Origin of the sequence: Maribacter sp. TH_r10 (assembly GCF_033101095.1) — a bacterium.
Lineage (GTDB): Bacteria > Bacteroidota > Bacteroidia > Flavobacteriales > Flavobacteriaceae > Maribacter_A > Maribacter_A luteus.
The window spans coordinates 230,686-277,066 of record NZ_JAWMPY010000005.1; the positions used below are offsets into that span (position 1 = coordinate 230,686).

The window sequence follows — 46,381 nt, forward strand, 5'->3', positions numbered from 1 at the left end:
CGATCTGGGCATTCTTTGTTACGGCAATTATAGGTGTAGTATCTTTTCCGGTACTATTGTCAGCAGCGCTTTTGTTGATTATGGATAGAAGTTTCGGTACTTCGTTCTTCCTATCCGATATATTTATCCAAGGGGAAGTGTTGCATTACCAAGGTGGATCACCTGTTTTGTACGAGCATCTTTTTTGGTTCTTGGGTCACCCTGAAGTTTACATCGTATTGTTGCCCGCATTGGGAATTACCTCTGAGGTTATGTCAACCAATGCGCGTAAACCTATCTTTGGTTATAGGGCCATGATCGCTTCTATTATTGCAATAGCTTTCTTGTCTACCATTGTATGGGGCCACCATATGTTCATTTCAGGAATGAACCCATTCTTAGGTTCTGTATTTACATTCACGACTTTGTTGATTGCCATACCTTCTGCGGTTAAGGCCTTTAACTATATAACCACCCTATGGAAAGGTAACTTACAGTTGAATCCGGCCATGTTGTTCTCTATTGGCTTGGTTTCTACCTTTATAACTGGGGGGCTTACAGGTATTATCCTAGGGGATAGTACTTTGGATATTAATGTGCACGATACTTATTTTGTTGTTGCCCACTTTCACTTGGTAATGGGTATTTCTGCCCTTTACGGGGTATTCGCAGGTATCTACCATTGGTTCCCAAAGATGTTCGAGGGCAAAATGATGAACAAGAACTTAGGGTATGTACATTTTTGGATAACCGCTATATGTGCCTATGGGGTGTTCTTCCCCATGCATTTTGTCGGAATGGCCGGGGTGCCACGAAGATATTATGAGAATACGGCTTTTCCAATGTTCGATGAATTGACCGATGTTCAGGTGCTGATGACAGTTTTTGCTTTAATAGCCGGACTTGCACAGTTGGTTTTCTTAGGGAATTTCATCTATAGTATGTTCTATGGTAAAATAGGTCCTAAGAACCCATGGAAGTCCAACACTTTGGAGTGGACAACACCACAAGAACATGTACACGGTAACTGGCCAGGGGCTATTCCCCATGTTTATCGATGGGCATATGATTATAGCAAAACCGGTGAAGATGGTGAATATGTAATTCCAGGGCAAGATTTTATTCCTCAGAATGTACCCTTGGGGGATAATGAAGAAGAGGAAAACCATTAAATATCTAAATTAACCATATATAAAATGCCCAATTCACTGAGTTGGGCATTTTTTTTGATATTACCCAAGAAGTTGATTTGGCTTTTTTATGATATATTTAGTCAAATTAAATGGCGTTAGGTAATGAACATGGCGCTTTTAATCATAAAAACACACACCATTGAAATGAAAAAAATTATCACACTGATCGTGCTTTTGGTCTGTTATCAGACTTTCGCACAAAGAAAACCCAAAATTAAAGGCAGTAAGAACGTAATAGAAGTTCGTGAGGAACTTCCTTACTTTAATGGCGTTAAACTGATAGATGACTTGGAAATAGTGCTTCAGAGAGGCTCTGATAACGCTTATGTCATTAATGCTGATGATAATTTAGTCGATGTGCTTAAGTTTAAGGTGGTCGATAGTACTCTGGTCATTAGTGCTTTTTACAAGATAACCTCAAAAAAGAAGCTGGAAATCGTTGTTAATTATACCGAATTAGAGGCGATTACCATGCTAGATGGTAAGATTAATATGAAGGATGTTATTTCTTCGGACAGGTTTGTAGTGAATACTTATGGGCCTTCTAGGTTGGAATTGAATGCCACTGCCCCGATAATGGATGTAAATATGGAAGGTATGAGCTCGGGGGATTTTAATTTGGCCAGTGATTCATTGAAAATTTCCCTTAAGGATAGGGTCGATGCCCGCATATATACCGTAGGTACAACGAATACCATTCATATGTATGATAATGCCAGTGCCAAGGTTGAAGGAAATACTGAAATGCTTGCGGTTGAATTATATGATAATTCTAACTTAAAAGCTGAAAAAGTGGAAGCGACAAAGGTAGTGGCCTACTTAGAAGGTTCACCCAATACAAAACTTAAGGCAATCGAAGAATTTGATCTGTCTTCAAAAGGTTCGGCAAAGACGCAATTATATGGTAACCCTAAAATAGTCATAAAGGATTTTTTGGATACATCACAATTGCATAAGGAAAATTAAAAAGGATTGACCCGGGTATTTTTAGAAAAAGAAAATCCCCATTGCCTTGGCAATGGGGATTTTGGTTTAAAAAAGAGTATTGGTTGGGATTATAGTGCAACACCCTCTTTTGGGCCAGCTGCTATAATCTCAGGGTTTGTGTTCGCTTCGAATTTTTTGAAGTTTTCATTGAATAACTTGATAAGTTTCAATTTAGTAGCTTCATACTTCTCTTTGTCTTCCCAAGTGTTTCTTGGAATCAATACCTCAGAAGGTACGTTAGGACAACTTGTTGGGATTTGGAATCCGAATGCTTCATCTGTCACAAATTCAACATTGTCGAAAGAGTGATTGTGGATAGCATCAACCATAGCCCTTGTATATTTCAATTTCATCCTAGAACCACTACCTGTCCAACCAGTGTTGATCAACCAAGCATTAGCCTTGTGGGTCTTGATTTTCTCAGCTAACAATTCAGCATATTTGTTAGGGTGCCACATCATAAAGGCAGCTCCGAAACAAGCACTGAAGTTAGGGGTTGGTTCTGTAATACCCATCTCGGTACCTGCCATCTTAGCGGTATAACCGGAGATAAAGTGGTAACTAGCCTGTTCTGGAGTAAGTTTACTTACTGGAGGTAATACACCAAAGGCATCACAAGTAAGGAATATTACATTTTCAGGGTGTCCGGCAACACAAGGAATCTGTACGTTATCAATGAAATTGATAGGGTAAGAGGCTCTTGTGTTTTCGGTTATTGAAGTATCCGTGTAATCAACTTTTCTTGAATCCTTGTCATAAACCACATTTTCCAAAACGGTTCCAAAACGAATGGCATTGAAAATATCTGGCTCATTTTCAGGAGTTAAGTCAATGGCTTTGGCATAACATCCACCTTCAATGTTGAAAGTTCCTTGTTCAGTCCAGCAATGCTCATCATCACCGATCAATCTACGTTTTGGATCAGCACTTAAAGTTGTTTTTCCTGTTCCGGAAAGACCGAAAAGGATGGTTACATCATCTTTTTCACCAACGTTGGCAGAACAGTGCATTGGTAATACTCCTTGTAATGGCATTAAGTAGTTCATTACAGAGAAGATTCCTTTTTTCATTTCACCTGCATATTCAGAACCTAAGATGACGATTTCCTTACGTTCAAGGTTCAAATCGACACTGGTCTTAGAGGTCATTTCAGAAGTGTAACGGTTTGCAGGGAATTGTCCTGCGTTGAAAATAACGTAATCAGGCTCACCGAAATTGGCCAATTCTTCTTTTGTAGGCATGATCAACATGTTCTGCATGAACAATGCATGGTATGCCCTTGTACAAACGATTCTTGTTTTGATTCTATAGTTTGGATCCCATCCAGCGAAAGCATCAACAACGAAAAGGTGGTCACGTGTGTTTAAATAATCAAGAGCTCTTTCGTGGTTTACCATGAAAGTGTGCTCATCCAATCCCATATTGATCTTACCCCAATCAATGTTCTTTTCAGAATCAGGATGACGTACTATTCTTTTATCTTTTGGACTACGTCCTGTTTTTTCACCGGAATAGGTCATTAATGCACCTACATCGGAAATAGCAGTTCCTTTTTCCAAACGAAGGCCAAGTTCATATAACACGGGAACGCTGCTGTTCCTGTAAATTTTCTCGGTATCGATACCGTACTTTTTAAGACTAAATGCTGTTGACATTGTTTTCTGCTTTAAAATGGTTGTTAAATAATTCTCGTTTTTAATTTCTATGCAAATTTTGACAATTTTCGCCGTAAAAAAGATGACAATTGTCATGATTGTTACAAGTTAATCAACTATAACGATATATATGGTCAATTTGAAGTGATTTTTAACATATGATTTTCACTATCTTTGTTTTTATATGAATGAGTATTTGGATCCGACTACAGGTAGCTTTTCACCTGAGGAGATTGATATAGAAAGGGCGCTGAGACCGGTAACATTTGATGACTTTACCGGGCAGGAACAAGTGCTCGAAAACCTTAAGGTTTTTGTTGAAGCGGCCAATCAAAGGGATGAAGCATTGGACCATACCTTGTTTCATGGTCCTCCCGGATTGGGAAAAACGACCTTGGCCCATATTCTCGCTAATGAACTCGGAGTAGGTATAAAAATTACCTCAGGGCCGGTTCTTGATAAACCTGGGGATTTGGCCGGTCTTTTAACGAACCTACAGGAGCGGGATGTCCTGTTTATTGATGAGATTCATAGATTGAGTCCCATAGTGGAGGAATATCTGTATTCCGCGATGGAGGACTATAAAATCGATATCATGATAGAAACCGGGCCAAATGCCCGATCTGTACAGATTAATTTGAATCCGTTTACGTTGATAGGGGCCACGACCCGTTCAGGCCTACTTACCTCGCCAATGAGGGCTAGGTTCGGTATCCAAAGTAGGTTGCAATACTATTCTACTGAATTGTTGTCTACTATAGTGGAACGTAGTGCCGAAATCCTAAAAGTGCCCATTTCCCAAGATGCTGCCATTGAAATTGCCGGGCGAAGTAGGGGCACACCAAGAATTTGTAATGCCCTATTACGAAGGGTTCGCGATTTTGCGCAAATTAAAGGTAATGGTAGTATTGATATGGAAATATCTAGATACAGCCTAAAAGCGTTGAATGTAGATGCCCATGGTCTTGATGAAATGGATAATAAGATCCTAACGACCATAATCGATAAATTCAAAGGGGGCCCTGTGGGTATTACCACCTTGGCCACCGCAGTTTCTGAAAGTGCGGAAACCATTGAAGAGGTTTATGAACCTTTTTTGATTCAGCAAGGATTCATAATGCGGACCCCAAGAGGAAGAGAGGTGACCGAATTGGCCTATAAACATTTGGGCCGAGTTAAGGGAGGTACTCAACCCGGACTCTTTTGAACCATAAATCTAAATATACCCAATTGATAAAATCCGAAGCCAAACGCCTCGGTTTTTTGTCTTGTGGTATCTCCAAAGCCGAATTTTTAGAGGAGGAAGCTCCTAGGTTGGAAAAATGGTTGAAAGAAAATATGCATGGCGAAATGCAGTATATGGCCAATCATTTTGACAAGCGGTTAGATCCTACCAAATTGGTCGAGGGTTCTAAATCGGTTATTTCCATGTTATTGAATTATTATCCTGAAGGTAAACAAAGAGAAGGAACCTATAAAGTATCGAAATACGCCTATGGTCAGGATTATCATCATATAATTAAATCCAAATTAAAGTTGCTCCAAGAATTTATTACAGAAAATATCGGGGAGGTCAACGGTCGGGCCTTTGTAGATTCCGCCCCGGTATTGGATAAGGCCTGGGCAGCAAAAAGTGGGTTGGGGTGGATCGGTAAACATAGCAACCTATTGACCCAAAAAATAGGGTCGTTTTATTTTATTGCCGAACTGATTGTTGACCTTGAGTTGGATTATGATCATCCGGTCACCGATCATTGCGGTTCTTGCACCGCATGTATAGATGCATGCCCCACACAGGCCATAGTTGGCCCAAAGGTGGTTGATGGTAGTAAGTGTATTTCATATTTTACAATTGAACTGAAAGATGAGATACCCTTATCTTATAAAGGTAAATTTGATGATTGGATGTTCGGTTGTGATGTTTGTCAGGATGTTTGTCCGTGGAACCGTTTTTCAAAACCACATAAGGAACCTCTTTTTGATCCACACCCTGATATTTTGGAAATGACCAAAAAGGATTGGGAAGAAATAACAGAAGATGTTTTTAGAAAAGTATTTAAAAAGTCTGCAGTAAAGCGAACTAAATTTTCTGGATTGAAACGAAATATCGCATTTTTGAAAAAATAATTCCGCCCCGCAATCGATAGAGTTTCGACAACTCAGGTAATTTGGTTTGTATTTTTGCGATTTCATGGTTTATTGTGGTATCTTTTGAGTCATTTCGTAATTAAACCGTGAAATAAATGAACATGCTTAAAAAACCCAATCTGAGCTTTTGGCAAATTTTCAATATGAATGTCGGATTTTTAGGTATTCAATTTAGTTTTGGTCTTCAGCAAACAGCAATAAACCCGGTTTTTCTTTTTTTAGGGGCTCCTGAAGATATGTTGCCAATTTTGAATATTGCCGGTCCGGTAACAGGTTTGGTGGTTCAACCCATAATTGGGGCTATTTCGGATAAAACGTGGTCACCTCGTTGGGGAAGACGAAAGCCTTTTTTCTTGATCGGGGCGATAATCGGTAGTTTGTGTCTTTTCGCTTTTCCTTTGAGCCCGGCCTTATGGTTCGCTGTCGGTTTACTTTGGATATTGGATGTTGGTAATAATATGGCCATGGAGCCGTATAGGGCTTTTGTTGGGGATAAATTACCCGAAAAGCAATTGAGTTTGGGGTACCAGATGCAGAGTTTATTTGTAGGTGCAGGTATTGTTTTGGCCAATGCTTCCATTTTTTTGTTTCAAGATTGGTTTGGTGGTGATTCTGTAACCGACGTTGTGGGTACCATACCAAAATGGTTGTACTATTCGTTTTTTATTGGGTCCTTATTGTCTGTGGCAACTATTCTATGGTCGGTACTGAAAACTCCTGAGATCCCTCCTTCGGACAAGGAGCTGTCCGAAATAAATATGCATAAGGCTTTACCTTTTCTTGAGCGTTTCAAAATGCCTTTTATCGAAATCTCCAAGGCGGTAAAAGAAATGCCGTCTTTTATGTGGAAACTCTCTGTCGTTTATCTTTTTCAATGGTATGCGCTTTTTGTTTATTGGCAGTTCATAACCCCTTTGTTCAGGACAACAATGGGTTATGATCTTTCAGAAGCTGCCGCGCAGGCTGCTAAAATGAGCACGACCTATAATATCGCAACTATTGTTGTGGCCTTAATGTTGGTTCCTTTGACCTTGAAATATGGAGGTAAAAAAATATATGCTGCCAGTTTATTGGGTACAGGTCTTGCCTTATTGTCGATTCCTTACATTACCGATCCTATTTATGTCTTGATACCTATGGTCCTGTTTGGTATAGGATGGGCGGCCATGATGGGGATACCTTATACCATGGTATCCAAAATAGTACCTCAGGAAAGAAGGGGGGTGTACATGGGTATATTGAATATGATGATCGTAATACCAATGGGAATAGAAACATTGACCTTTGGGCCGATCTTTAAAAACCTCTTGGGTGGCAATTCAATAAATGCCATGTTATTTGCCGGTGTGTTCTTTATAATTTCTGCGATATTGGCTTTACGTTTGAATGTTTCCAAAGAAGAAAACAAGGTTTCAAATTTTTGATAAATTCGTTTCTTTGGATCTGTTAATCCTTAATTGTTTATCCCACAACTTTTAGCGAGTACTATGTGGTCGTTTAGGTAATATTTGCGACTAGAACTTATTTTTTTCGACATATTACCTTTAAATTTGACGTACAATAATTTATCATGAGCGAAAAGAAGTTAAGGAGTGAGGCATTGATTTATCATGCCAAACCCCAACCGGGAAAAATTAAGATTATACCATCAAAAAGTTATTCTACCCAACGCGATCTTGCCTTGGCGTATTCACCAGGTGTTGCAGAGCCTTGTCTTGAGATAGCTAAAAATATCGATGACGTTTACAAATACACTTCAAAGGGGAATTTGGTTGCTATTATTTCCAACGGCACCGCGGTTTTGGGGTTGGGTGATATAGGTCCTGAAGCTTCTAAACCGGTAATGGAAGGTAAAAGTCTGTTGTTTAAGATTTTTGCGGATATAGATGGAATTGATATAGAGTTGGATACTACCGATGTTGATAAGTTCGTTGAGACCGTAAAAATTATTGCACCAACTTTTGGAGGAATAAATTTAGAAGACATTAAAGCCCCTGAGGCTTTTGAAATAGAAAGAAGGCTTAAAGAAGAACTGGATATTCCAGTGATGCATGATGATCAGCATGGTACGGCCATCATATCCTCAGCAGCTTTATTGAATGCCTTGGTCGTTACGAATAAAAAGATTGAGGATGTTCGTATTGTCATTAGTGGAGCGGGTGCTGCTGCCGTCTCATGTACAAGGCTTTACAAGGCCTTTGGGGCTAAAGCCGAAAATATAGTAATGTGCGATAGCAAAGGGGTTATACATAAAAGTAGGGAAAATTTAAGCCCGGAAAAACTGGAGTTCGCCACAGAAAGAAACATTGAAACGTTAGCAGAGGCCATGAAAGATGCCGATGTTTTCATAGGACTTTCAATTGCCGATATAGTATCTCCGAAAATGCTGAAGAGCATGTCCAAGGACCCTATCGTTTTTGCTTTGGCCAATCCCGATCCAGAGATTTCCTATGAATTGGCCATAAAAACCAGAAAGGACATCATTATGGCAACCGGTAGATCGGATCATCCTAACCAAGTTAACAATGTATTGGGTTTTCCTTTTATATTCAGAGGGGCTCTTGATGTTAGGGCTACGAAGATAAATGAGGAAATGAAGATGGCGGCTGTTGTGGCCTTGGCAGAATTGACTAAGCAAACAGTTCCAGAACAAGTGAACATCGCTTATTCTGAAACAAGGCTCACTTTTGGTAAAGATTATATTATTCCCAAGCCTTTTGATCCCAGGTTGATATCCGAGATTCCTCCGGCGATAGCAAAAGCGGCGATGGAGAGTGGGGTAGCTAAAGAACCCATCAAGGATTGGGCAAAATACAGGGAAAAATTATTGCGTCGATCAGGTTCGGATAATAAATTGGTTCGCTTGGTTCATGAAAGGGCCAAAAGAAACCCTAAAAAGATAGTTTTTGCCGAGGCGGATCATTTAGATGTTTTAAAAGCTGCCCAGATCGTTCATGAAGAAGGTATAGCGATTCCAATATTATTAGGAAATGTTGAGATTATTGAAGAACTCATGAAAGAAATTGGGTTCAAAGGTGATGTAGTCATTATTGATCCCAAGTCAGACGAATCCTTGGAAACTAGAGACCGATATGCTAAAAAATATTGGGAAGCGACAAAAAGGGACGGTGTAACCTTATATGGGGCCAAGACCAATTTAAGGGAACGCAATTACTATGGGGCCATGATGGTGAATGAGAAAGATGCGGACGGAATGATCTCGGGTTATTCCAGGGCGTATCCAACTGTAATCAAACCCATTTTTGAGGTAATCGGTAGGGCGAAAGGAGTTAAGCGTGCCGCAACGGTGAATATCATGAATACCGAAAAAGGTCCATTGTTCTTGGCAGATACGTCCATTAACATCGATCCTACAGCCGAGGTACTTGCAGAAATAGCCTTAATGACCTCGAACCTTGCCAAAGCTTTTGGTTTCGATCCGGTTATCGCTATGTTGTCTTATGCGAATTTTGGGTCCTCATCGCATCCGAATGCGAAAAAAGTGGCTAAAGCGGTAGAGATTTTACATACGAATCACCCAGATTTGGTTATTGATGGAGAGATACAAACCGATTTTGCTTTGAATATGGAGCTGCACCAAAGCCAATTCCCATTCTCGAAATTGGCGGGTAAAAAGGTCAATGGTTTTGTATTTCCAAATTTGGAATCTGCGAATATCACCTATAAACTATTGAAAGAACTCAATGGGGCCGATTCTATCGGTCCAATTATGTTGGGCCTAAAAAAGCCGGTACATGTGTTGCAATTGGGGGCAGATGTTGACGAAATGGTGAATATGGCCTCTGTTGCCGTAATAGACGCCCAAGAAAGAGAAAAGAGAAAACGAAAGATAATATAACCCGTTCCCCAAACCTTATTCCCATGATACATCATCTTAATGGAAAATTAATTGAGAAAAACCCGACCCATGTAATAATAGAGTGTGCCGGTGTCGGATATTTCGTGAACATTTCTTTACATACATTTTCGAATATCAAGGATCAGGAGAACATTAATCTATATACCCATTTACAGGTCAAGGAAGATTCCCATACCCTTTTCGGTTTTGCCGAGAGGTCAGAGAGGGAGATTTTTAGGTTATTATTGTCGGTTTCGGGTATAGGGGCGAGTACGGCAAGGACCATGCTTTCTTCTTTGTCGCCCGTGCAAACAAGGGATGCGATTGCCAATGGTGATGTCGCCACTATTCAGGGTATCAAGGGTATAGGAGCTAAAACGGCCCAAAGGGTTATTTTAGACCTTAGGGACAAGGTTTTAAAGGTGTACGATATTGACGAAGTTTCCATCAATTCAAACAATACAAATAAAGAAGAAGCGTTATCTGCTTTAGAGGTTCTTGGATTTGTCCGTAGACAGGCTGAAAAGGTTGTGGATAAAGTAGTAAGCCAAGACCCTTCACTAAGCGTAGAGAACATTATAAAACACGCGCTTAAAAATTTGTAATAAGTTTGAAAAAAGGGGCAAAAAAAATTCTTAAATATTCATTTAAGCTTATAATCCTATTCTCGTTTTTGCTTGGGGCAGTAGAAAACTCCTACGCACAAGATACGGAAGGCGAGGATGTCGAGGGGCAGGTGCAGGATTCTGTAAAAACGGGTTTCTCTTTAGGTAGGTTAAAATTGGATAACCCGGAGAGTATCAGTTCCAAATATATTTACGACCCAAATCTTGACAGGTATATTTATTCTGAAAAGGTGGGGGATTTTAATATCGGCTATCCCATTATACTCACTCCGGAACAGTATTTGGAATTGGTGCGTAAGGAAGGGATAAAAGAATATTTCAAGGAGAAAAGCGATGCGTACTCCGGTAAAAAGGAAGGTAGTGAGGATGCTCGTAAAAACCTTCTTCCCAATTTCTATGTTAATAACAACTTTTTTGAATCTATTTTTGGTGGAAATACGATTGAGGTGATTCCACAAGGTTCGGTCGCCATGGACCTGGGGGTCATCTGGCAGAAGAATGATAATCCATCTCTCTCACCAAGAAACCGTACCAATCTGTCTTTCGATTTTGATCAGCGTATCAGTTTAAGTATGTTAGGGAAAATCGGCGAACGTCTTCAAGTGACTGCGAATTATGATACAGAGGCGACTTTTGATTTTCAGAACATTGTAAAACTCGATTATACACCTACTGAAGATGATATTCTCCAGAAGATAGAGGTCGGTAACGTGAGTATGCCACTTAACAGCTCTTTGATTACAGGGGCCCAGAGTTTATTCGGTGTTAAGGCCCAACTGCAATTTGGAAAGACAAAGGTTACAGCTGTGTTCTCCGAGCAAAACTCCCAAAACAATACGGTTGTTGCCCAGGGTGGAGGCACTATCAATGATTTTTCTATTACAGCTTTGGATTATGATGAGGATAGGCACTTTTTCCTTTCCCATTATTTCAGGGACCATTATGATGAGGCACTGACTAATTATCCATATATACAAAGTCAGGTGCAAATAACCCGTTTAGAGGTTTGGGTTACCAATACGAGTCAACAAACCTTGAATGTAAGGAATGTCGTAGCGCTTCAGGATTTAGGGGAAGCCCAGGAGGATAATACCAGAATAGCTTTTAACAATGGAGATCCTTCTGGTTTCTTCAATAATCCAAGTAACGCTTTACCAAGAAACAATGCAAACGATTTTGACCCTACCCTTATAGATGCTGGTGGGGTGTTGACCTCAAGTATTAGGGATGTTGCGACGGTAGAGGCAGGATTCAATGTTCCGGGCTATCAGATAAATCAGGGTTATGATTATACGATTCTTGAAAATGCAAGAAAGTTGGAGGTCACCAGGGATTACCAATTCCATTCCCAATTAGGGTATATTTCCTTAAATCAAAAATTGAGTAATGATGAGGTATTGGCAGTAGCCTTCCAGTACACCTATAACGGTCAGGTTTACCAAGTGGGTGAATTTGCCAATAGTAGTTTGGATGCTACATCCGTTTCAGGTGATGTTGATCTTGTGGTAGAAACAAATGCCCTTATATTAAAGTTGCTCAAAAGTAATATCACCAATATTTCAGATCCCATTTGGGATTTAATGATGAAGAATATTTATGCTACGGGAGCCTACAGTCTTAGTGAGGATGATTTTAAAATGAATATACTTTATTCAGACCCTACACCGAGAAATTATATAACTCCGGTGGCTGAAGGTCCTGGTTCGGGATGGCCAGATGAAACGAGCCCAGACGGCCCATTGGAAGAAAGGGTTTTGTTGGAGGTTTTCAATTTTGATAGGTTGAATACCTATGATGATGTTCAGGCTGGGGGAGATGGTTTCTTTGATTTTGTTTCCGGACTTACGGTTGACACCCAAAACGGAAGGATCATTTTTACCAAAGTAGAGCCATTTGGGGAGTTTTTGTACAACGAACTTGGTGGTGGGGGAAACTATGAAACGGAGACCCTCTATAATGAAAATCAGGCAAAGTATGTGTTTAGGGATATGTATGAGTTGACACAGGCCGCAGCCTTACAAGATCCGGTTAAGAATAAATTTTTGTTAAAAGGTACCTATAAATCTGAAAGTAGCAGTGGTATATCCATTGGTGCGTTTAATGTACCCCAAGGTTCTGTAACGGTTACGGCTGGCGGTAGAACTTTACAAGAGGGGGTCGATTACACGGTGAACTATCAATCAGGGACAGTGCAGATTATAGATCCCAGTCTGGAAGCGTCTGATACACCTATTAATATTTCGGTAGAAAACAATGCGGTATTCGGACAGCAAACGCGAAGGTTCGCCGGGGTGAATGTAGAGCATCAGGTCAATGAGAATTTTGTCCTGGGGGCTACCATGTTGAATTTGAACGAAAGACCTCTTACGCAAAAGTCCAATTATGGAACGGAATCAGTAAATAACACGATTTTTGGTTTAAACGGTAACTTCTCTACCGAAGTACCTTTTTTAACGCGTTTGGTAAACAAACTCCCTAATATAGATACCGATGTGCCTTCTAACTTGTCAGTAAGGGGAGAAGTGGCTTGGCTAAAGCCCAACTCGCCCGAAAGTGCCGATTTCGATGGGGAGACAACAACTTATATAGACGATTTCGAAGGGGCCCAGGCCTTAATCGATATTCGTTCATCCCTTGGGTGGTCACTGGCCAGTACGCCTTTGGAGTTTGCTCCGGGGGGTGTTCTTTCCGGAAGTTCACCCGAAGATCCCGCCAATTTGGAAAATGGTTACGGCCGTGCTAAAATCGCCTGGTATACCATTGATCCCGTTTTTTATACGAATCAAAGGCCGTCAAGTATCAGTGATAATGATGTTTCTACCAATGCCACCCGTAGGGTTTTCGTTGATGAGGTCTTTCCTGAAACTGATATTGCCCAAGGCCAGACTACCGTTCAAAGTACCTTGGACTTGGCTTATTATCCCGATATAAAAGGGCCATACAATACAAACGATGGTTTTGATAGTGAGCCTGCCGATGATAAGTGGGGAGGTATTATGCGGTCCTTGAGTAGTACCGATTTTGAACAGTCCAACGTGGAGTTCGTTCAATTTTGGGTATTGGATCCATATGTAGACGGTATTGCTACCGATCCGGGGGAATTGGTGATAAATTTGGGAAATATCTCAGAGGATATTTTGAAGGATGGTAGAAAACAATACGAAAACGGATTACCCATTGAAGAAGATGATTTAATATACGAACCTTCTTGGGGTATTGTCCCAGCTACCCAAGCATTGGTATACGCCTTTGATGCCGAAGAAAGTAATAGGGTTTTGCAAGATGTAGGTTTTGATGGTTTGGATGATGTGGCTGAAGCCGCAATCTATGGTCCAGGGGAAGATCCTGCATTGGATAATTATGAATATTACCTGAGCCGAGAGGGAAGCGTATTAGAACGGTATTTAAATTATAACAACCCAGATGGTAACTCGCCCGTAACCGTTACTGATACCGATCGGGGGTCTACCACCTTACCCGATGTTGAGGATATTGATCGCGATTTGACCATGAACACGGTCAATAGTTATTACGAATACAGGATTGCCATTAAACCCAATACTACGATAGATGATGAATATGTAACTGATGTCAATGAGGGGCTTACTCCTGATTTGCCTAACGGTAGTCAATTGAATCGTAGGTGGATCCAATATAAGATACCCTTAAGTGATTTTACGGATGCTATAGGGGGTATCACGGATTTTAGATCTATCAGTTTTATGAGGATGTACCTTACTGGGTTCAATAGTGATGTAGTCCTGCGATTTGCAACCTTGGATTTGGTTCGCGGGGATTGGAGAACCTATACGAAAACCCTTCAAGATGAGTTGATCGATAGTGATCCTTCCGATGACGGCACCGTTCTTGACGTGAATACGGTGAATATTGAGGAAAATAGCACTAGAACACCTATTCCCTATGTTTTACCTCCGGGTGTGGTTCGTGAGCAATTGAACAATAACAACACGATTATAAACCAAAACGAACAGTCCCTTTCATTTAATATTGATAATTTGGAATCGCAGGATTCAAGGGGGGTTTTCAAAAGTGTGAACATCGATATTCGCCAATATCAAAAACTAAAGATGTTCATGCATGCCGAAAAGATCAATGATGGGGATTATTCAGATGATGATACACCATTAGTTGGTTTCTTGAGGATAGGAACCGATCTATCCGAGAATTATTATCAATTTGAATTGCCTTTACAGTTCACTTCTTTTGGAGCTTCTTCAGAAGATGATATTTGGCCAGAAGATAATCAAATGGAAGTTCTATTAAGCGATTTGAGTACGGTAAAATCCTTGAGGATCGCCAATATGACCGATGTTTCGCTTACTGAAATCCAGTTTTTCGAAATAGAGGACGGTGAAGCGGTAGCGGTCGATGAATTTGCTGAAAGGACTCCAGGTAAACTAAGGATAGGGATAGTTGGGAATCCGTCATTGGGAAGTATCAGGAACATGATGGTGGGTGTAAAGAATATAGACGACCTTCCTGCCCAAGGTGAAGTTTGGTTCAATGAACTTCGATTGGCCGGGTTGAACAATGATGGCGGATGGGCCGCGATAGCTTCAGTGGACGCAAACATTGCGGATTTCGCCAATGTGTCCGCAACAGGGAGTAAAAGTACCTCGGGCTTTGGGTCTATAGATCAGACACCGACTGAAAGATCCCTTGAGGATGCCGTATCCTATGATTTGGTCACCAATGTGAACGTCGGTCAGTTGTTGCCCAGTAAATGGGGCGTGCAGATACCCTTCAATTATGGGGTGTCCGAAGAGCTGATTACTCCCGAGTATGATCCTGTTTATGATGATTTGAAATTGGAAGATCGTATTGCTGCTGCCGGAACACAGGAAGCTGCTGATGCCATATTGGAACAGGCCGAGGATTACACCAAACGAACAAGTATTAATTTGATCGGTGTACGAAAAGATAGAGGGGAAGAGGCCGATGCCAATTTTTACGATATTGAGAATTTTACGTTCAATTATTCATATAACGAAACGGAACATAGGGATTATGAGGTAGCCACTATGCGCGATCAGAGTGTGGTTACGGGATTTGTATATAACCATAGTTTTAAACCACTCGAGGTAGCGCCTTTTGCGAAAAAAGATTCTATGTTAACTGGTGCATATTGGCAATGGTTGAAGGATCTGAACTTGAATCTTTTGCCGGCCAGTGTTTCGGTCAATTCGAACATTAACCGCCAGTTTACAGAACAAAAATTCCGTAATGTCTTCGAAGAAGGTGTTGAATCTTTGGATTTGCCCTTCCTTCAACAACGAAATTACATTTTCAATTGGCAATATGCCATCAATTATAGCCTTACGAAATCATTGAGTCTTAGTTTAACGGCAAGTAATAATAATATCGTTCGTAATTATTATTCCGAGGATGGCAATTCAGACTCGGATATAAACGAAGCCCTTGGCCTATGGGACGGGTTCTGGGATTTGGGTGAGCCCAATAGGCATTCCCAACAAATGCAACTGAATTATCAGCTGCCTTTTAATAAGATTCCCGCGTTGGATTTTATCAGTGCCCAATATTCCTACACCAGTAATTTTGATTGGCAACGTGGGGGTGATGCCTTGGCCGAGGTGGCAAGTGAGGCGCTTGGTTATCAGACATCCATCAATACGGTTCAGAATGCCAGTACGCATAATATTACTGCATCACTTTCCATGCAGAAGTTTTATGATCTTATAGGGTTGAAAAAGAAAGATGGTAAAGGTTCAACAGCTAGGCCTTCAAGAAGGGATAAGGCCGGGAATATAAAAGGGACTGAAGAAAAGCCCGAGAAAAAAACAGGTCCGTTGCTAAATACCGCAATCGATGTTTTGACGATGGTCAAGAGATTGAATGTTAATTATAATGAAAATAATGGTACCGTGCTTCCTGGTTACACCCAATCGGTTGGCTTCATTGGTTCTGCCCGTCCTACAATCGGTTTTGTTTTCGGAAGTCAGGCCGATGTGCGGTACGAAACTGCCCGTAACGGTTGGTTGACGAATTATGCTGATTTTAATGACCAATTCATTAAAAGGACCAACAAACAATTGAATATTTCCGCAACGGCCCAACCCATGAAGGACTTGACCATAGATTTAACGGCGGATAGGCAATATACCAGTAGTTATCAAGAGAATTTCGAAGTAAGTGATTTGGGTAACGGGCAATACCAATATATTGATCAATTGGGTAATGAATACGGTAATTTCAGTATTTCGACCATGATGATCGGTACCGCCTTCAGTAAAAGCGATGAAAATAGTTCCAAGCTCTTTGAAACGTTTAAACAAAATAGGATTACGATTGCCAATAGATTGGTCTCTGATCGTGGGGAGCTACCTGGAGACCTGGACGAAGATGGTTTTCCCGAACAATATGGAAAAACGCAGCAAGACGTATTGCTTCCGGCTTTCATTGCCGCTTATACCGGCCAAGATGTTAATCGGGTTAATCTTGATGCTTTTAGGCAGGTGCCAATTCCTAATTGGAACATCAAGTATACAGGGTTGATGCGCAATAAATGGTTTAAAAAGAAATTCAAACGTTTTTCCTTGAGTCATGGTTATAGGGCTTCTTACAGTATCAATTCCTTTCAGACTAATTTAGAAAAGGAAAATTATGAGTTCGATAGTGAAACAGGGGATAGGTTGCCCGACCTTATTTTGAACAACTTAGTGTTGACCGATCAATTCAATCCACTGATACGGGTCGATTTTGAGATGAAAAATTCATTCAGCTTATTGGCTGAGGTTAGAAGTGATAGGGCATTGTCCTTGAGTTTCGATAATGATCTAATGACCGAGATAAATGGCAAAGAATATACCTTTGGCTTGGGTTATAGGTTTAAAGACGTTAAGTTCGTTACCAATATTGGGGGTAATAAGACCCGTTTAAAAGGGGATTTGAACTTGAAGACCGATGTTACGTTGAGGAATAATATAACGATCATTCGAAATTTGGATATCGATAACAATCAGATAACATCTGGTCAAGATTTGTTCTCTTTGAAGTTTACGGCCGATTATGCTTTGAGTAAAAGCCTGAATGCACTATTCTATTACGATCATTCGTTCTCGAAATTCGCGGTTTCGACCGCTTACCCGCAGACCACCATTAGTTCAGGGTTCACGATAAAATATAACTTCGGGAATTAATATTTTATAATATTAGGGTTCTCTTGGTTTGTAAAGTAAAACTTCATTTTCGGTTATTGCCATTTTATAAGGCGAACAATCTGCTTTTTTTTTGAATATCGGGGTCAAATCATTTACATTTGTTTTGTAAAATAAAATGATCAAAATGAACATACCTTCAGATTTAAAATACACCAAGGACCACGAATGGGTAAGGATTGATGGCGATATAGCCACAGTAGGGATTACGGACTTCGCCCAAGGTGAATTGGGGGATATCGTCTATGTTGAGGTTGAGACCTTGGACGAGACCATGGAAAAAGATGGTGTATTTGGATCGGTAGAGGCGGTAAAAACGGTTTCTGACCTATTCTTGCCATTAGGTGGGGAGATCATAGAGTTCAATGAAGGTTTGGAAGATGAGCCAGAGAAAGTAAATACCGATCCTTATGGCGAGGGTTGGATGATCAAAGTCAAAATAAGTGATAGTGCCGAAATCGAAGAGCTTCTTAGCGATGAGGATTATAAAGCAATGATTGGTGCGTAAAAAGCACGTATTAGCGGTTTTGTTTGTAAGCTGGATGGTGTTTGTCACTTTTTCCAGCTTATATTCTTTTGAGGGGGATGATCTACCGTCAATGAATATTCCACATGCTGATAAAATCGTGCATTTCACTTTCTATTTCGTAGCCATGATATTGGGTTCGTTATTTCTTCTGGAATTGAAATCCGATAGAAAGGATATCTTGAAAAAAATTAAATTTTTGGCAATTCTACTTATTTTGTTTGGTATAATTATTGAGGTTATTCAAGGAACGTTGACAGTTGCCAGATCAGGGGATGTTCTTGATGCTGTGGCAAATAGCACGGGTGTTGCCCTAGGATTTATAGCCATTTTGTCCATATTTTATAGGCAAAGAGGGTTAAAATAAAGTATTACTTGTTTTTTTGTCAATTATTTAGTTAAATTAGCGAACATTAAAAAAATTAAATATGGAATTAAAAAAGAACCCAAAAGCAGATCTAAGAAAAAATAGCGGTACCTACTTCGTCATAGGGCTTGCTGTTGTAATGTTTTTGGTATGGAGAGGTTTGGAATGGAAGACCTATGAAAAGACGAACGACTATGATGTCTCCATGAATGTTGAGGATATGTTGGACGAAGAAGTTCCAATGACCGAGCAGATTAAGACACCACCACCTCCACCACCACCAGCAGCTCCTGAAATCATCGAAATCGTTGAAGATGAGGTAGAAGTTGAGGAAACGGTAATTGAATCTACTGAAACCAGCCAGGAAGAAGAGGTGATAGAAGTAGAGGATGTAGAAGTCGAAGAAATAGAAGAAGATATTGATGTGCCTTTTGCTGTAATTGAAGATGTTCCTATTTTTCCAGGTTGTGAAGGTGAAAAGGGAAAAGGAGCAAAAGCAATGCGTGATTGTTTCCAATCAAAAATGCAAAAGCATATAGCCAAAAACTTCCGTTATCCTGAAATTGCCCAAGAAATGGGTGTTCAAGGTAGGGTTAACGTAATGTTCGTTATCCAAAAAGACGGTAGTATCGGTGGGGTTAGAATGCGTGGACCGGATAAAAACCTTGAGAAAGAAGCCGCTAGGATTATCGGTAAACTTCCTAAGATGACCCCAGGTAAACAAAGGGGTAGAGCGGTAAGGGTTCCTTTCAGTATTCCAATTACCTTTAGGTTGCAATAGATAATTTCCTCGAATGTACTTTTTAAAGGTGCATAAGGAAAACAAAACATATTTAATGTATTAAAATCCTGGGCTTAAGCCCAGGATTTTTTTTAACCATACTGTCGGTGTTTCCAAGACAAATGTATGATTGGGGAATACTGCCCATCCAAGCAATAAATTAGTTTTATATATAATAAGGTGAAATATGCTAGAAGGGGTGTTTCCAATAGGGAATCATAAACCTTGGTATTTCGTTGCACACCTTGCTTACACCAATTATATTTGCGTTTGATAAAAAATGATAATGAAAACTGCGATTAAGCCAGCGAAACATATCTCTTGGTCTACGATGTTTGCTGATTTTAAGGAAATTACCAAGGTGAGACTCGCAGTCAGTGTTGTTTTTTCCTCCATTGCCGGTTATTTGTTGGGTGCCTATGAAATAAGTGTCGTTACCTTGTTGTTATTGGCTTTTGGAGGGTATTGTATGGTGGGAGCTTCGAATGCGTACAACCAAATCATCGAAAGGGATCTTGATGCCTTGATGAAAAGAACAAGAAACAGGCCTATTCCATCAGGAAGGGTGTCTGTACACCAAGGGTTGATCATCGCAGTTCTATTAACCGTTTTTGGTGTAGTTTCACTATATTTTGTGAACCCTAAGACCGCCATGTTCGGGGCTATATCAATTTTTTTATACACCAGTGTTTATACGCCTTTAAAGACAATTACGCCACTTTCGGTCTTTGTGGGGGCTTTGCCTGGGGCTATTCCCTTTATGTTGGGGTGGGTTGCCGCTACCAATGAATTTGGGATTGAGCCGGGTACCTTGTTCATGATACAGTTCTTTTGGCAATTTCCGCATTTTTGGGCTCTAGCTTGGATGTTGGATGAGGATTACAGAAAGGGTGGGTTTAAATTGTTGCCAACAGGAAAGAAAGATAAAGGTACCGCGGTCCAGATAATCATGTATACCATTTGGATGATGGTCATTTCCGTTATTCCTGCTTTTGGTATTACCGGTCGCTTGCATTTGTCCATCATAGCTGCTGTCATTGTTTTTCTTATGGGTGCTGTAATGTTGTTCTTTGCTTTTAGACTATATGATAAAAGGGATAATGTTTCTGCCCGTAAATTAATGTTGGCCAGTGTAACGTATATCACTTTTATTCAATTGGTTTATGTGTCCGATAAATATATCGGTATGCTTTTTTAGTAATTGCGAGGCATTGATTTCCAGTGTTTTTTTAAAAATAAGTGGTTTTAATTATATGAATAGGTTTTTATGGATTTAACTCAAGGGACCCAGAAAGAAAAGAACGATAGGTCTAAAAAAATGATGCTTTGGTTTGGCATCGTTAGCTTACTTATGGCCTTTGCTGGGTGGACAAGCGCTTATATAGTCAGTAGTAAAAGGGAAGATTGGTTGGATAATATTGAGATGCCGTCTTCTTTCTATATCAGTACATTGGTGATTATTATTAGCAGTGTAACCTATATGTTGGCCAAAAAGGCTATTACCAAAGATGCTATTAAGGCCTGTACGTCTTGGTTGGTGTTGACCCTGGGGTTGGGTGTGCTTTTTATAGTTCTTCAGTTTAATGGTTTTTCGCAAATGATAGCGCAAGGGTATTATTTTACAGGTCCTACCAGTAGTATAAAAATGTCCTATATATTCCTCATCGCTGCGGTACATGTGATCCATGTAGTGGCCGGTATTATTTCTTTATTGGTTGTTCTGTACAACCAGTATAAGGGAAAATATTCTTCAAAAGAGTATTTGGGATTGTCCTTAGGGGCCACTTTTTGGCACTTTTTAGACCTATTGTGGGTGTATCTTCTTGTTTTTATGGTTTTGGTCGATTAAAAACCATTTTTTTTTGATTTCTTGGCGTTAGACTTTTGTATGTTGGGAAAAAATGTATTTTTGTGAAAATTCTAATCATACGATAACTGACTAATTTATGGATTCTACGGTAACAACTGGAGTGGAAGAAAGTGTTTGGGGTGGTGGTGACAACCGTCCTTTAGGTGCGAGCTACGGCAAAATGATGATGTGGTTCTTTATACTATCAGATGCTTTGACATTTTCTGGGTTCTTGGCCGCATACGGTTTTTCACGATTCAAGTTTATTGAAACTTGGCCCATCGCAGATGAGGTTTTTACACACGTGCCTTTCTTTCATGGTAACTATCCCATGTACTATGTGGCATTTATGACCTTTGTGTTGATTATGTCTTCCGTAACTATGGTTTTGGCTGTTGATGCAGGGCATAGAATGAAAAAGAACAGTGTGATTTGGTATATGTTCCTGACCATAATAGGAGGGGCAATATTCGTTGGCTCCCAAGCCTGGGAATGGGCAACTTTCATTCAAGGTGATTATGGAGCGGTAGAGACCAAAGGTGGTCGAATCCTGCAATTCGTAAATGCGGATACCGGTGAAAGGGCAGCGTTGGCTGATTTCGCGGCGACACTTCCAGAAGAAAGGACGATCCATGAAAATAAAAACGGAATTTGGTTTTATAGTGAGGGGTCCTTACCCACTTATTCCGTTAACGAAGTGTTAGAGGGTTTTAAAGCCCATTCGAATATCGTAGTACGTACCGAAACCATTAATGAAGAAGGTGAGAAAGTCGTATTGTCAAGGCAAGAATCTTTGGCAAAACTTAAAAATGCAACCCAAGTCGTAGAAGGGGCCAATTTAATACATAATGAATATGGTAGTAGGTTGTTTGCCGATTTCTTTTTCTTTATCACGGGCTTTCACGGTTTCCACGTTTTTTCTGGGGTAGTGTTCAACCTGATCATATTTTTCAATGTGGCCTTGGGTACCTACGAAAAAAGAGGTCATTATGAAATGGTCGAAAAAGTGGGTCTTTATTGGCACTTTGTAGATTTGGTCTGGGTATTTGTATTTACATTCTTTTATTTGGTGTAACCATATCCCGTTTTTAGATTTTACACAGCATAGTATAAAAAATTAATATTTAGTTTAACATGGCACACGCACACAAGTTGGAAATTTTCAGGGGACTTTGGAAATTCAAGTCGAATACCCAAAAGATTTGGGGGGTACTTGTCTTCTTAACCTTAGTAACGGCTGTTGAAGTGGCTTTGGGTATTATTAAGCCCCATGCACTTACTACTAGCCACGTTTTGGGGATGAAAGCACTGAATTGGATTTTTATTATTTTGACATTGGTAAAGGCATATTATATAGCGTGGGACTTTATGCACCTAAGGGATGAAAAAAGTTCGTTACGTAGAGCTGTTGTTTGGACATTCCTGTTCCTTGTTGCTTATTTAAGCTTTATTCTTTTGGTTGAAGGAAACTATATCTACAATGTTTTCAAGGACGGTTTCGTAACTTGGAACTTCTAATAAGATATTATTAACAAATTAAAAGACGGTTTAAAGACCGTCTTTTTTATTTTTGTATGTACCGAAATGAATTCGGTAGTATATAAAAGTTTGCCGGTAATTGGCATCACATCCCAAATGAAAAAAACCGTTGTTCTAGTAGTACTGTTCATACTGCCTATTGTAGCTTATCTCTTCTTTGCCTCTGGTATCAATAATTTTGGAAAACTTCCTGTTCTTACGGAAAACATATCGGATATAACCGAAGTTGATGATACGTACACACTTCAAGATAAAATAACCATCTTGGGATTTCTTGGGAGCGATTTGGAAAACAAAAAGGGTATCGCTTTTAATTTAAACCAGAAAATTTACAAAAGGTTTTATGAATTCAATGATTTTCAGTTTGTAATGGTAGTTCCCAAGGGAAGTGAATTTAAAGTGGAAGAACTTAAGTCAGAACTGGGAAATTTGGCCGATGTTGTAAAATGGAACTTTGCCTATGGTGAAAAAGAACAGATACAACGTTTTTTCGAAGGATTAAAGACCGATTTGACCTTGGATGATAATCTAGCCACACCCTATGTCTTTATAATCGATAAGGATAAGAACCTTCGGGGAAGAACCAATGATATTGATGAAGGCACCAAATATGGATTTAAGGCAACTTCTGTAGCGGATTTGAACAATAAAATGGAGGATGACGTAAAGATCATTTTGGCAGAATATCGGTTGGCACTGAAAAAGAACAATGCGGAGCGTAAAAACCAATGATTCGCATTACTGTATCAGGGCAATTGAATATGTTCGTGTTTCAACCGTTTAATAGACAATTGTCTTTATTATTGGTATAAAGGATCGTAAAAGTTAAAACTCATGAAAAACAAATACACCTATATTTGGGTATCGTTTATAATCTTGGTCTTTGGGATAATATTTATTCCTAGAATCGTTGATCGCGTGGGTTCTGGTACGGTTGTGGAAAATGACCGAATTAATTTAAAGGATAATAATGCGGAACTGGCATATATTTTTTTAAATGGGAAAAAACGTAGGGTCCCTTCTTTTGAATTTATAGATCAGGATAGCTTGGTAATTACCGATAAGGATTATTTAGGTAAGGTATATGTTGTGGAGTTTTTCTTTACATCTTGTCCTTCTATTTGCCCTATAATGACCAAGAACCTTGTAGATGTTCAAAACGAGTTTAAAACAGCGACCAATTTTGGAGTGGCTTCTTTTACGATTACACCGGAATACGATACTCCGATGGTACTTAAGGAATATGCCGAGAAACACGGGGTAACCAATTTGGATTGGCATTTTTTGACCGGTAAGCAAGAAGCCATTTATGACTTGGCCAATAAAGGATTTAATATTTTTGTTTCAGAAATGCCCGACGCCCCAGGTGGTTTTGAGCATGCCGGACTTTTTGCCCTTATTGATAAAAAAGGCTATTTGCGCTCCAGGGTCGATGAATTCGGAAATCCGATTATCTATTATCGTGGAACCATTACTGAGGACCAAGGAGAAAATGGGGAAGGGGAAAAGGAACAGATTTCCATATTGAAAGAAGATATAAAAAAACTTTTAAAAGAATAAACTAAGATGGAAACGGTCGATATTCGAGAGAAAAAATTCAATAAATTAATCACGGTGGTTTCCATTGTTATTCCTTTGGTCGTTGCCTTGTTGTTCGGGGTTAAGATTCCCAATGTGGAGCCCTTGTCTTTTTTGCCTCCTATCTATGCCTCTATAAATGGGCTCACGGCCCTTATCCTGATTGTCGCTGTTTGGGCGATCAAAAATGGGAAAAGGGAATTGCATCAAAAGTTAATGACCTTTTGTATTGTGCTTTCCCTTCTGTTCTTGGTTATGTATGTGGCTTATCATATGACATCGGATTCCACACCGTTTGGTGGCGAGGGAGCGATTAAATATGTCTATTATTTTATATTGATTACCCATATAGTTCTATCTATTGCTATTATTCCTTTAGTATTACGAACTTATGCTAGAGCATATTTAAAGAAGTTTGATGCACATAGGAAATTGGCCAAAATAACATTCCCTATTTGGTTGTATGTCGCCATTACCGGGGTAGTGGTTTATTTAATGATCTCACCTTATTATGTTCATTGATGAAAACTAAATTCATATTTATCATAGTACTTGCTTTTTTATTGTTGCCACAGGGTATTGAGGCGCAATGTGCAATGTGTAGGGCTGTTTTGGAAAGCGAAGGCAATACATCCTCTGCAGAGGGGATAAATAATGGCATTGTCTATTTAATGGCCATTCCTTACCTATTGGTGGCCGGTGTCTTCTATTTTGTTTATAAGAAAATGAAAGCCTGATCATTTAAAAGGTATAAAAAAATGCACCACCTTGTGTAACAATTATTTGGTTTTGTAGTCTTATGATAGTACAGTGCTCAGGTATTGTATTCATCAATCAAAATCAATCATATGTTCGACATCGAAAGATGGCAAGAGATTTTCGAAACGATTCGTAAGAATAAATTGCGAACGTTCTTAACGGGCCTCTCCGTTGCCTCCGGTATTTTCATTCTAGTAATTTTATTGGGTTTTGGTCAAGGCATGCAAAATGGTATTGCCCAAGAATTTGAAGATGACGCCTCGAATCGTATTGTCGTTTGGACCCAGGTTACCACTAAAGAGTTCAAAGGTCTCAATCCTGGCCGGTCAATACAAATGCGAAATGGGGATTATGATCATATTGAAACGAGGTTCGCCGATCAATTAGAGGGGCGATCTGCTAGGTTCAGGGTGCCCAATGCCATGGTCAATTATAAAAAAGAATCGGTCGGGTACAGTGTTCAAGGAATTCATAGCGGGTATCAGCAGATAGAAAACCAATACATGTCGCAAGGGCGGTATATCAATTATGAAGATCATCGTAATGTTTCTAAGGTAGCCGTAATAAGCAATACCATTAAAAGGGAAATTTTTAAAAACGGTGACGATCCCTTGAACGAATATCTAGATATATCCGGAATAAAATTCAAGATCGTAGGAGTTTATGGTGATAGGGGTGGAGAACGCGAAGAGGAACGCATTTTTATCCCAATGTCTACGGCACAAAGGGTCTTTAACGGTTCGGATAGGGTAAACAATCTGTACTATACACTTAAGCCTGTTGAAAATCTAGACCAGGCTGTGGCCGAATCCATGAAATTTTCCAATGATATGAAACGGTATTTACAGGAAGTACATACTGTTGCCCCTGATGATGACAGTGCCATTAACGTATTCAATACTTTGGAAGAAGTGAAACGTTTCTTTAATCTGATAAGCGGTATCAAAATGTTCTTTTGGTTCGTGGGCATATGTACGATCATCGCCGGGGTGGTCGGTGTAAGCAATATCATGTTGATCGTGGTTAAGGAGCGTACCAGGGAAATAGGGGTAAGAAAGGCCTTGGGCGCAAAACCTTGGTCCATTGTCGGAATGATTTTGCATGAGGCTATTTTCGTAACTGCAATTTCGGGTTTTGCCGGACTTATTTTCAGTATGGGGTTATTGGAGGTTTTCGGGCCCTATATCGAGGTTGATTATATATTGAATCCCTCAGTGAATTTCAACGTGGCCTTATCCACGGTGTTTGTATTGATATTCGCAGGTGCTGTGGCTGGTTTTTTCCCAGCATGGCGAGCGGCGAATATACATGTAATCGATGCCCTTAGGGATGAATAGTTAAAACTAGGATAAGATGTTCAATAAAGATCGTTGGAAAGAGATTTTAGAAGTGTTGACCAGTAATTGGTTCAGGACACTCCTTACCGCATTCGGTGTGTTTTGGGGTATTTTGATACTTATCATTCTTTTGGCTGCCGGAAAAGGATTCCAAAATGGGGTCATGGCGGATTTTGGTGATATTGCCACAAATACCATGTTCATGTGGTCAAGGAATACGACCAAGGAATATATGGGGTTGCCCAAAGGAAGACGTTATAATTTTAAGTTAGAGGATGTTCAGGCAATTCGCGATAATGTGCCGAACCTGCGATTTGTTTCGCCAAGAAACCAATTGGGAGGTTTTCAAGGGGCGAACAATGTGACCAGGGGTATCAATACAGGGGCATTCAATGTTTATGGTGATTACCCGGAGATTATAAACCAAGACCCTATGACCATAACTTCGGGCCGTTTTATAAATCATTCCGATATTAATGAAAAGAGAAAAGTAGCGGTTATCGGTATCGGTGTCAAAAGCAGTCTGTATGACAAGGGGGAAGAAGCAATCGGGACGTATATCAAGATCCAAGGGGTAAATTTCATGGTCATCGGAACGTACAAAAAGAAGAGTAATGATGGCGATGGTGAAGAATCCCAAAAAGAGATTTTCGTGCCTTTTACCACTTTTTCACAGGCATTCAATCGGGCCGATAATGTAGGTTGGATGGCGATTACCGCCCAAGATGGACATTCCATAACCTCATTAAAGGAAAGAATAGTATCTATCGTAAAGCAAAATCGAAAAATACACCCCGATGATAAAAGGGCCGTAGGGTACTTTGATCTTTATGAGCAGTTCAACAGGGTAGAAAGTCTTTTTGCTGCTTTGAAGTTCATTGCCTACTTCGTAGGGATACTGGTGTTGATATCCGGTGTTATCGGAGTTAGTAACATTATGTTGATCGTGGTAAAGGAGCGTACTAAGGAAATTGGTATTCGCCGTGCTTTGGGAGAGGATCCAAAATCCATTAAACTACAGATTGTAATGGAATCACTTTTCCTCACGATAATTTCAGGTATGGCAGGTATTTCTTTTGGGGCATTTTTCATTTATGGCATTAATGCTTTGTTAGATTCCAGCGGACCGGTAGATATGTTTCTTAGTCCAAGTGTTAGCGTAGGGATCGTTGCAGCGGCATTGGCCATTTTGGTCATTTCGGGACTTTTGGCAGGGTTCATTCCCGCACAAAGCGCTATAAAGGTCAGACCCATAGATGCTTTAAGAACAGAATAATAAATTCAATCAATCAATCATAAAATAGAATTTAGAATGAAAAAGTCAGTAACCTTAATTATTTTATTGGTACTCGTAGTAACCTTTGGTGGGGCTATGTACTATCTATATCAAAAAAACGCCGAGGATCCGGTGGTTTACGAAACCGAAGCGCCTAGTAAGAAGGATATAATCAAGAAAACGGTCGCAACGGGCAGCATTCTTCCTTTGGAGGAAGTACTTATAAAACCTAATATCTCAGGTGTAATAGAAGAGGTTTATGTTGAAGGTGGTGATTATGTCAAATCCGGGGATTTATTGGCCCGTATTAAAGTAGTGCCCAATCTTACTGCCTTGAACGATGCTAGAAATAGCATTGAAGAAGCACGGATTGATCTACAGGACCAGAAACGGAACCTTGATCGCCAAAAAAGCCTTTTTGATAAAGGAGTGATTTCTAAAGTGGACTTGGAAAGGGCACAAGTGAGTTTCGATCAGGCGCAACAGGCATACGGTGCGGCCAATAAACGTTACGATATTGTAAAGACCGGAACTACGAGCGGTTTTGGTAATTCGGCCAATACAATGATAAGGGCAACGGTCAGTGGAATGGTTTTGGACGTACCCGTTGAGGTGGGCAATCAGGTGATTGAAAGCAACAATTTCAATGAAGGTACGACCATTGCTGCGATTGCGGATGTTGAAAAAATGATATTCGAAGGCAAGGTAGATGAATCCGAAGTGGGTAAAATATCGGAGGACCTTCCTTTGGAAATCACAGTGGGGGCTATTGAAAATAAGGTGTTTGATGCCGTGCTGGATTATATCGCGCCAAAAGGTGAAGAGGAAAACGGAGCTATTCAGTTTGAGATCAAAGGAACGTTGAAAAAGCAAGATTCCGTGTTCATAAGGGCGGGGCTTAGTGCCAATGCATCTATTATTCTAGGGCGTGCCGATAGTGTTTTAGCCTTGAAGGAAGCCTTGGTGCAATTTGATCCGGGTACTAAAAAACCATTTGTCGAAATAGAGACAGGGGAGCAGGACTTTGAGCGTCGGGATATTCAATTGGGTATTAGCGATGGTATTTTCGTAGAGGTGAAATCAGGTGTGTCGGATGGCGATAAAATCAAGGTCTGGAATGAAGTGAAACCCGATGAATTTAGCAATTAAGCCTAGCCACTTTATACACTATTAAGATTTAAAATATATTACCGTATATCGAGGTGGTCGATTAAGTTTTTAACATAATATTTGGAGTTATTGTTGTAACATTTTAACAACTTAGGTGTCTTATGGGGGTATTTGCATAGGGACGATTCCAAACAACAAACAAAACCAACATGATTGAAATAAAAGATCTTCACAAATCCTATAAAATGGGGAGCAATTCGCTTCACGTACTCAAAGGGATAAATTTTACGGCAGAATCAGGGGAATTGGTAGCGATTATGGGGTCTTCGGGCTCCGGAAAATCTACATTGTTGAATATCCTGGGAATGTTGGATGAAGCCGATTCTGGAGATTATACCTTGGATGGTGTTCCCATTAAGAATTTAAATGAGACCAAAGCGGCCAAGTATCGCAATAAATTTTTAGGATTCATTTTTCAGTCTTTTAATCTTATAAATTATAAAAGCGCCATGGAGAATGTCGCACTTCCGTTGTATTATCAAAAAATACCTCGCAAGGAGCGCCAAGAACGGGCTATGAAATACTTGGAACAGGTAGGTTTGAAAGAATGGGCGCATCACTTACCCAGTGAACTGTCAGGTGGGCAAAAACAACGTGTTGCGATCGCACGTGCCATGGCTGCCGAGCCTAAGGTTTTGTTGGCAGATGAACCAACCGGTGCCTTGGACAGTACCACTTCATATGAGGTTATGGATTTGATTCAAAAAATCAACGATGAAGGCAATACGATTTTGGTGGTAACCCACGAAGATGACATTGCCCATATGTGCAAGCGTATCATCCATTTGAAAGATGGCGTAATCGAAAAAGATGAAAAAGTTACCCAGGTAAGAGCTTCGCAATATGTTTAGTAGAGACAACTGGAAAGAAATATTCGAAACCATCCAAAAAAACAAACTGAGAACCTTTTTGTCAGGTTTTACGGTAGCCTTGGGTATTCTCATCTTTGTGGTGTTGTTTGGCTTCGGAAATGGGTTGATCAATACTTTTGATGAGTTTTTCGGGGACGATGCAACCAATGTGTTCTATGTTTTTCCAGGTAGGACCTCAATGCCTTACAAGGGGTATAAATCCAATAGGCAGATAGAGTTCGATAATGACGACTTGGCCGAGATCAATAAAAATTTTGCGCCTTTTTTGGAATATTCAACACCTAGGATTTTTAGGAGTGGACTGGTAAAATACAAAGAGGAGTCGAATAATTACTCTACAAGGGGGGTAGGTCCTGCGCATCAATATGCCGAAAAAACCATTATGATGAAAGGGCGGTACCTTAATAAAGAGGATATCAAAAATAAAACCAAGTACGCCGTAATAGGTAGGTTGGTCGAAAAAGACCTATTTGGTGCCCATAAGTCCATAGGGGAGTACATTGATATTTCCGGTAGTGCATTTAAAGTAATCGGGGTTTTCCAGGATGATGGTGGGGATAACGAAGAACGGAATATCTATATCCCGTATACCACGCGGCAATTGATCGAAAAGAATACCGATAAAATAGATCAGATCGTATTGGCCTTTAAGCCCGAATTGGGCTATGCTGGGGCTATGGCCTTTGAAACAAGTCTGAATAAATTTCTAAGGGAAAAAAAATATATAAACCCAAAGGATCAAAACGGATTGTTTATCCGGAATGTAGCTGACCAATTAAAACAAAACCAACAGTTCGCAAGGGTGTTGCAATTGATTGTTGCTTTCGTAGCCTTTGGGACCATAATAGCTGGCATTATCGGAATCAGTAATATAATGGTCTTCGTGGTTAAAGAGCGAACCAAGGAATTGGGTATTCGCAAGGCTTTGGGGGCAACACCAAAATCGGTAATCGGGACAATACTTTTGGAATCTATTTTCATTACTACCATATCAGGGTTCATAGGTATGATGATCGGTATCGGTATCCTGAGTTCGCTAGGTGAAAAATTAAAAGATTTTTTCATTACTAACCCTAACATAAACTTGGGTACGGCAATTTTTGCAACCGTTATATTGATAATTTTTGGAGCGTTGGCGGGTTATATTCCAGCACGACGGGCAGCACGTATTAAACCGATTGTAGCATTAAGGGACGAATAAGATGAATTTCATATTTGATAAAAATACTTGGCAAGAGATTTTTGGTTCTATCGGAAAGAATAAGACCAGAACCGTCATCACCATAATCGGGGTGCTATGGGGAATCTTTATCTATATAGCACTTTCCGGATCGGCTAAAGGTCTGGACAATGGTTTTGAAAAGGCTTTTGAGACCGTGGCAATGAACAGTATGTTCGTTTGGGCCCAAAGTACAAGTATGCCTTATGAAGGGTTCAAGACCGGTAGGCAGCTCCAATTGAAAATGGGTGATGTGTCCGTTTTGGAAAATAGGGTACCTGCCATTCAGAATATTGCTCCCAGAAACGCTAAAGGGGTATTTGGGGACGAACCGGCATTGGTCGTCAATGGTCAAAAATCCGGGAATTATGCCATTTATGGGGATTATCCGGTATTTACGAAAATCGCTACAAAGAAAATCTATGATGGCGGTAGGTTCATTAATGATGATGATATAGAACAGTCAAGGAAGGTATGTGTTATCGGTGAGCGAACCCAAAGCGAATTGTTCGATAAAGATGAAGACCCCATAGGGGCATATATCAGGGTAGACGATATTTATTTTCAAATAGTAGGTGTTCATAAATTCACTCCTGGGGGAGGGTTTGAAACCGATAGCGACATATTCATTCCGTTCACCACTTTTAGGAAACTGTATAATACAGGTGATAATGTAGGTTGGTTAACCATTGCCGCTTACGATGATGCTGATGTGGTACAGGCAGAGACCGATGTAAAGTCCGTTTTAAAAAGTATACATAGGGTGGATCCAGAGGATGAAAGGGCATTTGGTTCTTTTAACCTGGGAGAGGTTTTTAACCGAATCATGGGATTTGCAAAAGGAATGACTTTCTTATCCCTTGTAGTAGGTATCGCCACTATTTTGGCCGGGGTCATTGGTATTGGTAACATTTTATTGATATCTGTAAAGGAACGCACCAAGGAATTGGGCGTAAGACGGGCATTGGGAGCAACGCCTAATGAAGTAAAATCACAGATTATTCTCGAATCGGTGTTTTTGACCGTGATTGCAGGGATTATGGGTATAATCCTAGGGGCGGCGACCCTTAGTTTGATCAATAGTATAACAGAAGGAGGGGACTTTCCCTATGCGAACCCTACAGTTCCTATACCCTATGTTTTGGGCGCTTTGGTGATCATGGTCGTTTTAGGGACCTTGATCGGACTAATACCCGCCCAACGGGCAGTAAGTATAAAACCTATAGATGCCTTGCGCGAAGAATAATAGTAGAATAAACAATAAACCAGTATATAAATAAACACCTAATAAAATGAACAAAATTTTAAAATATTCGTTGATTGGACTTTTAGTGCTCGGGGCACTTTGGGCTACGGCATTTTTCATAAAATCCAATAGTAAGTCGGCCGTGACTTATGAAACCATGAAACCGTTCATTGCCAATATAGAAAAGAAAACCGTGGCCACTGGTAAAGTTGTTCCCGAGGATGAGATAGAAATCAAACCACAGATTTCCGGTATCATAGAGAAAATCTATATGGAAGAAGGTGCCAAGGTTAAATCGGGCGATTTGATCGCCAGGATCAAAGTTGTACCCAATGAGCAATCCTTGAACCAAGCTCGCGGTAGGGTCAGGAATGCGGAGTTGGCCTTGAGCAATACGACTATTGAATATAATAGAAATAAGGCATTGTTCGATAAAGGGGTCATATCCAGTCAGGATTTCAATAACCTTCAATTGCAATTTGATCAAGCCAAGCAAGAATTGAGTAATGCACAATCAGATTATCAAATTATACGTAGAGGGTCTGCTGGAGGATCTGCCACGGCAAACACCAATATCAGGGCTACTGTTGACGGTACTATTCTTGAAATCCCTGTTGAGGAAGGTGATCAGGTTATACAAAGTAATAATTTCAACGATGGTACCACCATTGCGACCATTGCCGATCTTACCAAAATGATTTTTGAAGGTAAGGTTGATGAAGGGGAAGTAGGCAAACTACAAATAGGAACACCTTTGAAAATAAGTCTTGGTGCCGTAGAAGGGACCGAATTGGATGCAAAATTACGTTTTATCGCACCAAAGGGTATTGAAGAAACGGGAGCCGTACAGTTTAAGATCGAGGGGGATGTTGAGATTAATGACGATGTTTTCATTCGTGCAGGTTATAGTGCCAATGCTTCGATGATCTTGGAGAAAAAGGACAGTGTAATGGTTATTCCCGAGGCCTTACTACAATTTGATAAGGAAACCGACAAGCCTTATGTCGAGGTTGCAGTTGGTAACGTTGATGATCAGAAATTTGAACGTAAGGATATTGAAATCGGAATTTCTGACGGAGTGAATGTTGAAATCGTATCCGGAATTTCGGAAGAAGATCAGGTAAAACAGTGGAACAAAACCGAGCCGATCAAAAAAGGAGAGGAAGAAGAAGGTTCCGAGGAAAGTGAAGAGTAAATCATCAATCAATAATCAAAAAATCAAGAAATGAAATTTAAACTAACCGCAATACTCCTGGTATTGACCATAGGATGGGCAACGGCCCAACAAAAAAAATGGACATTGGAAGAATGTGTTGCCTATGCCGTTGAGAATAATTTGAGTGTAGAGCAATTTGAGTTGGATCTGGAAAATGTAAAGATTGATAAGAAAGACGCTTTGGGGGATTTATTGCCGAGTCTAAATGCTTCTGCATCGGCTTCAAGTAATACAGGTTTCTCGATCAATCCGACGAACAACCTACCTACCAACAGCACGGCTTTTAATTTTAATGGTAGTATAACTGCCGGAATTACTTTGTACAACGGGTTGCAGAATATTAGGGCCGTGAACAGGGCGAAAATGGCTGCTATTTCGAGCCAATATAGATTGGACAATCTAAAGGACGATATTCGGTTGAACGTAGCCGATGCCTATCTTCAAATACTGTCCAACAAGGAGGCTTTAAAAGTGTCAAAAGCGCAATATGCCGTTACCGAACAAGATTTGAAACGAACCAAGGAGTTGGTTGAATCCGGAGTTGTTCCCAAAGGCGATTTATTGGAGATCGAGGCTACTGCAGCCAATCAAGAGCAACAAATCGTAAATAATGAGAGTTTGGTATTGATTTCTAGGATCAACCTGGCCCAGTTATTACAAATTACCGATTATGAGAATTTTGATGTAACCGATGGGGCCTTTGAAATACCACTTTCCGATGTTTTGAATAATTCTCCAAAAAGTATATTCGCAAAAGCATTGGAGTTTAGAAATGATATTAAATTCTCCAAATCCAATGTAGAGCTTGCGGAAAAAGACTTACAGATTGCCAAAGGGGCTTATGCCCCTACATTATCAGGTTTTTTTCAATACGGATCCAGATATTCGGATGTTACCGAAATTCCTGATTCAAACGGGGTTTATTATACTCCAAGTTTTAAAGATCAACTATGGGTTTTCGATGGTATTTCCTACGGGGTACAATTAAGCGTTCCTATTTTTAATGGTTGGGGTACGCGCAATAACGTAACCCGGTCAAAAATCACTTTGGAAAAATCACGATTACAGTTTGAACAAGATAAATTAGATCTGGAAACGACCATAAACCAGGCTTATGTAGATGTGACAACCTTTTACAAGTCGTACGTGGCTGCGGAAAAAACCTTAGAGGCTAGAAGATTGGCCTTTGAATATTCCAAGGAACGTTTTGATGTTGGATTGATGAATTCATTTGAATATAGCCAGGCGCAATCCCGAGTGGATAATGCAGAGGCCGATGTGGTTCGAACCAAGTATGCGTATATCTTTAGATTGAAGATCCTTGAATTTTATTTTGGTATTCCTATTACCTTGAATTAGAATCGTTAAAAGGATAAATAAGGCCCATTACGATTATAAGTAATGGGCCTTTTTATTTTTAAGGCTTTAGGTATATCTTTGCAAGCTATGGCTTTGATACTGAACTTAGAGACCGCTACGACAAATTGCTCTGTTTCCATTGCTAAAGATGGAAAGATAATGGCGATAAAAGAGCATAATACCCCTAACTATTCACATTCTGAACAACTGCATGTCTTTATACAAGATGTTTTGAAAGCGGCAGCAATAAAAAAGAAAGACCTCGATGCCATAGCCATTAGCAAAGGACCTGGGTCTTATACAGGTCTGCGTATTGGGGTTTCGGCGGCAAAAGGTCTGTGTTATGCTTTGGATATTCCTTTGATTTCAGTCCCTACTTTACGGAGTATGGCCGAACAGGCGGCCAAAACAGACGTGGAATATATAATCCCTTTGTTGGATGCCCGAAGAATGGAAGTTTATTCCACTGTATTCGATAACTCATTCTCTGAAATAAGACCCACCAAAGCGGAGATTATAGAAGCAACTTCCTTTCAAGAATATCTAATTAAAGGCAAGGTGCTCTTAATGGGTAGTGGTGCGGAAAAATGTATGGGGATAATTGATCATGAAAATGTCATGTTCAATACGACCACAGTACCTTCTTCCAGGGAAATGGGAAGCTTGTCCTTCAACAAATATAAAGATAACGACTTTGAGGATGTAGCTTATTTTGAACCGTATTATCTGAAGGATTTTGTGTTGCAACGTAAAAAGTCCTAAGCTTTCTCTTGGTGTAAGACCCTTTGTGGAAAAGGAATTTCTATTCCAGCTTCGTCAAATCTGTTTTTTAATTCTTCCAGAACGTTGAAATGCGCTGCCCAGAATACTTCGTTTTCCGCCCAAAAGCGCAATGAGAGGTTAACAGAGCTGTCCGCCAATTCCCCAACATAAACTTCAGGTGCCGGATCTTTAAGGATGTCCTCGTTTTCAGCACAGATTTGGAGTAAGATATCTTTTGCATGCTTTATATTGGAGCTATACCCAATACCTACCGTAATCTTGTCCCTTCGGGTACTTTGTGCGTTATAGTTAATGATGTTGTTGTTAGACAGTTGTCCGTTGGGTATTATGGCGATTTGGTTTCCAAAAGTGCTTAGTTTAGTCGTAAAAATGGTTATTTCCTGTACCGTGCCATCAACACCTTGGGCAGAGATGAAATCACCCACCTTAAAGGGTTTAAATACGAGAATAAGTACCCCACCCGCAAAATTGGCCAAGGAACCTTGTAGGGCCAAACCAATGGCCAGACCTGCCGCACCAAGCATGGCTACCAACGAAGAGGATTGTACGCCCAGTTCGGTAATGACCAATACAAAGAGGACTATTTTAAGGCCAATATTGATAAAACTCTGAAGGAAAGACTCCAAAGACGGGTCGTAATCCGCCCTACTGAAGAATTTCCTGACCATCCTGTTGATGAATTTGATGAGCCATAATCCAAATATTAAAATCAATATGGCGGTAATGATAGAGGTGGCAAACCCTGGTAAAACTTCCCATAACCATTCTTGGGCTTTGGTAATACTTTCTTCGTAACCATTGATCATTTTCATGTATTTTAATTTTCATGCAAAAAAAATAAAATTCCAATCCCTTGGCAATTTATAAGAACTAAACAATTGTTAATCTTGTAGTGTGGTTGCGCTAACTGACTAAGCCGCGGGCAGATATCCTATTCCATAAAAAAAGCGTCCCAATAGGACGCTTTCCATTATTCGTTTAAGCCGAAGGTTATTTGACTTCGAAAGTGATTTTCACATTGACCCGGAAATCGGATATTTCACCATCCTTGACACTGGCACTTTGGTCCTGAACATAGACAGAACGTATGTTTTTTACACTTTTGGATGCTTCTGCAACCGCTTTTTTAGTGGCATCTTCCCAACTCTTTTCTGAATTGGCCAATACTTCGATAACTTTTAAAACTGACATAATTAGTGTTTTTAAATTGTTCTCTTAAAGTTAACGAATAAAAAGAAGAATGACTAATCAAGTTGTGGAAAATCAACCGTTTAGGGCCACGACTTCATTCACCTTATCTCCCAACATGTTCTTAAGCATGGTTTCAATGCCATTTTTCAAGGTATAGGTAGAAGAAGGGCAACCACTGCAGGCTCCTTGTAGGATTACGTTTACCGTTTTGCTTTCCGATTCATAGGATTGGAAAAGAATATTACCTCCATCACTGGCTACGGCCGGCTTTACATATTCTTCCAATATATCTATGATCTGTTTGGATGTGTCATCCATGAAATCTTCGGCGGAATACGTTTTTTCGGTTAGGGAATTTGCATTCGGAACACTATGCTCTGAGACTACCTCATTTCCGTCCGCTAAGAATTCACGTATCATTTCACGTAACTCCATGGTAATGTCTTCCCATTCGGCCACTTCGTATTTGCTGACCGATACATAGTTTTCATCCAAGAAGACTTCCTTTACGAAAGGAAATTGGAACAACTGTTTTGCCAATTTAGAGTCTTTGGCCTCATCTATGTTCTTGAACTCGAAAGTAGCGGGTACTATACGCTTGTTGCATACGAACTTCATAACCGAAGGGTTCGGTGTTACTTCGGCATAAACAGTGATAGGGACTTTTTTACTTTTTTCCTCTTCGATGACCACAGGCTCACCGGAATTCAAATAATCGGTCAATTGCTGGGCGACCTCCTCCTCTACATCGGTCCATTCGATAATATTGTAGCGCTCAAGCCCAATAAAGTTTCCCGAAATATAAACGGTTTTTATAAATGGGAGATGGAACAGCTGCTGGGCCAAAGGGGAATTTTTGGCCTCATCTATATTTTTAAACTCGTAGTTATTGTTTTTTGTGATGAAATGGTTGGTCTCAAATTTTATAACCGCAGGGTTATTGGTTTGTTTAATAGTTATTGAGTACGCTTTCATAGAATTTGTTTTCAGCAAAAGTACGAACTTATTAGTACTTTAGTATATTATAATAATGTTGCGATTCAACCGTTATAAGTAATGTTTGGTCGATTTTACATTAGCAATTCCCATTATCTATATGAAACTTCGCTTGGTTTTAATGTTTACCATCTTAACTTTTGGCCTTAAGTCAATGGCACAAGAGGGTATTCCCGTATATTTTGATTATTTGTCGGACAATTATTATCTCGTTTACCCTTCAATGGCTGGTATCGGTGAAGGTGGGAAAATCAGGGGTACCATTAGAAAACAATGGTTTTCGGTTGATGAAGCTCCAAGCCTTCAGACATTAAGCGCTAATTTTAGATTAGGGGACAGCCCTAGTGGTGTTGGTGCCATATTCTTTAATGATGCCAATGGCTACCATTCCCAAACGGGACTTAAGTTGACGTATGCCCATCACTTGAAATTAGGGGGCGATGTCCGCTATTTGAACCAATTGTCTTTTGGAATCAGTGGAGGATTGTTACAAAGTAGTTTGGATGAAACCGAATTCCGTTCGGTTATTCCCGATCCCATTATAACGGGAGGTAAGAACAGTGTCAGTTATTTTAATGTGGACTTGGGCATGTCTTATAGCCTTATGGAATTCTATGCCCATTTTTCTGTATTGAATGCCTTGGGTAGTGGTAGGGATCTATATACGGCCATTGAGTTTGACAATCTGAGGAGGTATTTGATTTCTGCGGGATATGTTTTTGGTAAGAACGAATGGCAATACGAACCATCGGTACTATTTCAATTGACCGAGTTCACCGAGGAAAAAACAATGGACATCAATGCGAAAGTATATAAAGATGTTGATTTTGGAAGAATCTGGGGAGGCTTGTCATATCGAAGAAGCTTCGACGGGGCACAGTTCTTGGTCGATGGGTCTTTTGGCGAACAACGTTTGCAATTGATTACACCGATCATAGGCGCGAACATCAAAAACTTCATGATTTCGTATAACTATTCCTATCAAATGGGCGATGTGCGTTTTGATAATGGAGGGTTCCATCAAATTACCTTAGGGTACGATTTTGGGCAATCTGAGCGTCGATACGATTGTTATTGTCCTGCAGCACAATAAAAAAAGGCCTATCCTTTTTAGAGGATAGACCCTTTACCAAACACCAACTAAATAAGTTCAAGAATTGACCACAGGTGATTAATCCCACTTATAGTTTTTCTTTTCTGCTTGTTTTTTAATGGCTTCCAGCATGGCGTTTTCCAATTCGCCTTTAGCATTCTCTTTTTGGTTTTCGGCAATATAAACCTCGCGTTTCGAATTGAGTTCCTGTATCTCTTTTTGGATATCGGCACGTTCTCTCTTTTTTGTTTCGATATAACGCTCTATTTCAGATGTTGATTTCCCTTGTAGTTCTACGGGTAATTGTTCTTTTTTGATTTCTGAAACATCAAAATCCTTGTCATCCATCGCATCGACCAAGTCCCACGATGAATTCTTGTACATTCTAGAGCTTTTGCTTACTGCCCTTTTAACGATGACCGTTTCTTCCAATGCTTCGGCATTAGCATCCTGTTCGGCTTGCATGGCCATTTTAGAGGCGCCGAGACTACCATAGGATATATAGGTTTTGTTCAATTTACCGTTCAATTTAATTATAATGTCATCATAAGGTGTGTCTATATGCACTATACGCTTGTTATGGTCAATGGCCATGTATTCCCCTCCGGTCAAGGTGGCTCCTTTTTTCCAATCGCCATTTATGCCTTGTTCATAATTACCGCAGAAAATGGTATTGACCACCACATCTTTTTCAGTTGCATTCGTCACGGCATCCTTATAGTTTAATTTTCCTTGTGTAAAGGGTTCGTTTCCGGCAATGAAGATCATCTTTAAATTGTCGGGGTTTTTGCCCCAGTCCAATTGTTTTAAAGAGGTTTGTATAACCTGGCCGCAATATTCCTCACCTCCATTGGTGGTCAAGGAAAATAGTTTTTCCGAGATTTCATCCAGGTCATTGCTGAAATCCAGCACTTGTTGAATATACCCTTCTTTCGAAGAAAGGTTGTCATTGCCATATTGGTAGAGTGCTATTTGCAGTTGCGGACGCGAATCGTTGCCGCATTTGGCATGGGTAAACTTGTTTACGATATCCCAGAGTTGTGATTTCGCTTGGTTTATCAATCCGTCCATACTGTTACTAGTATCCAATAACAGGGCGATCTTAACGGTATTGTTGTCCGCTTTTTCCTTTTTATGGCTAATGGTCGCTTGGGCGATGATGGGTTCGATTTTACTTTTTTTCGGGGTCAATTCACAGGCATACGCTGTGTTTACCGTTGCTGCCAAAAGGCAAATTCCTAAGATGCGATGTACTTTTTTCATGATATTTTTTTTGTTTTATTTCCCACGAAGTGGAAATCGGTTATGTTTCAATTATTTTTTTCTGAGTTTCTCTATGGTTGAAACAGTTAAATAGGAGAAACCTGCTATTAATAGTAAGACGGTCATTAGTTGTAGGTAGGTGGACAGTGTCCATAAAAAGGCCGAAATTATCCTTTGTGATAAACCGGTATGGGTAACCTTTCTTTCGGTTAGTGAGAATTTTACGGTACAGAATTCATTTTCCTCATCAAAATTCCCCAAACTCACACCCAAGGCCTGTAGTTGTTGTTCTATTTCGAGTATCCTGTTCTCTAATTGAATGTATTCCTCGATTCGTCCTCCTTCTGCCTTAAGGTTGATCAAGGAGGTCCTTATCTTTTCGAGAGACAGTTTTTTTGCTCGAAGTTCCTTGTATTCATTGGTTTTGTCCTTCTTTGTAATTTGCTTGGCTTGTATGGTGCCTATCTGAATTAGTTGTTGGTAAATGGCATCGAAATGTTCTGGAGGTACGCCAATGGTGAGGTTTAAACTGCGATAACCGGAATTTCCATTTTTATTTTCGAACTGTATAAGTCCATTATAATCGGCTATATGTTTACGTAACTGGTCTTCATCACGGTCAAAGACAGTTGATGTTGATTGTATATCTGCGATTTTTTCGTATTTCTGGTCTACTAGCATAGGGGCTTGTCCCAGTGCTACACTATGTCTTTTGGTGGCGTAGTTTTTACGTATTTCAAGGTTTGACTCTAAAGATTCGGTTTGTTGGAAGATGGGTGTTGCAACAACGGTTTCTTCCTTTTCCGTAGTAAGACGAAATATGAACAGGATGATAAACCCTATGCTAAGTCCCAATGATAGTTTTCCGATTTTATTTTTCAAGGTTGTTTTCATGTCTGTTGGTCTCATTTTATGGGATAAAAGTATTTCCGGATATTTTGAAAAAAAATGGGGAATGAGTTAAATCGCCATTTCAATGAGTAAAGCGTCCCAATGGTTTTGTAAAGGCTGTTTTTTGGCCTTCATATTGCTTGTTTTGGCTGTTTTGGCATTTTTTATTGCCGCATAAATCAGCTAAGTTTACGTTGTATTTCATAATAGATGAATAGAATAAACCACATACTTGCGATACTCCTTTTCGGGATCTTTATATGTATTCCCCAAATAGGTTCTGCCCAAAACAAGATTGGGGTAAAGGGAACTGTTAAGGGATTCGAGGACGGTTCCCCGATTACAGGGGTAGAGGTGTCAACGAATTCAGGTGCCTATACGTTAACGAATGCTTTTGGGGAGTTTAAAATAGAGGTGGCCATAGGTGAAGAACTGGTTTTTCAGAGCCCCCATTTCGAAACGGTAAGGTATCGTGTTCGCAGTAGTGAGGATGTAGATGTGAAGGTCAAAGGATATTCCGGGAAAAGGGAAAACAGCTACAGCAGTCGTAAAAGTACCAAAAGTGAGGTGTCGTTGCACGCCGTCTTTTTAGATTCGGCCAATTACTATAAAAAGACCGATATAGAAAAGAGTATAGATTTTATCACTAAATCCCTGGCACAATTGAATCAAAGGGGAGATAAAGCAGAACTCTCACAATCCTTGACCACTTTGGGCGAGGTCTATTATTTTCATAAACAGTACGATTTGGCCATTTCCAGTTATTTAGATGCCTTGGAGGCCCAAGAAAGCGACCGGACTTCCTTTTTGTTGGGTAGGGCCTATGTCGCGAACAAGGATTTTGAAAATGCGGAAAAAACGTTGACCCCGCTTTTGAAAGAGAGGAAAATAGTGCCCTATCAGAAAGTACAGCTTTATGAATATTTGGGAGATGCTTATTTGGGAATGGGGAATAATGACAAGGCCGTGGCTTTTTATAGGGAAGGGTTGACAATTGCCGAAAAAAACCAAATTACCCCGAAAGTAACCGACCTGAATTCCAAGATTGCCGATGCCTTTGTTAAGGACAATAGGAATGTAGAGGCGGAAGGTTATTACTCCAATTCGTTGAAATTGGCTAAACAACAAGCACCACAGCGATCCATCCAAGAAAAAGAAAAAGTGGCCGATTTCTATAATAAAAAGAATAGGTACGATGAGGAAATTCAATTGCGGAAACAAAGTTTGAACGAGCTTGGGGAATTGTCGGTAGAATCAAAGGTTGCTGTAGACAAACCGGAATCTTTGGATTCCATCACCTCACAAAGGATCAATTATAAGATTGCCAATGCCTATATTGCAAAGGATGATTATGACGAGGCCATTCCCTATCTTCAGAAAAGTATTGTTGAGGCGGATATTGACGATGACTTGGTCATTCAAAAAGATGCCACCCGAAAGTTATCGGAGGTATATGAGTACAAAGGGGAATTCAACAAGGCCCTGGCGACGTATCAGGACTATGTGGCCGTCGTGGATACCTTGTATATTCGTAAAGAGCAGGAAATTTCGCGGGCAGCGAGGCTGAATCGTGAAATCGCGTCAAAGCAAAGCCGTATTGACGGCCTGGAGCAAGAGCGGCAGTTGTCCCAAAGTAAATACGATTTGGCGGTAACCGGACAGCAATTGCAAGAGGAGAGCAACAAAAGAAAGAATTGGGTCATCTATTCCCTACTTTTCGGTTTGTTGTTGATGGGTTTGGCAGCCTTCTTTTTTTATAGGAGCAATCAGCAACAAAAATTGGCCAATAACCTTTTGGCCCTTAAATCCTTGCGGTCACAAATGAACCCACATTTTATTTTCAATGCCTTGAACTCGGTAAACAGTTATATCGCAAAAAGTGATGAGCGAAGTGCCAATAGGTTTTTGAGTGAGTTTTCAACCTTGATGCGGGCCGTTTTGGATAATTCCGAAGAGGATTTCATCCCATTGTCCAAAGAGTTGGAATTACTGAGGCTTTATGTGAAATTGGAACATTCCCGTTTTCCGGATAAGTTTGATTATATGATAGATGTGGACAAGTCAATAGATATAGATAGTTACTGGATTCCTCCCATGCTCCTACAACCTTATATCGAAAATGCGATATGGCACGGATTGCGCTATAAAGTGGATAAAGGCCATTTGAACATTCAAATACAACATCAAGGGAAAGACACTATTCAGATCAGTATTGAGGATGATGGGATCGGCAGGAAAAAATCAGCGGAATTAAAGACCCAAAACCAGAAAAAACAAAAATCGAAGGGAATGGGTAATATCAGAAAAAGAATCGCCATTCTCAATGAGATGTACAAAGACAAGGTAGATGTGCATATTACCGATGTCAATAGCGACGGACAAGGGACGAGGGTTCTCTTCACTTTAAAGAAAGATACATGAATTTAAAAGCACTTATTGTCGAAGATGAGGCCAATAGTAGGGAGATTCTTCAGAACTATTTATCTAAATATTGTGAGAATGTTACGGTTTTGGGAGAAGCCGCATCAATAAAAGAGGCGCTGGCTTTTATTCAAAAAAATGAGTTGGATCTGGTTTTTATTGATGTAGAGATGCCCTATGGCAATGCTTTTGACCTTTTGGATCAATTACCCGATCGGGATTTTGAAACCATATTCGTTACGGCTTACAACCAATATGCCATGGATGCCTTGAACAACCATGCGGCCTATTATTTAATGAAACCCATCAATATTGATGAATTGATCAAGGCGGTAACCTACGTTTCCGACATTAAAACAAAAGAAACCGCTTTGGAAGACCAAGTATTGAATGCCCAATTGCCAAGTGTTGAGGGTAAGATAACCTTGCCTCAGCAAGATGGTTTCCAGGTTTTGAACGTAAACGATATCCTGTATTGTAAGGCCGATGACAACTATACCGAAATCCATCTTGAAAAAAAGAAGATCCTGGTGAGCAAGACCCTAAAATATTTTGAGGAGGCACTTTCGCAGTATCCCTTTGCGAGGATCCATAAATCTTATTTGGTGAATGTGAACGAGGTCGTTAAATACCGGAAGGGAAAAGGGGGCAGTGTGGTGGTTTCAAATGGGAAGGAACTTTTGGTTTCAGCATCTAAAAAGAAGGAATTATTGGCGTATTTTTGAACTGTAAAATAATAATACGATACAACCAATGTTAATTAAATCGGTTAGGGGCAAAACCCCGGTTATAGGAGAAGATTGCTTTATTGCGGAAAATGCGACCATAGTGGGCGAAGTCACCATGGGCGATCAATGTAGTGTTTGGTTCAATGCGGTTTTAAGAGGAGACGTGCATTTTATCAAGATGGGAAACAAAGTCAACGTTCAAGATGGTGCCGTGGTACATTGTACGTACGAGAAATCGCCTACGACCATCGGTAACAACGTATCTATAGGCCACAACGCCCTGGTGCATGGTTGTACCATAAAAGATAACGTTCTGGTAGGTATGGGTAGCATCATTATGGATGATTGCGTGGTAGAGAGTAATAGTATCATTGCCGCCGGTGCGGTTTTGACCAAAGGTACCCACGTGCCAGAGGGTACTATTTTTGCGGGTATGCCTGCTAAAAAAATCAAGGATATAAGTCCGGAGTTGAGTTCAGGGGAAGTGGATAGGATTGCCAATGCGTACGTAAAATACTCAGGCTGGTTCAAAGAGGAATAGTCCTTCTCGAATTCAATACGGAACCTGTTAGATGGTTTCGTCTGTACGTGAACCATTCATGGTACAACCATAAAAGGGAACGATCAAGGCAACTACTGTTTACGTATTGCCGGCCAGGGTGGGTATTTTTGATGCCTACTTAGGGCTATGAGCTATTATTCCTTATTTTTGTCAACAAGAAATTAATCTAAAGGATTGGGTTTGGGCTACATAGGTGGTCATACGTGATCCATACTAAAAAATAAAAAAATGAAAGCATATATATTTCCCGGTCAAGGGGCCCAATTCGTAGGTATGGGATTGGATCTTTATGAAAAATACCCATTGGCGCAAGAGTTGTTCGAAAATGCCAATGAGATTTTAGGTTTTCCCATTACCGATATCATGTTCGAAGGGGCGGCCGATGATTTAAAGCAGACCAAAGTGACCCAGCCTGCTATTTTTCTTCACTCGGTAATTTTAAGTAAGGTCATGGGCGATGCTTTTAAGCCCGAAATGGTCGCAGGTCATTCCTTAGGGGAATTTTCTGCCTTGGTGGCCAATGGCGCATTGAACTTTGAAGACGGATTGAAATTGGTGTCACAAAGGGCGCTTGCCATGCAAAAGGCATGTGAGTTGCAACCTGGTACCATGGCGGCCGTATTGCGTTTGGATGATGAGGTCGTTGAAAAAATCTGTGGGGAAACTGCGGGTATTGTCGTAGCGGCGAATTACAATTGCCCTGGGCAATTGGTGATCTCGGGAGAGGTAGATGCCATTAACGCTGCCTGTGAAAGTTTAAAGGCTGCCGGTGCCCGTAGGGCCATGGTATTGCCTGTGGGTGGGGCGTTCCATTCCCCATTAATGAAACCTGCAGAGGAGGAATTGGCCGCAGCTATCGAAGCCACGAAATTTTCGACACCGAATTGCCCAATTTACCAAAATGTGACGACGATTGCGGTTAGCAATGCGGATGAGATCAAAAAGAATTTGATTTCCCAATTGACATCCCCTGTAAAATGGACACAGAGTGTACGTAATATGGTAAAAGATGGGGCGACTTTGTTCACCGAAGTGGGTCCAGGTAAGGTTTTACAAGGTTTGGTCAAGAAAATAGAGCCAACGGCAGAGGCTGTTTCAGCAGAGGTATCTTAAGGGGCATAGGTTCAATACATTGCATTTTAGCCAAAAAAGCCAGTTTTAATCTGAGTAAGTAAGGGGTTAGCTGTTTTTTTTAGTAATATTGACTCCCTATTTTTTGGTTTTAACATACGCAAGTGTCGATGATTTTGGCATAGTATGTGCAAAAAACAGTCTATGAAAAAGAAAATAAAGCGTACAATGGTTACCCCATCATCTTCAATTACATCAAGGATTTTTAATAGGTTACTGCTATTGGTAACCTTTCTCTTCGTGTCTTTAAGTGGGTATGGGCAGACTCTTTCAATTGAAAATGTAACGGAAGATGAGGATGAAGGAAGTATGGTGTTCATTGTAACTCTTAATGGGACGGTATTTCCTGGTACATCGGTAACTTATTCCTTTGTTGATGGTACCGCTACCGGTGGCGTTGATTATGACAATACCATTGGTGTTTTGAATTTTGATGGTTTTGATACTGAAACCGAAGAAATTACGGTGCCTATTACAGATGATTTAATCGATGAAGGCATAAATGAGGCATTTACAGTTCAGCTAGGTACACCTACTAATGGGGTATTACTTGCAGGGGGAGGTAGTGCTATTGGCACCATTACA

General features: G+C 40.2%; 40 protein-coding genes (1 of these 40 cut by a window edge). 34 read left to right on the top strand and 6 right to left on the bottom strand.

All coding sequences use genetic code 11. The features are described from left to right. Nucleotides 1-1,151, top strand: partial view of a cbb3-type cytochrome c oxidase subunit I gene (locus tag R3X28_RS13820; RefSeq protein WP_154364128.1) — the 3' portion only. The gene continues 676 nt to the left of window position 1, outside the view; 1,151 of the gene's 1,827 nt are visible here — the last part of the coding sequence; the start codon falls outside the window, past its left edge; the stop codon is at nucleotides 1,149-1,151. Nucleotides 1,152-1,316: 165 nt separating this feature from the next. After that, nucleotides 1,317-2,138, top strand: coding sequence for a GIN domain-containing protein (locus R3X28_RS13825; protein ID WP_317665017.1), 822 nt, complete (start codon nucleotides 1,317-1,319; stop codon nucleotides 2,136-2,138). Between the two features lie 89 nt (nucleotides 2,139-2,227). On the opposite strand, the gene pckA is transcribed toward R3X28_RS13825, so the two are convergent. Next, entirely contained in the window at nucleotides 2,228-3,814 is a 1,587-nt protein-coding gene (gene pckA / locus R3X28_RS13830) for a phosphoenolpyruvate carboxykinase (ATP) (RefSeq protein WP_317665019.1), read from the bottom strand. Between the two features lie 184 nt (nucleotides 3,815-3,998). Here pckA and ruvB point away from each other — a divergent pair, with 184 nt between their 5' ends. The 26 genes from ruvB to tsaB all read left to right on the top strand — a co-directional run bounded on the left by ruvB (nucleotide 3,999) and on the right by tsaB (nucleotide 35,499). Further along, nucleotides 3,999-5,021: a Holliday junction branch migration DNA helicase RuvB gene (gene ruvB / locus R3X28_RS13835; protein WP_317665021.1), complete on the top strand. Its 1,023-nt coding sequence runs from the start codon at nucleotides 3,999-4,001 to the stop codon at nucleotides 5,019-5,021. Beyond that, the gene (gene queG / locus R3X28_RS13840; protein WP_317665023.1) at nucleotides 5,018-5,941 is read left to right on the top strand and encodes a tRNA epoxyqueuosine(34) reductase QueG; all 924 of its coding nucleotides are present in this window, start codon (nucleotides 5,018-5,020) and stop codon (nucleotides 5,939-5,941) included. Before ruvB ends, queG begins: the two co-directional genes overlap by 4 nt. Before the next feature lie 116 nt (nucleotides 5,942-6,057). Continuing rightward, nucleotides 6,058-7,386, top strand: a complete 1,329-nt coding sequence (locus R3X28_RS13845; RefSeq protein WP_317665025.1) for an MFS transporter — start codon at nucleotides 6,058-6,060, stop codon at nucleotides 7,384-7,386. A gap of 146 nt (nucleotides 7,387-7,532) precedes the next feature. After that, nucleotides 7,533-9,821, top strand: coding sequence for an NADP-dependent malic enzyme (locus R3X28_RS13850; RefSeq protein WP_317665027.1), 2,289 nt, complete (start codon nucleotides 7,533-7,535; stop codon nucleotides 9,819-9,821). A 23-nt stretch (nucleotides 9,822-9,844) separates the two neighbouring features. Beyond that, a complete protein-coding gene (ruvA, locus tag R3X28_RS13855) occupies nucleotides 9,845-10,426 on the top strand; it encodes a Holliday junction branch migration protein RuvA (RefSeq protein ID WP_317665029.1) in 582 nt (193 codons plus the stop codon). Between the two features lie 5 nt (nucleotides 10,427-10,431). Further along, nucleotides 10,432-17,625 (top strand): cell surface protein SprA, encoded by a 7,194-nt coding sequence (gene sprA, locus R3X28_RS13860; protein ID WP_317665031.1) that lies wholly within the window; start codon nucleotides 10,432-10,434, stop codon nucleotides 17,623-17,625. Nucleotides 17,626-17,770: 145 nt separating this feature from the next. Next, nucleotides 17,771-18,151 (top strand): glycine cleavage system protein GcvH, encoded by a 381-nt coding sequence (gene gcvH, locus R3X28_RS13865; RefSeq protein ID WP_317665033.1) that lies wholly within the window; start codon nucleotides 17,771-17,773, stop codon nucleotides 18,149-18,151. Continuing rightward, nucleotides 18,144-18,536, top strand: a complete 393-nt coding sequence (locus R3X28_RS13870; RefSeq protein ID WP_317665035.1) for a VanZ family protein — start codon at nucleotides 18,144-18,146, stop codon at nucleotides 18,534-18,536. Before gcvH ends, R3X28_RS13870 begins: the two co-directional genes overlap by 8 nt. 61 nt (nucleotides 18,537-18,597) lie before the next feature. Beyond that, nucleotides 18,598-19,317 (top strand): energy transducer TonB, encoded by a 720-nt coding sequence (locus tag R3X28_RS13875; protein WP_154364107.1) that lies wholly within the window; start codon nucleotides 18,598-18,600, stop codon nucleotides 19,315-19,317. A gap of 286 nt (nucleotides 19,318-19,603) precedes the next feature. Beyond that, entirely contained in the window at nucleotides 19,604-20,515 is a 912-nt protein-coding gene (gene cyoE / locus R3X28_RS13880) for a heme o synthase (protein WP_317665037.1), read from the top strand. 69 nt (nucleotides 20,516-20,584) lie between these two features. Further along, nucleotides 20,585-21,166 (top strand): heme-copper oxidase subunit III, encoded by a 582-nt coding sequence (locus R3X28_RS13885; protein ID WP_154364103.1) that lies wholly within the window; start codon nucleotides 20,585-20,587, stop codon nucleotides 21,164-21,166. Nucleotides 21,167-21,263: 97 nt separating this feature from the next. Next, nucleotides 21,264-22,241: a cytochrome c oxidase subunit 3 gene (locus R3X28_RS13890; protein ID WP_154364101.1), complete on the top strand. Its 978-nt coding sequence runs from the start codon at nucleotides 21,264-21,266 to the stop codon at nucleotides 22,239-22,241. Nucleotides 22,242-22,300: 59 nt separating this feature from the next. Next, nucleotides 22,301-22,684, top strand: coding sequence for a cytochrome C oxidase subunit IV family protein (locus R3X28_RS13895; protein WP_154364099.1), 384 nt, complete (start codon nucleotides 22,301-22,303; stop codon nucleotides 22,682-22,684). A gap of 117 nt (nucleotides 22,685-22,801) precedes the next feature. Further along, nucleotides 22,802-23,437, top strand: a complete 636-nt coding sequence (locus R3X28_RS13900) for a hypothetical protein (RefSeq protein WP_317665070.1) — start codon at nucleotides 22,802-22,804, stop codon at nucleotides 23,435-23,437. Between the two features lie 102 nt (nucleotides 23,438-23,539). Next, nucleotides 23,540-24,265, top strand: coding sequence for an SCO family protein (locus R3X28_RS13905; RefSeq protein WP_317665039.1), 726 nt, complete (start codon nucleotides 23,540-23,542; stop codon nucleotides 24,263-24,265). 6 nt (nucleotides 24,266-24,271) lie between these two features. Continuing rightward, on the top strand, nucleotides 24,272-24,805 hold the full coding sequence (locus tag R3X28_RS13910; protein ID WP_154364096.1) for a DUF420 domain-containing protein: 534 nt from the start codon (nucleotides 24,272-24,274) through the stop codon (nucleotides 24,803-24,805). Further along, complete coding sequence (locus R3X28_RS13915; protein ID WP_154364093.1) at nucleotides 24,805-25,020, top strand: hypothetical protein; 216 nt, start codon at nucleotides 24,805-24,807, stop codon at nucleotides 25,018-25,020. The genes R3X28_RS13910 and R3X28_RS13915 overlap by 1 nt, the downstream gene beginning before the upstream one ends. Nucleotides 25,021-25,131: 111 nt before the next feature. After that, nucleotides 25,132-26,379 (top strand): ABC transporter permease, encoded by a 1,248-nt coding sequence (locus tag R3X28_RS13920; RefSeq protein WP_154364091.1) that lies wholly within the window; start codon nucleotides 25,132-25,134, stop codon nucleotides 26,377-26,379. 16 nt (nucleotides 26,380-26,395) lie between these two features. Then, nucleotides 26,396-27,655: an ABC transporter permease gene (locus tag R3X28_RS13925; protein ID WP_317665040.1), complete on the top strand. Its 1,260-nt coding sequence runs from the start codon at nucleotides 26,396-26,398 to the stop codon at nucleotides 27,653-27,655. A 36-nt stretch (nucleotides 27,656-27,691) separates the two neighbouring features. Beyond that, entirely contained in the window at nucleotides 27,692-28,804 is a 1,113-nt protein-coding gene (locus R3X28_RS13930; RefSeq protein WP_317665041.1) for an efflux RND transporter periplasmic adaptor subunit, read from the top strand. Between the two features lie 170 nt (nucleotides 28,805-28,974). After that, nucleotides 28,975-29,676: an ABC transporter ATP-binding protein gene (locus R3X28_RS13935; protein ID WP_154364085.1), complete on the top strand. Its 702-nt coding sequence runs from the start codon at nucleotides 28,975-28,977 to the stop codon at nucleotides 29,674-29,676. Continuing rightward, nucleotides 29,669-30,898: an ABC transporter permease gene (locus R3X28_RS13940; protein ID WP_317665042.1), complete on the top strand. Its 1,230-nt coding sequence runs from the start codon at nucleotides 29,669-29,671 to the stop codon at nucleotides 30,896-30,898. The genes R3X28_RS13935 and R3X28_RS13940 overlap by 8 nt, the downstream gene beginning before the upstream one ends. 1 nt (nucleotide 30,899) lies before the next feature. Continuing rightward, entirely contained in the window at nucleotides 30,900-32,162 is a 1,263-nt protein-coding gene (locus R3X28_RS13945) for an ABC transporter permease (RefSeq protein WP_154364081.1), read from the top strand. Between the two features lie 46 nt (nucleotides 32,163-32,208). Beyond that, nucleotides 32,209-33,357, top strand: a complete 1,149-nt coding sequence (locus R3X28_RS13950; protein WP_154364079.1) for an efflux RND transporter periplasmic adaptor subunit — start codon at nucleotides 32,209-32,211, stop codon at nucleotides 33,355-33,357. Nucleotides 33,358-33,387: 30 nt separating this feature from the next. Beyond that, the gene (locus R3X28_RS13955; protein ID WP_154364077.1) at nucleotides 33,388-34,737 is read left to right on the top strand and encodes a TolC family protein; all 1,350 of its coding nucleotides are present in this window, start codon (nucleotides 33,388-33,390) and stop codon (nucleotides 34,735-34,737) included. Between the two features lie 87 nt (nucleotides 34,738-34,824). After that, on the top strand, nucleotides 34,825-35,499 hold the full coding sequence (tsaB, locus tag R3X28_RS13960; RefSeq protein WP_317665045.1) for a tRNA (adenosine(37)-N6)-threonylcarbamoyltransferase complex dimerization subunit type 1 TsaB: 675 nt from the start codon (nucleotides 34,825-34,827) through the stop codon (nucleotides 35,497-35,499). On the opposite strand, the gene R3X28_RS13965 is transcribed toward tsaB, so the two are convergent. From R3X28_RS13965 to R3X28_RS13975, 3 genes are all read right to left on the bottom strand, one after another. After that, nucleotides 35,496-36,332 (bottom strand): mechanosensitive ion channel family protein, encoded by an 837-nt coding sequence (locus R3X28_RS13965; protein ID WP_317665047.1) that lies wholly within the window; start codon nucleotides 36,330-36,332, stop codon nucleotides 35,496-35,498. The two genes, tsaB and R3X28_RS13965, sit on opposite strands and share 4 nt — an antisense overlap. Before the next feature lie 178 nt (nucleotides 36,333-36,510). Next, nucleotides 36,511-36,711 carry a dodecin family protein gene (locus R3X28_RS13970; RefSeq protein WP_109651298.1) on the bottom strand — a complete coding sequence of 67 codons (201 nt, stop codon included), beginning with the start codon at nucleotides 36,709-36,711 and terminating at the stop codon, nucleotides 36,511-36,513. A gap of 72 nt (nucleotides 36,712-36,783) precedes the next feature. After that, nucleotides 36,784-37,686, bottom strand: coding sequence for a NifU family protein (locus tag R3X28_RS13975; protein ID WP_317665051.1), 903 nt, complete (start codon nucleotides 37,684-37,686; stop codon nucleotides 36,784-36,786). 121 nt (nucleotides 37,687-37,807) lie between these two features. Between R3X28_RS13975 and R3X28_RS13980 the strand changes: the two genes are divergently transcribed. Further along, nucleotides 37,808-38,800 carry a type IX secretion system membrane protein PorP/SprF gene (locus R3X28_RS13980; RefSeq protein WP_317665053.1) on the top strand — a complete coding sequence of 331 codons (993 nt, stop codon included), beginning with the start codon at nucleotides 37,808-37,810 and terminating at the stop codon, nucleotides 38,798-38,800. Nucleotides 38,801-38,878: 78 nt separating this feature from the next. On the opposite strand, the gene R3X28_RS13985 is transcribed toward R3X28_RS13980, so the two are convergent. Next, the gene (locus tag R3X28_RS13985; RefSeq protein ID WP_317665055.1) at nucleotides 38,879-40,063 is read right to left on the bottom strand and encodes a VWA domain-containing protein; all 1,185 of its coding nucleotides are present in this window, start codon (nucleotides 40,061-40,063) and stop codon (nucleotides 38,879-38,881) included. 51 nt (nucleotides 40,064-40,114) lie between these two features. Further along, entirely contained in the window at nucleotides 40,115-40,972 is an 858-nt protein-coding gene (locus tag R3X28_RS13990) for a DUF4349 domain-containing protein (protein ID WP_317665057.1), read from the bottom strand. 192 nt (nucleotides 40,973-41,164) lie between these two features. On the opposite strand from R3X28_RS13990, the gene R3X28_RS13995 reads away from it, so the two are divergent. The 5 genes from R3X28_RS13995 to R3X28_RS14015 all read left to right on the top strand — a co-directional run. Beyond that, nucleotides 41,165-43,375 (top strand): histidine kinase, encoded by a 2,211-nt coding sequence (locus tag R3X28_RS13995; RefSeq protein ID WP_317665058.1) that lies wholly within the window; start codon nucleotides 41,165-41,167, stop codon nucleotides 43,373-43,375. Next, nucleotides 43,372-44,100: a LytTR family DNA-binding domain-containing protein gene (locus R3X28_RS14000; protein ID WP_317665060.1), complete on the top strand. Its 729-nt coding sequence runs from the start codon at nucleotides 43,372-43,374 to the stop codon at nucleotides 44,098-44,100. Before R3X28_RS13995 ends, R3X28_RS14000 begins: the two co-directional genes overlap by 4 nt. A gap of 28 nt (nucleotides 44,101-44,128) precedes the next feature. After that, entirely contained in the window at nucleotides 44,129-44,644 is a 516-nt protein-coding gene (locus R3X28_RS14005) for a gamma carbonic anhydrase family protein (protein WP_154364059.1), read from the top strand. Between the two features lie 249 nt (nucleotides 44,645-44,893). After that, nucleotides 44,894-45,778 carry an ACP S-malonyltransferase gene (gene fabD / locus R3X28_RS14010; protein WP_282055228.1) on the top strand — a complete coding sequence of 295 codons (885 nt, stop codon included), beginning with the start codon at nucleotides 44,894-44,896 and terminating at the stop codon, nucleotides 45,776-45,778. Between the two features lie 162 nt (nucleotides 45,779-45,940). Then, the coding region (locus R3X28_RS14015) for a Calx-beta domain-containing protein (RefSeq protein ID WP_317665063.1) at nucleotides 45,941-46,381 on the top strand (441 nt) is incomplete at its 3' end.

Coding starts and splice junctions, on each gene's coding strand:
- R3X28_RS14005 (WP_154364059.1), top strand. CDS start 44,129: ATGTTAATTAAATCGGTTAGGGGCAAAACCCCGGTTATAGGAGAAGAT.
- R3X28_RS13875 (WP_154364107.1), top strand. CDS start 18,598: ATGGAATTAAAAAAGAACCCAAAAGCAGATCTAAGAAAAAATAGCGGT.
- R3X28_RS13945 (WP_154364081.1), top strand. CDS start 30,900: ATGAATTTCATATTTGATAAAAATACTTGGCAAGAGATTTTTGGTTCT.
- R3X28_RS13980 (WP_317665053.1), top strand. CDS start 37,808: ATGAAACTTCGCTTGGTTTTAATGTTTACCATCTTAACTTTTGGCCTT.
- R3X28_RS13990 (WP_317665057.1), bottom strand. CDS start 40,972: ATGAGACCAACAGACATGAAAACAACCTTGAAAAATAAAATCGGAAAA.
- gcvH (WP_317665033.1), top strand. CDS start 17,771: ATGAACATACCTTCAGATTTAAAATACACCAAGGACCACGAATGGGTA.
- R3X28_RS13955 (WP_154364077.1), top strand. CDS start 33,388: ATGAAATTTAAACTAACCGCAATACTCCTGGTATTGACCATAGGATGG.
- R3X28_RS13985 (WP_317665055.1), bottom strand. CDS start 40,063: ATGAAAAAAGTACATCGCATCTTAGGAATTTGCCTTTTGGCAGCAACG.
- R3X28_RS13930 (WP_317665041.1), top strand. CDS start 27,692: ATGAAAAAGTCAGTAACCTTAATTATTTTATTGGTACTCGTAGTAACC.
- R3X28_RS13845 (WP_317665025.1), top strand. CDS start 6,058: ATGAACATGCTTAAAAAACCCAATCTGAGCTTTTGGCAAATTTTCAAT.
- R3X28_RS13940 (WP_317665042.1), top strand. CDS start 29,669: ATGTTTAGTAGAGACAACTGGAAAGAAATATTCGAAACCATCCAAAAA.
- R3X28_RS13920 (WP_154364091.1), top strand. CDS start 25,132: ATGTTCGACATCGAAAGATGGCAAGAGATTTTCGAAACGATTCGTAAG.
- R3X28_RS13900 (WP_317665070.1), top strand. CDS start 22,802: ATGAAAAAAACCGTTGTTCTAGTAGTACTGTTCATACTGCCTATTGTA.
- fabD (WP_282055228.1), top strand. CDS start 44,894: ATGAAAGCATATATATTTCCCGGTCAAGGGGCCCAATTCGTAGGTATG.
- R3X28_RS13965 (WP_317665047.1), bottom strand. CDS start 36,332: ATGAAAATGATCAATGGTTACGAAGAAAGTATTACCAAAGCCCAAGAA.
- R3X28_RS13950 (WP_154364079.1), top strand. CDS start 32,209: ATGAACAAAATTTTAAAATATTCGTTGATTGGACTTTTAGTGCTCGGG.
- tsaB (WP_317665045.1), top strand. CDS start 34,825: ATGGCTTTGATACTGAACTTAGAGACCGCTACGACAAATTGCTCTGTT.
- R3X28_RS13995 (WP_317665058.1), top strand. CDS start 41,165: ATGAATAGAATAAACCACATACTTGCGATACTCCTTTTCGGGATCTTT.
- R3X28_RS13910 (WP_154364096.1), top strand. CDS start 24,272: ATGGAAACGGTCGATATTCGAGAGAAAAAATTCAATAAATTAATCACG.
- R3X28_RS13825 (WP_317665017.1), top strand. CDS start 1,317: ATGAAAAAAATTATCACACTGATCGTGCTTTTGGTCTGTTATCAGACT.
- cyoE (WP_317665037.1), top strand. CDS start 19,604: ATGAAAACTGCGATTAAGCCAGCGAAACATATCTCTTGGTCTACGATG.
- R3X28_RS13850 (WP_317665027.1), top strand. CDS start 7,533: ATGAGCGAAAAGAAGTTAAGGAGTGAGGCATTGATTTATCATGCCAAA.
- ruvA (WP_317665029.1), top strand. CDS start 9,845: ATGATACATCATCTTAATGGAAAATTAATTGAGAAAAACCCGACCCAT.
- R3X28_RS14000 (WP_317665060.1), top strand. CDS start 43,372: ATGAATTTAAAAGCACTTATTGTCGAAGATGAGGCCAATAGTAGGGAG.
- ruvB (WP_317665021.1), top strand. CDS start 3,999: ATGAATGAGTATTTGGATCCGACTACAGGTAGCTTTTCACCTGAGGAG.
- R3X28_RS13890 (WP_154364101.1), top strand. CDS start 21,264: ATGGATTCTACGGTAACAACTGGAGTGGAAGAAAGTGTTTGGGGTGGT.
- R3X28_RS13975 (WP_317665051.1), bottom strand. CDS start 37,686: ATGAAAGCGTACTCAATAACTATTAAACAAACCAATAACCCTGCGGTT.
- R3X28_RS13915 (WP_154364093.1), top strand. CDS start 24,805: ATGAAAACTAAATTCATATTTATCATAGTACTTGCTTTTTTATTGTTG.
- R3X28_RS13970 (WP_109651298.1), bottom strand. CDS start 36,711: ATGTCAGTTTTAAAAGTTATCGAAGTATTGGCCAATTCAGAAAAGAGT.
- R3X28_RS13925 (WP_317665040.1), top strand. CDS start 26,396: ATGTTCAATAAAGATCGTTGGAAAGAGATTTTAGAAGTGTTGACCAGT.
- R3X28_RS13935 (WP_154364085.1), top strand. CDS start 28,975: ATGATTGAAATAAAAGATCTTCACAAATCCTATAAAATGGGGAGCAAT.
- pckA (WP_317665019.1), bottom strand. CDS start 3,814: ATGTCAACAGCATTTAGTCTTAAAAAGTACGGTATCGATACCGAGAAA.
- R3X28_RS13905 (WP_317665039.1), top strand. CDS start 23,540: ATGAAAAACAAATACACCTATATTTGGGTATCGTTTATAATCTTGGTC.
- R3X28_RS13895 (WP_154364099.1), top strand. CDS start 22,301: ATGGCACACGCACACAAGTTGGAAATTTTCAGGGGACTTTGGAAATTC.
- R3X28_RS13885 (WP_154364103.1), top strand. CDS start 20,585: ATGGATTTAACTCAAGGGACCCAGAAAGAAAAGAACGATAGGTCTAAA.